Below are 56,333 nucleotides of genomic sequence, written 5' to 3' on the forward strand. Positions count from 1 at the left end.
CGTGGCGGGCGTGAAGCACTTCTACGTCGAAAACGACCAGTGCCCGGCGCCCTACCTGCCTGACATCACCACCAGCTTCAACACGTTGCGCAAGCTGACGTTCTGATCGCGCCGACGGAGAGGATTTTACTTATGGCAGCGACCGATACTTTCGACGCGATCGTCATCGGCTCCGGCGTCAGCGGCGGTTTCGCCGCGAAGGAGCTGACCGAAAAGGGCCTGCGCGTCCTGATGCTCGACCGCGGCATCATGGTCGAACATGGCGAGGGTTATCCGTACGACGGCAAGCCCGCCTATGAGGTGCCCGCGCGCAACTCGATGCCGCCCGCGGTGATGGAGAGCGACTACTTCATCACCAAGCACGGCTATGTCACGCCCAGCAACCGCAAGTTCTACAACGACGACCGGCTGAACCCCTATGCCTATGACGAGGGCAGCAAGTTCTACTGGATCCGCCCGGCCGCGGTCGGCGGCAAGTCGCTGATCTGGGGCCGCTGGACCTTCCGCTGGGCGCCCGAGGACTTCGAGGCCAACAAGCGCGACAATGTCGCGATCGACTGGCCGATCCGCTACGAGGACGTTGAGCCCTGGTACAAATACGTCGAGAACTACATCGGCGTATCGGGCTCGCGCGAGAATCTGCCGCAGCTGCCTGACAGCGACTTCCAGCCGCCGATGCAGATGAACATCGCGGAGAAATGGGTGAAGCCGCGGCTCGAGTCGAAGTTCCCGGGCCGCAAGCTCATCAACACGCGCCTCACCAACATGACCGAGGACAAGCCCGACCAGAACCGGACGAAATGCCAGTATCGCAACCAATGCGGTAACGGCTGCTCGTTCGGTGCGTATTTCTCGACGCAGGCGGTCACCCTGCCGGCGGCACGTGCGACCGGCCGGCTGACGCTGCGTTCCGACGCGGTCGTCACCAACCTCGAATATGATGCGACGAAGAAGCGCGTCACCGGCGTCCGCTACGTCGATGCCAAGACCGGGCAGGCGCAGGTCGTCAAGGCGCGGATGGTGTTCCTGTGCGCCTCGGCACTCGCCTCAGTGCAGATCATGATGAACTCGAAGCGTCCGGACGGACGCAGCTGGTTCGACAGCAGCGGCACGCTTGGCAAGTATGTGATGGACCACATCTTCCGCGTCAGCATCGGCGGCAACATCCCGGGCATGACCGAGTACATCGAGTACGGTCGTCGTCCGGGTGGCGTCTACATCCCGCGCTTCCGCAACGTCGGCGGCGACGAGGGCGTCGGGTTCAAGCGCGGCTATGGCTATCAGGGCTCGGCCTATCGCTCGCCCGCCGGTCCGGTCGGCTTCGGCAAGTCGATGAAGGACGGGATGCGCAAGTATAACGGCTGGCAGTTCGGGATGACCGCGTTCGGCGAGTGTCTGCCGTACGAGGACAATCGCGTCTCGCTGCATCCGACCAAGGTCGATCGCTTCGGCGTCCCGCTGATGGTCTTCAACGTCACCTTCCGCGACAACGAGCTGAAGATGATGGCCGACGCGCGCGAACAGGGCGAGGCGATGCTGCGTGGCGCCGGGCTGACCGACGTGCAGAGCCGCGAGGGCGAGCACGTCCCCGGCGACGCGATCCACGAAATGGGCGGTGCGCGCATGGGCGCCGATCCGCGCACCTCGGTGCTCAACAAGTGGAACCAGGCACACGACGCGCCGAACCTGTTCGTCACCGACGGCGCGCAGATGGCGTCGGTGGCGTGCGTCAACCCGTCGCTGACCTTCATGGCGATGACCGCGCGTGCCTGTGACAATGCGGTCAAGCTGATGAAGGCCGGCACGATCTGAGGCCACGCCTTGCCGTCGCCGTCATCGCGCCCCGCACGGGCGAAGCAAGCCCGCCCTGCGGAGCGCGATGAGGGACGACGTGGGGCTTTCTCGTGAGCGAACGTCGCCGCCAGGGCGTCACGATCCGCGCCGTTGCCGAGCGCGCCGGCGTCTCGGCAATGACCGTCTCCAACGTCATCAACCGCGCCGGGCGCGCCAGCCCGGCGACGGTCGCCGCGGTCCATGCCGCGGTCGCCGAACTCGGCTATGTCCCTAACGTCGTCGCGCGCCGGCTCGCACGGGCACGCGCGACGACGGTCGGGCTGCTCTATAGCGGCGCGCGCGCGCCATTCCTCGACGCCATCCTCGTCGGCGCGCTGCGCGCCACCAATGCCCGCGGGCTGCAATTGCTGCTGCACGAGGAAGCCCCCGGCACCCCCGAAGCTGCCGAAGCCGCCGCACGCTCGCTCGCGCGTGGCGGTGCCGACGCGCTGTTGCTGGTGCCGCCCTTCGCCGAGTTGTTGCACGACTCGCCGGTGCTTCAGGACCTCGCGCTGCCCGTCGCCGCGATCGCGATCGGCCATGTCATGCCCGGTATCGCCACGGTGCGGATCGACAATCGCGCCGCGATGGCGGACCTGACCGCATTGCTGATCGCGCGCAACTATCGTCGGATCGCGCTGATTGCGGGCAACCCCCGCCACTCCGACAGTGCGCCACGCGTGCAGGGCTATTACGACGCGCTGGCCGCGCACGGCATTGCCGCCGACCCGTCGCTGGTGATAGAGGGTCGCTTTGACCGCAGCTCGGGCGAGGAAGCGGCGCAGGCGCTGCTGGCCGGCGCGACGCGACCCGATGCGATCATGTGCAGCAACGACGATATGGCCGCCGGGGTGATCGCCGAGGCGCACCGGCGCGGGCTGGTGCTCCCGCGGGACCTTGCCGTCACCGGCTTCGACGACACCACGCTGGCGGCGCGCATCTGGCCGCCGCTCACCACCGTCCGCCAGCCTGCCGAGGAAATGGCCTTCCGCGCCGCCGAGCGACTGATCGGCACCGGGGACGGCGACGAAGCCGCCAGCGACATGATCGTCCCGCACGCGATCGTCGAACGCGAGTCGACGCCACAGCGATAGGATTAAGGTTTTGATTGCCCCATGCCACCACGCTCCGCGAAGCTGGCGGCGTCCGGGTTCAGCGGTAAAGACCGTCATTGCGAGCGCAGCGAAGCAATCCAGAGCCGGATCAGGACGCCCTGGATTGCTTCGCTACGCTCGCAATGACGAACCTAGTCGCTGACGGCTCCTTCAGGGATGCACCCGCCCCGTCAGCACCGGTTCGTCGAGGTCGATCGCCTCGCGCGTCAGCTGCTTGCGCTTATGCTTCCCGGCATGGGCGACACCCTTCACCACGTCGCCGACCAGCATCAACGGATCGGTCGCCTCGCCCGGTCGCTCGCAACAGCTGCCGGGCGCGATCGCGGTCTGCACCCCGCGCGCGAGCGCGACCACCGGCCCGAAGATATTGAACCCGACGGTGCATCCATCCAGACGCGTCGCGCACGGGCCAGACTCAGACGCCAGTGCGCCAATCCCCCTCATATCGCGATTGACCGGACGGGGCCTCGGCGAAACCGCCTCGTTCGGCAACGGCAGCGCCTGTGACGGCAGTGGATCGGCGCACACCACCACCTCGCCCTGATCGCTGCTGCGAACGCACGGCTCATCGTTCACCGGGGCGAGGATCGAGCGTCGTGTCGGCACCGCCGGGGCTGCGGCTTGTAGCAGGATCGCGACGATCAGCATCGCGCCGGTCCGATCACGGATGCACGCGACCGGTCAGCACCGGCTCGTCGAGGTCGATCGTCTCGCGCGATGCCTTTCCCGGCCCCGGCTTATGCTTGCCGATCCGCCCAACCCCGGCAACGACGTCACGCCCCAACCGATAATGATCGGTCGCTTCTCGCGAGTCTTCGCAACAGCTTCCGGGAGCGACCAGCTTCTGCACTCCGCGCACCAACGCCGTTCCCATACCGAAAAGGTTCAAGGGCGCGAGACAGCCCCGAATCGTTGCCGAACAAGGATCGGCCTCCGATCGCAACGCCGCTATACCTGTCAGGTGGCGGTTGACCGGTTTCGGCATCGACGCGACCGCCTCTTCGGGCAAAGGTAGCGCCTGCGCCGGCAGCGGATCGGCACATACCACAACCTCGTTGACCGCCGACCGGCGCACGCACGGCTGTGTACCGACCGGCACCAGCACCGAATGGCTGCGCGGCACGGCCGGGGCTGCGGCCTGTAGCAAGAGCGCAACGATCAGCATCGCCGCGCATCCTGCGGGGCCGCATGCGCGCGGTCAACCGACCGCGCGCCGTTTCGGGTCAGGGACGCAGCGCGGTATCGTCGCGGTCGTCGAGATCGTCCGTGGCGACATTGCCATCGTCGAACTCGGCCTGCACCTCGTCCTCCGCGACGTCGCTGTCGTCGGCGTCGACATCGCCGTCCTGCCGCGCGACCTCACCGTCGGTCATCAGCAGCTCGTCCTCGTCCTCGGCGTCGTCATCGGTGCCGATGTCGGGTTCGAGATCGACGATGATCGTCCCGTCGCCCGGCCCGTCGCGGGTCGCCTCCAGGATTTCGGCGCGCTGGCTCTCGTCATAGCCGTCCTCGTCATAGCCATCGTCGCCCGAGCCCTGACCATACACCTGATGCCCGCCCATCGCGCAGCTCCTCCAATCGTTACGCCGATCGAACGGCAGACTCACCCCGCCGGTTCCGGTGGCTGGCGTCCCGACCGCGGAGCGCTTACCTAGGATGTTCAGAATCACGGACGAATGACCATGCTCGACACCCCCGCCGGCTCCGACACCGCCGCCGTCCCCACGCTCAGCCTCGCCGATCAGGCGCGCGACCCCGATGCGTTCGCCGCCGCGCTGGGCGGATCGTTCGAGCGGTTCGGGTTCGCGATCGTCGCGGATCATGGCGTGCCGCAGCCGCTGATCGATCGTGCCTGGACGGAAACCGCCGAGCTGTTCGCGCTGCCCGAGGAAGAGAAGCGCCGCTACCACACGCCCGGCGGCGGCGGTGCGCGCGGCTACACCCCGTTCAAGACCGAGATCGCCAAGGACGCGCGCCACGTCGACCTCAAGGAATTCTGGCACGTCGGCCGCGAACTGCCGCAGGGCCATCGCTACGCCGCCGACATGGCCTCCAATATCTGGCCCGAAAGCCCCGCCGGCTTCCGCGACACCTTCATCGAGCTGTTCGCCGCCTTCGATCGTGCCGGCGACCGGCTGCTGTCGGCGATCGCGCGCCACCTCGGCCTCGCGCCCGACTGGTTCGACCCGGCGGTTAAGGACGGCAATTCGGTGCTGCGCCTGCTCCACTATCCGCCGATCCCCGCCGATGCCGAGGGAGTCCGCGCCGGCGCGCACGAGGACATCAACCTCATTACCCTGCTGCTCGGTGCCGAGGAAGCCGGGCTCGAGCTGCTCGATCGCGCCACCGGCCAGTGGCTCGCGATCAAGCCGCCGGAGGGCGCGATGGTCGTCAACGTCGGCGACATGCTGCAACGGCTGACCAACCACGTCCTGCCCTCGACCACGCACCGCGTCGTCAACCCGCCGCCCGAGCGCCGCGGTCATTCGCGTTACTCGATGCCGTTCTTCCTGCACCCCGCGCCCGATTTCCTGATCGAAACGCTGCCGCAGACGATCACCGCGGAAAGCCCGAACCGCTACCCCGAGCCGATCACCGCCAACGGTTACCTGCACCAGCGGCTGGTCGAAATCGGGCTCATCAAGGCATGAGGGATCTGTCCGGGATCATCAGCGGCACGATCCGTCTGGACACCGATGCCGACGTGTCGGGGATCGTCAGCGGTGACATCACGGTGGCGCCCGGTTGTCGCGTTACGATCTCGGGCATGGTGCGCGGCGACGTCACCGCCGAACCGGGGGCCCAGGTGACGATCACCGGCATCGTCAACGGCGCGGTCCATGCCGAAGGCGCAACCGTGCATGTGACGGGGATCGTGACGCTGCCGTGAGGGCGCGTCCAACCGTCATTGCGAGCGCAGCGAAGCAATCCAGAGCGTCCTGATCCGGCCCTGGATTGCTTCGCTACGCTCGCAATGACGTCGAAAGTTTAAGCCGTCCGCTCCGGCACCGCCGCGGCATCCGCGGCGATCGAGGTCGCCGGCGCCAGCGCCTCCCACGGGAACACGAACCAGTCCTTCGTCACGGCGCGGTCGATCGTCCGCGCCGCGAGGTCGACCTTCGCCGCCGAGCCGCGATTGTCGATCAGCGTCGCGAAGCGCATCGCCCCCGCGGTCGCGCCGGCCTGCTCCAGCAACTCGCGCAGCTTCGCGATCGTGCGGCCCGAATCATTGATGTCGTCGACGAACAGCAATTTTTGTCCCTCGCGGGTCAGCATCGCCAGCCGTTCGACCACGGGGGCGGCGCGCGTCGCATCCTGCGTCGAATAATCCACCGACTGCATCGGCAGCCCGGCCGCATGGCTGAGGTACACCGCGGGCACCAACCCGCCGCGCCCTATCCCCACCAGCAAGTCGGGGCGCCAGGCGGTGTCGCGCGCGATCTTCGCGGCGAGCGTCCGGACATCGGCAATCAATTCGGCATGGGTGACGGCGGTAAGGATTGGCATCACGATCCTCTACACGACCGCCCCGGCCATGCCATAGCCCGCGCTGGCTATTTTCCGTCGAACCCGCTGGGTGCGGGCGACACCGTCACCGCCTCGCCGCCGCGGACTTCCTGCACCTCCAGCGCGCGCTCGGCGACATTGTCGCGGCCGAAGCGGAATGCGCCGTCGATACCGGCGAAACCATCGGCGTCGCGCAGCCGGTTTTCGGGGAAGGGCGACCCCGGCCGCCACTCGCGCGCGATCCGCACCACCAGCAGCACCGAATCATACCCAAGGCTCGACAGCCGGTACGGCGCGGCATTGAAGCGCGCACGGTAATTGCGCGCATATTGGCGATACAGCGTGTTCGGCACGCTCGCGAACCATGCTCCGTTCAGCACCGCAGACGACCGCGCCGCGCCGTCCGAATTCCACAGCTCGGTTCCCAAAATCTGGGTAGACGGGCTGTTGCGCCGGAGCAGCGGCACCGCAGTTGTCGCGGTCGCCGCGCTGTCGGCGATCAGCACGGCGCCGAACGGCGCATCCTTGGCCATACGCTGCACCGCGCTGCCCAGCGCCCCGCTGCCGCGATCATAGGTCTGGAGCGACACCACGCGCCCGCCGGCCTGTTCGACCGCGCGCAGGAACGCGGTCGACGCGCGGCTGCCGTACAGCGCGTTGGGGACGATCCCGCCGAAATTGTCGATGCCGCGCCCGCGCGCATAGGCGACGACGCGCTCGATCGCCTGCGCCGGCGCATAGCCGAGCACATAGGCGCCGTTCCCCGCCACGCCGGTATCGTTCGAGAACGACAGCACCGGCACCTTCGCCGCGCGAGCAATCGGCGCGACCGCGCGAACGTCCTCGGCCAGCAGCGGCCCGAGGATCAGCTGCGCGCCCTCGCGAATCGCGCGGCTCGCCGCGGCACCCGCACCGGTCGCGGTGTCGTAGCTGGTGATCCGCACCTGCTGGTTGCGCGTGTCGAGCAGCGCGAGCTGCGTCGCATTGGCCAGGCTGCGCCCGACCCCGCCGTTGCTGCCGGTCAGCGGCACCAGCAGCGCGACGCGGTTACGCGCGGTATCCTGCGGCAGCCCGTTCACCACCTCCGGCGCGGTTTCGCGTGGCGGCGGTGCGGGTTGCGCGGTCGGCGCCTGCTGCACCGGCCCGCGCGGCACCACCGTCGAACAGGCCGCGAGCAACAACGCCCCCGCGACCGTGATGACGCGCGACATTGCGCTCGACCATTGCGAACGCCCGATCGCCTCTGCCATGACTACTCCCGTGAACCCGTTGACCCCTGGCCTGTACATCGTCGCCACCCCGATCGGCAATCTCGGCGATCTCTCCCCCCGCGCGGCCGAGGTGCTCGCGGGCGCGGACGTGATCGCCGTGGAGGATACGCGCGTCACCGCCGGATTGCTCCGCCACATCGGCACCAAGCGCCCAATGACCCCCTATCACGACCATAACGCCGAGCATGTCCGCCCGCAGTTGATCGCGCGGATGGCCGGCGAGGTGGTGGCGCTGGTCTCGGACGCGGGCACCCCGCTGATCTCCGACCCCGGCTACAAGCTGGTGCGCGACGCGCGCGCGGCGGGGCATCAGGTCGTCACCATCCCCGGCCCGTGCGCCGCGATCGCCGCGCTCACGCTCGCCGGGCTACCGACCGATCGCTTCTTCTTCCTCGGCTTCCTGCCGTCGAAGGAACAGGCGCGCGCCACCGCGATCGCCGAGGTCGCCGCGATCCGCGCGACGCTGGTGATCTACGAGTCCGGCCCGCGCCTTTCGGCCCGCCTCTCCGCGCTCGCCGCCGGGCTCGGCGACCGCGAGGCCGCGGTGACGCGCGAAATCACCAAGAAGTTCGAGGAGGCGGTCACCGGCACGCTCTCGACGCTCGCTGCGCGCTATGCCGATGCACCGCCCAAAGGCGAGATCGTCATCGTCGTTGCCCCGCCCGAGCCTCCCGCCCCCGCTGCGATCGAGGATGCCGATGCGGCGCTCGCGGAGGCGCTCACCCGCCTCCCCGCCTCCAAGGCGGCAGGCGAGGTTGCCAAGGCGTTCGGCGTCGATCGCAAGGCCCTCTACGCCCGGGCGCTGGAGATGAAGGGCGAGACAGATGCCTGATTATTCGTCGCCCCGGACTTGATCGGCGCCCCGCTTTTTCTTGACGGTGGAGAGTAAGAAGCGGGATCCCGGATCAAGTCCGGGATGACGATCGACTAGGTGATGAGCGTGGTTGCCCCGCCAGCGGCAACACCCTACGACATCACTTAATACCAATATCGTACCGGAGAACGACATGACTCGCCGCATCGGCCTGCCCCTGCTGGCCGCCACGCTCCTGTCGTCGACCCCACTCACCGCGCAGGTCGCCACGCGTCCGGCGATCTTCCCTGCCCCGACCGAATTGACGCTCGGCGCCGACACGATGACGCTCGGCCGCCACGTCACGCTCATCGCGGCACCGGGCACCGACGCCGCCACCGTGGCGCTCGCCAGCCAGATCCTGCGCGCCGCCGGGGTCGAGACGATCGCCACGGCTCGCCGCCTCGCGACCGATTCCGCGCAACCGCAAATCGTGTTGGGGCTCACCGACGCCGCGCCCGTCCGCGCCGCGCTGGCAGGCACCGCCGCCGATACCGCGCGCGAGGGCTACACGCTCACGATCGTCCCCGCCACGCACACGATCACGCTCGCCGGGCACGATGCCGACGGACTGTTCCACGCTGTCCAGACGCTCCGCCAGCTCGTGCAGCGGCCCGCCCTCCCCGCGCTCGTGATCCGCGACCATCCCGCGATGCCGGTGCGCGGCACGATCGAGGGCTTCTACGGCAAGCCGTGGACGATGGTCGAACGCACCCGCCACCTCGACTTTCTCGCGACCGTCAAGGCCAACACCTACGTCTACAGCCCCAAGGACGATCCCTATGCGCGCGACCGTTGGCGCGAGGCGTATCCCGCCCAGACGCTGACGCAGCTCGGCACGCTCGCGGCGGCTGCGGCGCGCAATCATGTCGATTTCGTCTATGCGATCTCGCCGGGACCGAGCATCTGCTTCTCCGCCCCCGCCGATCTTCAGGCGCTGCGCACCAAGTTCGACGCGTTGCGCACGATCGGCATCCACCGCTTTTACGTCGCGCTCGACGACATCGAATATAAGAAGTGGAATTGCGACGCCGATCAGGCCGCGTTCGGCCCGTCGGGCGCGGCGGCAGCGGGCAAGGCGCAGGCGCAATTGCTCAACGCGGTGCAGGCCGACCTGACGCGCCGCGACCCCAAAGCGCCACCGCTCATCATGGTCCCCACCGAATATTACGACGCCAAGGACACGCCGTATAAAGCGGCATTGCGCGACAATCTCGATCCCAGGGTGGTGGTGCAATGGACCGGCACCGATGTCGTGCCGCCCGCCATCTCGGTGCCGGATGCCAAGGCCGCAACCAAGGCATTCGGCCGCAAAACGCTGTTGTGGGACAATTATCCCGTCAACGATTACGCGCAGACCACCGGGCGGCTGCTGATGGCGCCCTATACGCGCCGGGAGGCCGGGCTGGCAGGCGAGCTGACCGGCATCCTGTCCAACCCGATGAACCAGGAAGCGCCAAGCCGCGTCGCGGTCACCGGCGTGCTGGCGTTTGCGTGGAACGACAAGGACTATGACGCACAGCGGATGTGGCACTGGTCGGCGCGCGAACTGGCCGGCGGCGACCCGCAAGCGACCGCAGCGTTGCTGACCTTCTTCGACACCCAGCATATGGCCCCGACCTTCGGCAGCCAGCCGTGGCAGGAACAGGCCCCACAGCTCCACGCGCTGCTCACCCGCGTCCGCGAAACGCTCGCGGACGGTGATGCGGAGGCGCGCGCGCAGGCGCTCACCGACCTCGCCCGCGCCGCCGACGAGCTGACCGCCGCCCCCGATACGATCCGCGCCGGCGTGGCCGATGCCTCGTTCACCGAACAGGCCCGCCCGTGGCTCGACGCGCTCGCGCTGTGGGGCCGCGCGCTGCAACAGACCGCCGCCGGCCTCGCCGCCGCCGACGCGCGCAGCCCCGCCGCAACGCGCTACTTTGCCGACGCGCAACGGCTTGCGGCCGAGGCGGCGGCGATCAGGACCATCCCCGGCGCCACCCGCTTCGACGGCACGATCCGCATCGCCGACGGCGTGCTCGACCGGTTCGTCGCCGACGCGCCCGTGCTGATCGGGGACGCTACGCCGCGACCCTGATCGTGTTTCGTCCCGCCTTCTTCGCGTCGTAAAGCGCCACGTCGGCGCGCTGGACGATATCGTCCAGCCGTTCACCCGCCTGCGCCGACGCCACCCCGATGCTCAACCCGATCAGCAGGATCGACTGCGCATCGATCGTCATCGGCGCCGCCTGAAGACGCTGGCGGATGTGCCCGGCGGTGTCGGTGGCGGCATCGCGATCCGCGCCGGGCACCAGCACGACGAACTCGTCGCCGCCCATCCGCCCGATCACGCCGGCGTCACCCACAGCCGCGCGAAGCTCTGCCGCCAGATGCTGCAAGGCACGATCGCCGACCAGATGCCCCCAGCGATCGTTGATCGACTTGAAATGGTCGAAATCGATGACGATCAGACCCGCCGCGGACCGTTCGAGCACCGAAGTGGCGGCCTCCTCGAAGCCGCGCCGATTGTGAACACCGGTCAGGTGATCGTAGGTCGCACGCAGCGTCATCTCGCGATCGTGCGCATCCAGCCGCGCCGCCAGCCGCGCCCGCGCCGTCACCTCCGCCGCCACCGGCAGACACGTCAGCAACAGCAGCGCGAGGAACGCTTGCAGCAAATGCGCCTGCTCCGCCGGATCGTCGGTCATCATCGCCACCGGACCGTATCCGTGCATTGTGGCGACCCCGCCGATGATCGCCACGATCATCACCGCCGCCTTGGTTCCCAAATGGCCCACGCGAAAGGTGACCAGCATCAGCGGCGGGAACAGCAAGAACAGGATCGGACGCGGCGCGACGGCGAACACATGATACCCGACCAGTCCCACCAGCAATAGCAAGCCGAGGCCTTCGAACCGTCTCGACCACGTTTTGCGCTGCATGCACAGCAACAGATCGCCCTGGAACACCGACAGCAGAAACGGCGTAAACACCAGCAGACCCAGCCCGTCGCTAGCGATCCAGCTGACATACGATTTCAGCAACGGTTCGCCGAAGAAGTAGTAAGCCGTCACGCTGCCGAACACCCCACTGATCGCCGGCGCGACAAGCCCCGCGATCAGGATGAACTGGATGACCGCGGGCGTCGTTTGCAACACGCCGTCGTCGTCGGCCCATCGCCGCAACAGCGCGACGACCAGCGCGACCTCGATCACGTTGGTCGCGCCGTACAGCATCGGTCCTGCCAGCGTTCCGCGCGTGATCTGGTTGGCGGCCAGATTGGCCAGAAAGCCGGCGGAAAGGACCGGTATCCACCGCGGCCGCTCGTCGGCCAACAACAAGGCGACCAGGATCGCATTCGCCGGCCAGAATGCCGCGATATCGCGTCCATTGCTCGTCAGGTGGATCGTCGAGGCCGCCGCGATGAAATACAGTCCACCCGCCGTCAGGAACAGCCGGGTGGCATCCGTCGCGATCTCTCCCGCCCGCATCGCATCCTCCTGCGTCCAATAGCATCCATGTTAGTAAACAATCGCTTAATCCCGTGGTTCTTCAAGCGAGTGCGCCGGCGACATGGCGTGGCAACAGCGTTCTGCCGCTCGCTTCTCATCGTCGCGTCAGCGTCTCGCCACTTGCCCCCGCGACCCACCGCCGCCATCCTCACCCCCGATGCGCCCACCCCGCCCCCGCTCCACCGCCACCCGCCGCGTTGCGGAGGAAAGCGGCCGGCGTGGCGAGCGGCTGGCGGCGTGGTGGCTGCGGCTCAAGGGCTGGCAGATCCTCGACCGACGCGTCCGCACGCCCGCCGGTGAGGTCGATCTCGTCGCCAGACGTGGCGCATTGGTCGCCTTCGTCGAGGTCAAGGCACGGCGCAGCCCCGCCGAACTCGATCACGCGATCGACCAGCGCCGCCTCGCGCGCGTGGCCGCCGCCGCGGAGGTGCTGATGCCGCGCTACGCGGCCGCGGGCGAGGACATTCGCGTCGACGTGATCCTGCTCGCCCCCGGCACCCGCCCGCGCCATATCGAGAATGCGTGGATCGGCTACTGACAGCCGCCGCCGCGCACCTTACATCCGCGCCCATGACTCAGCCGCTCACCGTCGCCGTCCAGATGGACCCGCTCGATCAGATCAACATCGCGGGCGACAGCACCTTCGCGCTGATGCTCTCGGCGCAGGCGCGCGGGCACCGGCTGTTCCACTATACCGCCGATGCGCTCAACTATCGCGACGGGCGCGTGTGGGCGAAGGCGCATCCGGTGACGGTGCAACGCGTGGCCGGTGATCACTTCACGTTCGGGGACCCCGTGCCGCTCGACCTTGGCGAGCAGGCCGATGTCGTCCTGATGCGGCAGGACCCGCCGTTCGACCTCGGCTATATCACCGCGACGCACCTGCTGGAGCGGATCGCCGACCGCACGCTGATCGTCAACGATCCGGTCAGCGTCCGCAACGCGCCCGAAAAGGTGTTCGTGCTCGACTACGCGCGCTTCATGCCGCCGACACTGGTGACGCGCTCGCTCGACGAGGCGCGCGCCTTCCTCGCCGAACATGGCGAGATCGTCGTCAAGCCGCTGCACGGCAACGGCGGCAAGGCGATCTTCCACGTCCGCGCCGCGGGCGAGAACCTGTCGGCGCTGATCGAGGTGTTCAACCAGACCTGGCGCGAGCCCCACATGGTGCAGGCGTTCCTCCCCGCGGTGGCGAAGGGGGACAAGCGCATCGTGCTGGTCGACGGAGAGGTTGCGGGCGCGATCAACCGCCTGCCCGGCGAAGGCGAGATCCGCTCGAACCTCGCGGTCGGCGGCTCGGCGCAGAAGACCGACCTGACTCCGCGCGAACGCGAGATCTGCGACGCGCTCGGCCCGGAGCTGAAGAAACGCGGGCTGATCTTCGTCGGGATCGACGTGATCGGCGGCGAGTGGCTCACCGAGATCAACGTCACCTCGCCGACCGGGATCGTCGCGATCGAGAAATTCGACGGCACCGACGTCGCCGGGCTGATCTGGGATGCGGTCGACCGCCGCCTGAAGGAACGCGCGCACTGACGCAGCCGTTGGCGCGGACGTGACCGACTTCATCATCCACTGGATCGTCGCGGGTGGCTATCTCGGCATCTTCTTGCTGATGGCGCTGGAGAATATCGTTCCGCCGATCCCGTCCGAGGTCATCATGGGACTGGGCGGGATCGCCGTCGCGCGTGGGCAGATGGACATCGTGCCCTTACTACTGTGGGGCACCACCGGGACCACGGCGGGCAACGTCTTCTGGTATGCGATCGGGCGACGGCTCGGCTATGCGCGCTTTCGCCCGTTCGTCGAACGGCACGGCCGCTGGCTGACGATGGAATGGCAGGATGTCGAGCGCGTCCGCGGCTTCCTCCACGATCATGGCGGCTGGGTGATCTTCGTGTTCCGCTTCATGCCGACCTTCCGCACGATGATCTCGCTGCCCGCCGGCATGGCGGCGATGCCGATGCCGCGCTTTCTGTTGATGACCTTCGCGGGCAGCATCATCTGGAACGGCGTGCTGGCGGGGGCAGGCTTCTATCTCGGCAGCCGCTTCGCCGAGCTGGACCGCTACGTCGGCCCGGTCGGGATCGCGCTGACGGTGCTGGCGCTCGGCTGGTACGCGTGGCGCGTCGCGACCTGGAAGCCGCGCAACTGACTCACCACTTCGTCATTCCCGCAAAGGCGGGAATCCAGAACCTCGGACGTAGCGGCACTTACGATGACCTGCGCGTCTGGATCCCCGCCTCCGCGGGGATGACGGGGGCCTACCCCCGCGGATGCGCCGCGCGGTACACATCGAGCAGATGCGCCGCATCAACGCCGGTATAGACCTGCGTCGAACTCAGGCTCGCATGTCCCAGCAATTCCTGCAGCGCGCGCAGGTCCGCCCCGCGCCCCAGCAGATGCGTCGCGAAGCTATGCCGCAATGCATGCGGCGTGGTCCGCTCCGACAGCCCCAGCCGCGCCCGCGCCGCGCGCACCCGCGTCCGCACGATCCCGCCATCCAGCGCGCCGCCGCGCACTCCGCGGAACAGCGGCGCGTCGCGCGACATCGGCCACGGCACCTTCGCCGCATATCCCTCGATCGCCGCGCGCACCGGCGGCAACAGCGGGACGATCCGCGTCCGGTCGCGCTTGCCGGTGACGCGCAAAGTCTCCCCCAGCGGCAGCACCGCGCCGGTCAGCGCCAGCGCCTCGCCGATCCGCAGCCCCGCGCCGTACAGCAACATCAGCACCGCCCAGTCGCGCGCCGCCACCCACGGCTCGTCGCTTTCCTCCATCACATCAGTGGCCAGCGCCACCGCCTCGTCGGGGGAGATCGGGCGCGGCACGCCCTTCTTCACGCGCGGTCCCTTCATGCGCGGGGCTGCGCCGACCCCGCCCGCCCAGTCGAGGAACCCGCGCACCGCCGACAGCTCGCGCGCCGCCGACGCATTCGACAATCCGTTGCCCCGGCGGTGCGCCAGATAGGCGCGCAGGTCGCCGGCCGTGACACGCGACAGCGCGGCGCGGTCCAATTCTTCGCCCCAATGCGTCCCCAGGAACGTCAGCAACCGCTCCGCCGTGGCACGATAGGCGCGCACGGTATGCTCCGAACGGCGCCGGTCGCGCGCCAGATGCACCGACCATTGGACCGGCAGGGGTAGCGGGGCCGACAAATCGCTCACTCCGTCGCATCTCTCGCGCATGAAAGGAAATGGCAAATCAAAATTAACGTTATCGCCGCTACATGACCGATATGACGCCTGACCTTCCCCGCTATGATCGCCACGCCGAGACGGCGCGCGCGGCGGCGTTGCAGGCGCTTGCGCTGCTGGGTACCGCGCCGGAGCGCGAGTTCGACGCGCTGGTCGCACTCGCGGCCGAACTGCTCGGCTGCCCTACGGCCCTCCTGAACCTGGTCGACAACGATCGCTTGTTCGTGAAGGCGCGGACGAGGCCAGGCACGATGGCCTTCGCGCGCGATACCGCCTTTTGCGATCGCACCGTCGTGGACGATCGCATGACCGTGATCGACGACACGCTGGACGACGAGCGGTTCCGTCACAGCCCGCTCGTCACCGATGCCGGCGTGCGCTTCTACGCGGGTGCGCCCCTGCGTGTCGCCGATCCCGACGGCGTGCGCCGCGCCGTCGGCACCCTGTGCGTCGTCGACAGCGTCCCGCGCTCCGCGGATCCGCGCGAGCTTGCCGCACTGGCGCATCTCGCCACGCTTGCCGAGGCGCTGCTGGAGGCGCGTCGCACCGCGCTGAAGGCGATCCATATCGCGACGACGGGCGAGGAACTGGTCACCCGTCTGGGCCGGCAGGACCGCATTTTCCGGCAGGCCGAGCAGATCGCGGCGATCGGATCGTGGCGGCTGTCGATCGACGAACGTCGGCTCGAATGGTCGGACAATGTGTACCGCATCCACGGCCTGCCGGTCGGGCATAAGCCGCTGCTCGACGATGCAATGCGCTTCTACCCCGAACACAGCCGCGAGATCGTGCAGACCGCCCTCGCCGAGGCAGTGGCGAACGGCACGCCGTTCTCGATCGAAACCGACTTCATCACAGCCGAAGGTCGCGCCCGGCGCGTTCGCGCGATGGGCGATCCCGAAATCGTCGATGGCAAGGTCGTCGCGATGGTCGGCGTGTTCCAGGACGTGACCGAACGCCACGCGCTCGAACAGCAGTTACGCCGCTCCGCCGACACCGACGCACTCACCGGCATCGCAAACCGTGCCGCTTTCGATCGCGAACTGGAGACCGCGATGACGCGCGCGCGCCACAGTCGCATGCCGCTCCACCTCGCGTTGATCGACCTCGATGGCTTTAAGGCGATCAACGACACGCTGGGGCATGGCGCGGGGGACGATGTGTTGCGGCTGACCGGCAAGGCTCTGAGCGAACCCTGGTTGATGGGCAGCGTCGCGGCGCGGATCGGCGGTGACGAATTCGCGGTGATCGTCGAGCACCCCGCGTTGGTGGCCGATATCGCCAGCCTGCACGAACGGCTCGAGACGGCGCTTCACATCTCGGTCGAGGTGGGCGGGGTGACAATGAAAAGCGCCGGCTCGGTCGGGATCGCGCCGTTCGACGACGATTGTCATTCACTCCGCGACTTCGCGCGCCGCGCCGATGCGATCCTCTACGCCGCCAAGCGCGCGCGCGTCGGCACGCCCTACGTCCGCCGCGCCGCCTGAGCGGCGCGGCGCAAACGCGGGCACACGCGCCGCTTCCCTCCGACTCGCATGCGCCCCATATGGGCGGCAATGTCCTCCCGCGCGCGCGTCATCGTCCTGAACTCCGCCCTCGGCCCGCTCGACTATCGCGTGCCGCACGGCATGTCGGTCGAGCCGGGATCGGTGGTGGTGGCGCCGCTCGGTCCCCGCCACTTGCTCGGCGTCGCCTGGGAGGCGGAGCGGATGCCGTCGGATGGGGAGGTCGGCGACAATCGCCTGCGCAACCTGCTCGCGGTCGCCGACGTCCCGCCGCTGCGCGCGCCGCTCCGGCGGCTGATCGAATGGACCGCCGATTACTACCTCGCCCCGCCCGCCGCGGTGGTGCGGATGGCGCTGTCCTCGACCGCCGCGCTGGAGGGCGGACGCAGCGTCGTCGAATATCGCGCCACCGGCCATGTCCCCGAGCGAATGACTGCGCAGCGCGAGCAGGCGCTCGAGCGGATCGGCGACCGGCAGGGGCTGATCCGCGAACTGGCGACGATCGCCGATGTCAGCGACGCGGTGATCCGCGGGCTGGTCAAAGCCGGCGCGCTCGAAGGCGTGCCGGTCGACATCGACAGCCCCTATCCGGTCCCCGACCCCGATCACGCGCCGCCGACGCTTTCCGACGACCAGCGCGCCGCTGCCGCGACCTTGGTCGATGGCATCACCGCCGCCGCCTTCCGCCCGACCCTGCTCGACGGCGTCACCGGATCGGGCAAGACCGAGGTCTATTTCGAGGCGGTCGCCGCCGCTCTCCGTGCGGGCCGGCAAGTGCTGGTGCTTCTCCCCGAGATCGCGCTGACCGAGCCGTTCCTCAAGCGCTTCCACGACCGCTTCGGCTGCGAGCCGGTGGCGTGGCACAGCGGATTGCGCGCCACCCAGCGCCGTCGCGCGTGGCGCGCGATCGCCAGCGGCGAGGCGCGGGTGACGGTCGGCGCGCGCTCGGCGCTGTTCCTGCCTTACGCCAACCTCGGGCTGATCGTCGTCGACGAAGCGCACGAAACCAGCTTCAAGCAGGAGGACGGGGTCCATTATCACGCGCGCGACGTCGCGGTGATGCGCGGGCTGTTCGAGGCATGTCCGGTGATCCTCGCCAGCGCCACCCCGGCGATCGAGACGCGCCATCAGGTTGCGCTGGGCAAATATGCCGAGGTCAAGCTGCCGGGTCGCTTCGGGGTCGCGCAAATGCCGACGATCGAGGCGATCGACCTGATCGCCGAGCCGCCCGAGCGCGGGCGCTGGATCAGCCCGCGGCTGGTGAAGGCGATGGAGGAAGCGATGGAGCGGCGCGAGCAATCATTGCTGTTCCTCAACCGCCGCGGCTACGCTCCGCTAACGCTGTGCCGCACCTGCGGGCATCGCTTCCAATGCCCCAATTGCACCGCCTGGATGGTCGAGCATCGCCTGACCCGGCGGCTCGCCTGCCATCATTGCGGGCATATCGAGCCGGTGCCGCGGCTGTGCCCGGAGTGCCAGAACGAGGATACTTTGGTTGCGTGCGGCCCCGGCGTCGAGCGGATCGCCGACGAGGTCGCGGCGCTGTTCCCGGCGGCGCGCACCGCGGTCGTCACCTCCGACACGATCTGGAGCCCCGCCAAGGCGGCCGAGTTCGTCGCGCGGATGGAGGCGGGCGACATCGACATCGTGGTCGGCACGCAATTGGTGACCAAGGGCTATCACTTTCCCAATCTCACCCTGGTCGGGGTGATCGACGCCGATCTCGGGCTCGACGGCGGCGACCTGCGCGCGGCGGAGCGGACCTTCCAGCAGATCCGGCAGGTATCGGGGCGCGCCGGGCGCGGCGCGAAGCCCGGCCATGTCTATATCCAGACGCACAGCCCCAAGGCGCAGGTGATGCAGGCGCTGATCACCGGCGACGCCGACGCCTTCTACGCCGCCGAAACCGAGGCGCGCGAGGAGGCCGGCGCGCCGCCCTTTGGCCGCTATGCCGCGATCATCGTGTCGAGCGAGGATCAGGGCGCGGCGCACGACATTGCGCGCACGATCGGCCGCGCCGCGCCGCGCGTCGACGGGATGGAGGTCTATGGCCCCGCCCCCGCCCCGCTGGCGATGCTGCGCGGGCGACACCGCTTCCGGCTGCTCGTCCATGCCCGCCGCGCGCTCGACGTGCAGGACGTGATCCGCGACTGGCTGGGCGCGCTCGAGTGGCCCGCCAAGGTGCGCGTCGCGGTCGACGTCGATCCGTACAGTTTCCTTTAGCCCCGTCGCCCCGGACTTGATCCGGGCTGACGAGCCAAGGTGAGCGAGGGAGAACGATCTCACCCGAACACCGCCGTCATTGCGAGCGTAGCGAAGCAATCCAGGGCGTCCTGGTCCGACTCTGGATTGCTTCGCTACGCTCGCGATGACGTGGGGAGTTATCCCCCCACCCGCACCCACAAGGCGGTGGCATCGTCGCTCGCCTTGAAGCGCGGATAGCGCGTGCAGGCGGCATCGCTCCGTTCGATCGCGCGCAACTCGCCGCCCAGCGCCGCCAGCCCGCGCGACCGCATCGCCGTGACCAGCCCGGCCGCATCGTAAGCGGCATAGGCATCGATCAGCGCCGCCATGCCGTCGCTCATCAGCAGCAGGTCGTCGCCCGGTGCGACCGCAACGCACGTCAGCTCCATCGCCCGCGCACTCTCGTCGGCGTTGATGCCCAGCACCCGTTGCCCCAGCCGCGCCCGTGCGGCGCGTCGATCTGCCAGCACCGCCGGGGTACGCAGCTTCGTCGCCCCGACGCCCGGCCCCAGCGCCGCCGCCTGCGCGCTCTCCCGCGCACGATCCGGTGCCGGCGTACACCAGGCGACCGCATCGCCCGACGCGTGAAGCACCGCGCAATCCGCCGCCCACGCGACCTCCAGCAGATCGCCGACCAGCTGCACCGCCGCGAAGGAAGCGCGCGGCAATTCCCACGAACCCTCGGGTTCGCGCTGGCGCTGCGCGGTATAGCGCGCCTCGACCGCGGCGAAGACCTGCGCGCAGGTGGCGCGCAGATCGTCCGCCGCCGCCGCCGCGAACGCCGCATCCGCGGTCGCCGCCAGCCACGCCGCCCCACCCTGCGCGCCGAGCAGCCCCGGCGGCGACAGGTCGGTCGCGCCATCGATCACCCAGGCGTGCCGCGCACCGCTCCCGGCGCGATCGTCATTGGGCGTGGCAAGGTCGCCGCACAGGCTGAGCGACTGGATCAGGTCGAGATGCATGGCCGGACGTCTACACCCGGATCATGTCATTTCGCCATCAGTCGGCGAACAGCAGCACCGGCGTTTCGAGATACTTCTTCAACGCCTGCACATAGCTGGCCGCATCCCAGCCATCGACGACGCGATGGTCGCAGCTGATCGAGAGGTTCATCAGCTTGGCGCGGACGATGTCATCGCCGCGAAATACCGGACGCTCGACGATCTTGTTCGGGCCGATGATCGCCACCTCGGGGCGGTTGATGACCGGCGTGGTGGCGATGCCGCCGAGCGGGCCGAGCGACGTGACCGTGATCGTCCCGCCGCCCAGTTCCTGCGGCGTCAGCTTGTTGGCGCGCGCCGCCCCCGCCAACCGGGAGATTTCGGTCGCGAGCTGCCAGACGTTGCGGTCCTGCGCGTCGCGGATCACCGGCACGGTCAGCCCGGCATCGGTCTGCGTCGCCATGCCGACATGCACCCGCCCCGCGCGCGTTACCACGCCCGCCTCGTCGTCGTAGCGCGCGTTGAGCATCGGGAAGTCCGGCAAGGTCCGGCACATCGCGACGATCAAGAGCGGCAGCAGCGTCAGCTTCGGCCGCGCGCCGCGATGCGCGTTGAGGTCGGCGCGCATGTCCTCCAGCGCGGTGACGTCGATCTCGTCGACATAGGTGAAATGCGGGATGTGGCGCTTCGCCGCCGCCATGTTCTCGGCGATGCGACGCCGCATCCCGATGACGCGCACCTGCTCGTCGTCGCGCGCGCGTGCGGCATGCGGGGCGTGATAGCCTTGCCCGGCATTGTAGCGGAGATAGGCGTCGAGGTCGGCGTGGCGGATGCGCTCGCCTTCGGCGACGCGGATCGCGGACAGGTCGACGTTCAGATCCTTGGCGCGGGCGCGGACCGCGGGGGACGCGAGGACAGGCGTGGAGCCGGTGTGAGATGGGCTGGGCATAACAGGCTCCCTCTCCCCGCCGGGGAGAGGGCTGGGGTGAGGGGCCGGGGTCTCACCGAGACCGGCATCTCCATGAGACACCGACCCCTCACCCAAACCCTCTCCCCGGAGGGGAGAGGGCTTAGCAGCAACTTCCTCGACACCGGGGTTCTCAGCCTCCAGCGTGTCCGGCTCCGCAGCCGGAGAAGCAACCTCCCCCTCGGTCTCGATCACCACCAGCGGCGCGCCGATCGACACCTGATCGCCGACCGCTCCCGCGATCTCGACCACGACGCCCGCGACCGGCGATTCCATCTCGACGGTCGCCTTGTCGGTCATCATGTCGGCGAGGCTCTGGTCCTCCTCGACGCGGTCGCCGACCGCAACGTGCCACGCGACGATCTCCGCCTCGGAAATGCCTTCGCCGATATCCGGCAGCTTGAAGGTGAAACGCGCCATCTGCCTTAGTCCTTCAGGATTTTCTTGAGCGCCTGCCCGATCCGCACCGGTCCGGGAAAATAGGCCCATTCGAGGCTGTGCGGATACGGCGTGTCGAAGCCGGTGACGCGCTCGACCGGCGCCTCGAGGTGGTAGAAGCACCGTTCCTGCACCAGCGCCGCCAGTTCCGCGCCGAACCCGCTGGTGCGCGTCGCCTCGTGGACGATCATGCAGCGCCCCGTCTTCTTCACGCTCGCCTCGATCGTCTCGATGTCGAGCGGGACGAGCGTGCGCAGGTCGACGATCTCGGCATCGACGCCGGTGTCGGCCACCACCTGCGCGCAGACGTGCACCATCGTGCCATAGGCGAGCATCGTCACCGCCTCGCCGTCGCGCACCACGTTCGCCTTGCCGAGCGGGATCTTGTAGTAACCGGTCGGCACCTCCCCGCCGGGATGCTTCGACCAATTTTCCGCAGGGCGATCCCAATGGCCGTTGAACGGGCCGTTGTAGATGCGCTTCGGCTCGAAGAAGATCACCGGATCATTGTCCTCGATCGCCGCGATCAACAGCCCCTTGGCGTCGTACGGCGTCGACGGAATGACCGTCTTCACCCCCGAGACGTGCGTGAAAATGCCCTCGGGCGACTGCGAATGCGTCTGCCCGCCGAAGATCCCGCCGCCGAACGGCGAGCGCACCGTCAGCGGCGCAGTGAACTCGCCGCCCGAGCGATAACGCAACCGCGCCGCCTCGCTAACCAGCTGGTCGAGCGCCGGATAGATGTAATCGGCGAACTGAATCTCCGGCACCGGACGCAGGCCATAGGCGCCCATCCCGACCGCGACGCCGATGATCCCGCATTCGGTGATCGGCGTGTCGAAGACGCGGGTCTTGCCGTATTTCTTCTGGAGCCCCGCGGTCGCGCGGAAGACGCCGCCGAAATAGCCGACATCCTCGCCCATGACGACGATCGCCGGATCGCGCGCCATCGTCACATCCATCGCGGAATTGATCGCCTGGATCATGTTCATGCGGGTGGTGGTGTCGTCCACCGGTTGTTCGATTGTGTCGGTCATCTTTTTACCCCGTCACCCCGGGCTTGACCCGGGGTCCCGCTTCTTGCTGCGGGCGGAAGGAAGCGGGACCCCGGGTCAAGCCCGGGGTGACGAAGGAGGCGGGAGCCATCCTCACTTCCGGTCCCATGGCCGCCCGCTCGCGGTTTCCTCGTCGATCATCATCTGGCGCTGCTCGCGCAAATGCCACGGCATCTCCTCGAACACCCCGTCGAACAGCGAATCGAGCGGCTGTCGCAGGCCATGCCCGAGCACGCCGTTCTTCTCGGCCTCCTTCTGCGCCGCCTTCACTTCCTCGGCGACCTCGCGGTCCATGTCGGCCTGCCGGGCCTCGTCCCATTCGCCGATCGCGACCAGATGATCCTTCAGCCGCCGGATCGGATCGCCGAGCGGCCATGCCGTCGGCTCGCCCGCCGAGCGATATTGGGTCGGGTCATCGGAGGTCGAATGGCCCTCGGTGCGATAGGTGAAATGCTCGATCAGCGTCGGCCCGGCATTGGTGCGCGCGCGCTCCGCGGCCCAGGCGGTCGCGGCATAGACCGCCAGCGCGTCATTGCCGTCGACGCGCAGGCCGGCGATCCCGTAGCCGACCGCGCGCGCCGCGAAGGTCGTCGCTTCCGCACCGGCGAAGCCCGAGAAGCTGCTGATCGCCCACTGATTGTTGACGACGTTGAAGATCACCGGTGCGCGATAGACGGTCGCGAAGGTCAGCGCGGAATGGAAGTCGCCCTCCGCGGTCGAGCCCTCCCCGCACCAGGTCGCCGCGATCCGCGTATCGCCCTTCGACGCCGACGCCATCGCCCAGCCGACCGCCTGCGGATATTGCGTGGTCAGGTTGCCCGAGATCGAGAAGAAGCCAAAGCGCTTCTCCGAATACATGATCGGCAGCTGCTTTCCCTGCAGCTTGTCGCCGGTGTTCGAATAGATCTGGTTCATCATGTCGACCATCGGGCAGCCGCGCGCGATCAACAGTCCCTGCTGGCGATAGGAGGGGAAACACATGTCCTCGGCGTCCAGCGCGTGTGCGGCGGCGACCGCCACCGCCTCCTCGCCGAGCGACTTCATATAGAAGCTGGTCTTGCCCTGCCGCTGCGCGCGGAACATCCGCTCGTCGAACGCGCGAACCGTCGCCATGTGGCGCAGCATCCGCCGCAGCGTGTCGGGCGACAGCCGCGGGTTCCACGCGCCGACTGCCTGATGATTGTCGTCGAGGACGCGCACCATCGAATAGGCGAGGTCGGTGAAGTCGCGCGCGGCGTCGGCGGTATCGGGGCGGCGCGCGGTGCCCGCAGGCGGGATTGGAACATCGGCGAAGTCGACCGCATCGCCGGGCCGGAATTTGGGTTCGGGGACGTGCAGCGACAGCGGCGGCAGATTGCCGCGCGGGGGCACGATACCGGGTTCTTCGCCCACGTTTCACTCTCCGTCATGCGCTGCTTGGCACGCAGCACGATTTCAGCCGCTTGTAATATTGTTTCAACGTCAGTCAAAGCCCTTTTGGGTGGGCTGTGACGCAATCCTGTTAGATACGGATAGTGACAGGCCATTGACTCATCCCCTCGTTCTGGAACAAATTACGAACGAAAACCCGCTATGGAGTCCTGCGTGTTGTGCCCGAGTCGAGCGTCCTTACCTCCCTGCGCGAGACGCTGCGCGCCGTACCGGGCGACGGGCACAGCCGGCGACGGATCATGCCGTTCGGGGTGCCAGACATAGACACGCGCCTGACGGACGGCGGGTTGCGGCTCGACGCGCTGCACGAGATCGCGGCGGCAACACCATCGCTGCGCGACGATGCGGCGGCGACGCTGTTCGTCGCGGGCATCGCGGCGCGGGCGTGGGGACCAATCCTGTGGGTGGTGCGACGCCGCGACCTGTTCGCGCCCGCGCTGGCGCAATCCGGGTTGCTGTCGAAACGCGTGATCCATGCCGAGGCGGATGACGATGCCGGGGTGCTCGCGCTGATGGAGGAAGGGCTGCGCCATCCCGCCTTGGGCGCGGTGATCGGCGAAGTGCGCCGCGCCTCGCCGGCCGCGACGAAACGCGTGCAATTGTCTGCGGCGCGCGGGCGGACGGTCGCGCTGCTGCTCAAACGTCCGGCCCGGGGGAGCGGTGATCCGTTCGCGGTGTCCTCGCCGGCGGCGACGCGCTGGCGGATCGGCACCGTGCCGATGGTCGGCACTACGCGCCCCCGCTGGGAGGTGACACTCGCCCGGCAAGCCGATGGCGCGCCGTTCACCGCAACCGCGATCGCCTGCGACGACACCGGCCGTCTTGCGCCGATGGTCACCCGCCGCGAGCAACGGCGCGCGGTAAGCGAGATCTTGCGGGTAACGCCCTTGACGGAAGAACAGGCCGAGGCGGCTTAGTTACCTCTACCAAGGGGTCGTCGCCCCGGACTTGATCCGGGGCCCCGCTTCTTCTTGGCGACGAGGGAAGAAGCGGGATCCCGGATCAAGTCCGGGATGACGGACTAAGCAATCGGCAACGCCGGGGCCTCACATTCCTAGTCCCCGCAAAGCCTTGACGGCGGAACGCGCATGGGAACAAATAGCGAACATATTGATTGCGAGTCGCCTGTGTCCGGTCCCGTTCCCACCCTTGCCGCGCTCCGCGAGAGCTTGCAGGCCATCACCGGCGAGGCGCGCGACCGGCCCGTGCTGCCGTTCGGCGTCGCCGCGCTCGACACGCGCCTCGCCGATGGCGGTCTGCGAACCGACGCGCTCCACGAAGTGTCGTCACGCGGCACCGGCTGGGGCGACGATGCCGCGGCGGTGCTGTTCGCAGCCGGAATCGCCGCCCGTACCTGCGGCGAGATATTGTGGGTCGTCCGCTCGCGCGACCTTTTCGCGCCGGGGCTGTTCCAGGCCGGGCTCGCGCCGTCGCGCGTCGTCTATGCCGAGGCGCGCGACGATGCCGAATTGCTCGCGCTGGTTGAGGAAGGTCTGCGTCACGGCGGACTCGGCGCGGTGGTCGGCGAGGCGAAGCGCGTCCAGATGGCGCAGGCCCGCCGGCTGCAACTCGCCGCCGAGGGCGGCGGCACCCCCGCCTTGCTGCTGCGCCGCCCGACCCGCGACGGCACCGATCCGATCACCGCGCCGTCCGCGGCGGTGACGCGCTGGCGCGTCGCGCACGCGCCCTCGTCCGCGGTGCCGTGGGGCGGGCTGGGCCGCGCCTGCTGGCACGTCGAATGCGTGCGGCAGCGCGGCGGCGATCCGTTCGAACTCTTGGTGGAGGGCTCCGATGAAACGGGTCGCCTCGCTCTACCTGCCCAGCTGGTCGATCGACCGGCTGCGGCGGATCGAGCGCCGCGCCGCGCGGTCGGCTGAGGCCGACGGCCGCGCCGCCTTCGACGCTTTGGGCACCGACGCCGCCGCCGAGCGCGCGCAGCACTGTTCGGTGCCGCGCGGCGGCGGCTGGCGTCCCGGCGCACGCTGGGCGCGCACCGACCCCGGCAGCGGGCTCGCCGACACGCGCGACCAGGTCGAGAGCGCAGTTGCCGGCCTGCCCGCGCACCGCCGCCCCGCGCAGCGCGAACTCGGCCGCACCAGCGAGGCCGCCGCCACCCCGTTCCGCGAACTGTCGCGCCGCACCGAGGCTGCTGAACCGCTGTTCCGCCCCGGCACGCGCGGCTGGAGCAACGAGGACCTGCAAGCTTCGGTCGAGGCGCTCCCCGCGCATCGCCGCCCGTCGCTGCAGGAATTGTCGCGCAAGACCGAGCTGGTCGACCATCCGTTCCGCCCGCTGCCCCCCGACGAAGCGGGTGCGCTGCGCCGGATGGGCCGGATGCCGCCGGTGCTCGGCCCCGGCGAGGATGTCGTCGTCCGCCGCGCAATGAAGGCCCCGCGCCGCAGCGCGCGCGACGGGCATGGCGGCGAGGCCGGGCATGTCGCCCCGCCCAATCTCGCACAAAGCCTCAAGCAACTCGCTGCGATGCCCGCGGTGCAATTCCCCGGCGAGGGGCCGCACCCCGACAATCACGGCAAGAGCGCGCCGACCGCACCCGGCTACGGCCACGGCCGCTTCTTCCAGACCGGGCGCACGCTGGCGACGATGGTCGCGCGCGTCTGCGACGATGCCGACGAGGATGCACGCGCCGCCGCGCCCGTCGACGAGCAACCGCTGGTGACGGTGCAGCGCAGCGGCGCGCGCGTCGAGGTCGCCGCCGCCAATGACGCGGCGCGCGCGCTCGGCATCGACCCCGGCACTGCGCTCACCATGGCGCGCGCGCAGGTGCCGGGGCTCGACGTGCGCGAGGCCGAGCCCGATCGCGACGCCGCCGATCTCGCGGCGCTCGCCACGTTGCTCGCGCGCCGCTGGGCACCGACCGTCACGGTGTCGGACGCCGACGGGCTGTTCGTCGACCTGACCGGAGTCGCGCATCTCCACGGCGGCGAGGCGCGCTTCTGCCGGCGGCTGCTGCGGCTGCTCGCGCGCTACGGCATCGCCGCGCGCGTCGCGGTCGCCGACACACCGGGCGCGGCCTGGGCGCTGGCGCGGTTCGGCGCACGCGATGCCGTGCAGATCGTCGCACCGGGTGGACAGGGCAAAGCGCTGGCGCAACTCCCGGTCGCGGCGCTGCGGCTCGACGCACCCGCGCTGGAACTGCTCGCGCGGCTCGGTATCGAGGCGATCGGGCAGCTTACCGCCCTCCCCCGCGCGCCGCTCGTCCGCCGCTTCGGCCGCGCGATCGCCGACCGGATCGATCAGGCGCTCGGCCAGCTGCCCGAACCGTTCGAGCCGATCGTCCCCCCAACCCGCGTCGCGGTCGAGCAGCGCTTCGTCGAGCCGATCGCCACCCCCGAGGCGATCGAACATTGGCTGCGTGAACTGATGCAGCGGCTCGCGGTCGCGCTGGCCAAGGCCGGTCAGGGCGCGCGCGCGGTCGAGATGATCGCCGCGCGCGTCGACGGCGTGCCACAGATCCTGCGGCTCGGCTTCGCGCGCCCGACCCGCGACGCAGCGCACATGCTGCGGCTGACGCTGCGCCGCATCGAGGAGATCGAACCCGGCTATGGGATCGACGGCATCGCGCTGATCGTGCGCCGCGCCGACCCGCTCGGCGCCGAAACGCTGGCTCCCGCGCTCGCCGACGATGCCGCGCCCGATCTCGCCCCACTGATCGACGCGCTCATCAACCGCATCGGCGCGGGCCGGCTGTGGCGCGTCGCCCCGGTCGAGAGCGACGTCCCCGAACGCTCGTGGACGCGCACCGCGCCGCTCGATCCGCCGCAACGTGAGACACAGAAGCTGCGCCCCGACGATGTCCGCCAGCTTGACGCACGCAGCCCCGACCATCCGTGGCACCCGCGCTGGCCGCGCCCGGTGTTGCTGCTGCGTCGCCCAGAGCGGATCGACCACGTCCTCGCCGAACTCCCCGACCAGCCGCCGAAGCGCTTCACGTGGCGCGGCACCATGCACCTGATCGTTCGTGCCGAAGGGCCGGAGCGCGTCGCGGGCGAATGGTGGCGGCGCGCGCCCGAGCGGATGGCGGTCCGCGACTATTACCGTGTCGAGGACGAGACCGGGCAACGTTTCTGGCTGTTTCGCCGTGGCGACGGGATGCGCAGCGAAACCGGCGATCTCAGCTGGTTCCTCCACGGGCTCGGCAATTGAACGGGGTTGCCCACAGCCTCGTCATTGCGAGCGCAGCGAAGCAATCCAGTGACGGACCAGGACGCCCTGAATTGCTTCGCTCCGCTCGCAATGACGGACGGAAGCGGCCATGACCTATTCCGAACTGCAGGTCGCGACCCACTTCTGCTTCCTGCGCGGCGTCTCGTCGTGCGAGGAATTGTTCACCACCGCCTCGGAAATGCGCCTCCCCGCGCTCGGCATCACCGATCGCAATTCGGTCGCCGGGATCGTCCGCGCGCTGGTCGCCGCCGAACAGACCTCGGCGCAGGGCAACCCGGTGCGGATGGTCGCCGGCTGCCGGCTCGATCTCGTCACCGGCGCGTCGCTGCTGGTCTGGCCGCAGGACCTCGCCGCGTGGAGCCGGCTCACCCGGCTGCTGACGATCGGCAAGGCGCGCGCGCGCCCGCAGCATGGCGAGAAGGGCCGCTGCTTCCTGCACTGGGAGGATGTCGCCGCGCACGCCGCCGGGCTGGTCGCCGCGCTCGTCCCCGGCGCGGACGGCGCGGACGAAGGCGAATTGCGCTGGATGGCCGATCTGTTCGGCCCCGGCTCGGGCGACGCGCGCGGCCATGTCTGCCTGACGCAGCAGCGCCGCCCCGACGACGCGCGCCGGCTGTACGAGGCCGCCGCCGCCGCGCGCCGCTACGGGCTGGCACCGCTTGCGACCGGCGACGTGCTCTACCACCATCCCGACAAGCGCATGATCCAGGACGTCGTCACCGCGATCCGTGAGAAGACCACGATCGACGCGCTCGGGCTGCGCCGCGAGCGTTCCGCCGACCGCTGCCTCCACCCGCCGTTTGAGATGGAACGCCGCTTCGCGCGCTTCCCCGACGCACTCGCCGCGGTCGAGGCGGTGGTCGAACGCTGCACCTTCTCGCCGCGCGACCTGCGCGACCAATATCTCTACCCCGAAGAAAAAGTGATGAGCGGGCAGACCCCGCAACAGGCGCTGGAAAAGCTCGCCACCCGCGCGCTCGACCGACGCTTCGACGGCGCGGTGCCGCAGGACTATCGCGACCTGCTCGCCAAGGAACTCGGGCTGGTCGCGAAACTCAATTACGCCGCCTATTTCCTCACCGTCCATTCGATCGTCGAATATGCGCGCAGCCAGGACATTCTGTGCCAGGGGCGCGGGTCGGCGGCCAATTCGGTGATCTGCTTCGTGCTCGGCATCACCTCGATCGACCCGATCGTCCACCAATTGCTGTTCGAGCGTTTCCTGTCCGAGAACCGCGCCGAGCCGCCCGATATCGACATCGATTTCGAGCACGAACGGCGCGAGGAAGTGATCCAGTGGATCTACGACACCTATGGCCATGACCATGCCGCGCTGACCGCGGTGGTCAGCCGCTTCCGCGCGCGCGGCGCGGTGCGCGAGGTCGGCAAGGTGCTGGGTCTGCCCGAGGACATGACCGCCGCGCTCGCCGGGCAGGTATGGGGCTGGTCGGAGGAAGGCGTCGCCGACCGGCATGTCGATGCGCTCAACCTCGATCGCGGCGACCCGCGGCTCGCGCTGACGCTCGAACTGGCGCGCGAGCTGATCGGCACGCCGCGGCATCTGTCGCAACATCCCGGCGGCTTCGTCCTCACCCGCGACCGGCTCGACGCGCTCGTCCCGATCGAGCCCGCCGCGATGGCCGATCGCCGCGTGATCGAATGGGAAAAGGAGGATGTCGAGGAAGCTGGAATGATGAAGGTCGATATTCTCGGGCTCGGGATGCTCGGCTGCATGCGCCGCGCCTTCGACCTGCTCGCGCGCCATAAGAACGTCCAGCTTACGCTTGACCATCCCGATCTTCAGACCGACGACCCTGCGACCTTCAAGATGATCCAGAAGGCCGATACGCTCGGCGTCTTCCAGATCGAAAGCCGCGCACAGATGGCGATGCTGCCGCGGATGCTGCCGGTCGAATTCTACGACATCGCAATTCAGGTCGCGATCGTCCGCCCCGGTCCGATCCAGGGCGACATGGTCCACCCCTATCTGAAACGTCGCGAACAGAAGCGCCGCAACCCCGCGATCGAGTTCGACTATCCCAGCCCCGAACTGAAGGCGGTGCTCGGCAAGACCTATGGCGTGCCGCTGTTTCAGGAACAGGCGATGAAGGTCGCGATCGAGGGTGCGGGCTTCACCCCGGCGCGCGCCGACGAATTGCGCAAGGCGATGGCGACGTTCAAATACACGCAGGGCGTCGGCCAGTTCAAAACCGAGCTGATCGAGGGCATGGCGAAGAAGGGCATCGGCCCCGATTTCGCCGAGCGGCTGGTCAAGCAGATCGAGGGGTTTGGCTCCTACGGCTTCCCCGAAAGCCACGCCGCGTCCTTCGCCAAGATCGCCTACGCCTCGAGCTGGATGAAATGCCACCACCCGGACGTGTTCTGCTGCGCGTTGCTCAACGCGCAGCCGATGGGTTTCTACGCCCCCGCGCAGATCGTCCGCGACGCGCGCGAGCATGGCGTCGTGATCCGCCCGGTCTGCGTCGTCGACAGCGACTGGGATACGCGGCTGGTGGACGAGGGCGACACCGCGCGCCTGCCGCTACGACTGGGGATGAAGATCGTCCACGGCGTGTCGATGATCGACGTCGCGCGGATCATCGCCGCACGCGCCGAGGCACCGTTCCGCTCGGTCGAGGATTTGTGGCGCCGCTCAGGCGTGCCGCTCGCAACGCTGGAAAAGCTCGCCAAGGCTGATGGCTTCCACGCGCTCGGGCTCGACCGGCGGCAGGCGTTATGGGCGATCCGCGGGCTCGGCGAGACGCCGCTGCCGCTGCTGGAGGCCGCCGAGCGCCGCGAACCGCCGGTCAGCCTCGTGCCGCTGACCGCCGGGCGCGAGGTGGTCGAGGATTATCGCGCGACGCAGCTCACCTTGCGCGAACATCCATTGTTCTTCCTGCGCGACCGGCTCGCCGACCAGCGCGTGATCCCCTGCGCGCAGCTCCGGCAAACGCGCGACGGCCGACGCGTCGAGATCGCGGGGATCATCCTCGTCCGCCAGAAGCCGGGCTCGGCGAAGGGCGTGCTGTTCATCACCATCGAGGACGAAACCGGGGTCGCCAACATCATCCTGTGGCCCGACCGATTCGAGGCGCAGCGCACCGTCGTGATGTCCTCGGCGATGATCAGCGTCACCGGCGTCGTGCAGCGCGAGGGCGAGGTGATCCACGTCATCGCCGATCGCATCCACGATCGCACCGCGATGCTGCGCGCGGTCGGCGATATCGACCTGCCGCGCCTCACCAGCCGCGGCGACGGCGCGACCCACCCCGGCTCCCCCGATCGTGGCGACCCCGGCTGGAAGACGCGCGTCCGCAGCGACTATCACCCGCCGTTCCGCAACGGTTGCGATCCGGAGGATGTCATTCCGATCCGCAGCCATGACTTTCACTAGGTCGGTCCGGGCGCGGGTGGCGACGTCGTCCCCGGTCCCACGAGCCGGATTTGTAATGAATCGCACTAACATTTGTGCGGGACTTCATCCATCCCGGGCACATGCCGAAGTCCGTCTACCAACTGGTGTACATCAGCCGCGCCACCCGGCCACTCGACGACGCCGAGCTTGGCCGGCTGGCGACCGACGCGAAACGCTTCAACGATGTGCATGCCATCACCGGCCTGCTCCTCCACGATGGCGGCCGCTTCATCCAGGCGCTCGAAGGGCGCCGCGTGTCCGTCGAGACGGTCATGGAACGGATCATGCGCGACCGTCGACACGATTCCATCGCCTATGTCGAACGGCGTCCAGTGCCCACGCGGCAATTCGGCGGCTGGAGCATGGACGTGCGCCGCATCCACGATCGGCAAGGCGCGCAGACGTTCCTGACCGACCTGAAACAGACGCTGGCACCGGTCGACGACCATCGACTGGTCGCCGCCTTCATCGGCTTCGCGATGCTCGGCCGCCCCGGGCTGCGCGCTCGTCGCGCACATCCCGAAGCCTGAACGGCTCAGCCGACCGTCTGTTCGATCGTCCCGAAGATCGGATGGTGGCGATCGTCCTCCATCCAGATCCGCACCGTGTCGCCGGTGCCCAGATACGGCGTCTGCGCCGCACCGCTCTGGATCGTCTCCACGGTGCGTAATTCGGCAAGGCACGAATAGCCCACGCCGCCATCGGCGATCGGCCGCCCCGGCCCACCCTCGGCATCGCGGTTAGAGACGGTGCCCGACCCCACAATCGTCCCTGCGCCCAGCGCGCGCGTCTTCGCGGCGTGCGCGATCAACGTGCCGAAGTCGAAGGTCATGTCCTCGCCCGCGTCGGCGCGGCCGAACGGCGCGCCATTCACCTCCACCAGCAAACGGCGGTGCAGCTTTCCGTCGCGCCACCACTCGCCCAAAGCCTCTGGCGTCACGAACACCGGGGAGAAGGCCGACGCCGGCTTCGACTGCACGAACCCGAACCCCTTGGCGAGTTCGTCCGGGATCAGGTTGCGCAGCGACACGTCATTGGTCAGCCCGACCAGCCGGATCGCGTCCAGCGCCTGTTCGCGCGTCGCGCCCAGCGGGACGTCGCCGGTGACGACCACCACCTCGCCCTCCAGATCGCAGCCCCATGCCTCGTCGGCGAGCGGGATCACATCGCGCGCGCCCAGGAACGCGTCCGATCCGCCCTGATACATCAACGGATCGTGCCAGAAGCTGTCGGGCAATTCCGCCCCGCGCGCCTGTCGCACCAGCGCGACGTGGTTCACGTACGCAGACCCGTCGAGCCACTGATAGGCGCGCGGCAGCGGCGCGGCGGCGTCATGTTCGTGGAACCGCTCGCGCGGGATCGCCTCGTTGCGCAGGTCGACCGCCAGCAGCTCCAGCGCGGGCGCGACCTGCGCCCAGTCATCGAGCGCGGCTTGCAGCGTCGCGCAGATATGCCCGGCATCGGCATACCAGGCCAGATCGTCCGAGACGACGACCAGGCGACCGTCGCGCCCCTGCTTCAAACTGGCGAGTTTCATGCGCTACCTCTCCTTGTTCGGCCCGAGTGTAACGAGCCCGCGCGCACCCCGCTACAGCCGCCGCAGCAACAATGTCGCGCGCCCGATCACCGCGATCTCGTCGGGGGCGACGCGCTCGACCGGCCATAACGGATTGTCGCTGCGGATCTCGATGACGCCGCCGGCCGGCACCAGCCGCTTGACCAACACCGCCTCGCCGCGCCGCACCACATAGATGCCGCCCCGCGCCGCCACCCGCCGCGCGCGCGCATCGACCAGCAAGCGGTCGCCATCCTTCAACGTCGGCGCCATCGAATCGCCCGTCACCGCGATCACCGACGCCGCCTCCGGCGCCACCCCGGCACCGCGCAACGCCGCACGCGGCAGCCGCTCGCTCCGCAGCACCTGCTCATCGGGCATCTGCCCCGTCCCCGCCGCGGCCCGCACCGCCAGCCACGGCACCGCGACCTCCTCGCTCGCCGGCGGCGGCGCGCCCAGCAGCGCCTCGTCGATCGCAAGGAAATCGGCGAGCATCCGCCGCTCGCGTTCGGGCAGCACGCGCGGCGAGCCGCGGTTCACGAACTGCCCCAGATACGCCTGATTGCGCCCAAGCATCCGCGACAACGCCGACAGCGCCACCCCGCGCGCACGCGCCGCCGCTGCAAGTGCCTGTTGTGGCGTCTCGTTCATCCAAGAACCGTAGCCTGAGGATTTTTCCTCGACAAGAAGAACAAAACGGAACATATGAAGAACGCAGAGTCGGAGTGAGAGTCCATGTGCCTGTTGAATGAAATCGACGTCTATTTACGCAGGACCGGGGTGGCGGAAACCACGTTCGGGCGGCGCGCCGTCAACGATCCGCGGCTGGTCCGCGACCTGCGCCGCGGGCGCGTGCCGGGGCCATCGCTGTGCGCGCGAGTCGAGGCGATCCTGTCGGCACGCCCGTCATGAGCGCGGCGCGGTTCGAACGAGCGGTGGCGCGGGCGGCGGCGCGCGGCGGCGTGTTGCTGGCCGTGGAACATCATCGTGAGATCGCGTGGCACAGCGCCACCTTCTCGGGCGCGCGCCATCAACTCATCGCGAGTGCGGCGAACGACGCCTCGCTCGACGCATGGCTGGCGACGCTCGATCGCACGGACCTCGGGCTACCCGGTCAGATGCTCGCCGATCTGCACGTCGCGGTCCGTGAGCCCTATGGCGAGCGCGTCATGCTGCGACTGGAGGGCGTGACGGTGACGTGCGACCTCACCGCGCCGGAATGCGGTACAGCGTCCGTTCGAGGAGGAGCGGGTCGACGAATGCCGCCGCCGACACCGGCTTGACCGCGGTGCACCGGCGCAGCGCACCGGGATCGAACGCGCTGAGCGGCAGGTTCAGGTCGCGCGGCAACGGGCGTTCGGGCGGCGGCGCCATCCACGCGCATGGTGCCGCGCTCACGCGCTCGACGCGCCGTCGGCCCAGCCGCGACACCGCGGCACGCATGGTGTCGAGCACGCCGGAACTGCGCGCGGACGGCGAGAGGAGCAGGGTGTCGTCGAACATGCCCGCGGTATAGCGGAGCAATAGTAAGTCTATGGTAAACGTCGCAGTAGGTATATTGTGGCATGAACCAGGGGCACGCCGGCGCAATATACCGGCGTGCCCCCTCGCTATCAGTCGGCGTCGGCCAGTTCTTCGGTCAACGCATCGATGATCGCTTTGTTGAACGCGGGAATATCGTCGGGCTTGCGGCTGGTGATCAAATTGTCGTCGATCACCACTTCCTCATCCTCCACCTCGGCGCCGGCGTTGGCCAGATCGGTGCGGATCGAAACGAAGCCGGTCACGCGCCGTCCGTCGATCACGTCCGCCTCGGCGAGCAGCCACGGCGCGTGGCAGATCGCGGCGACGATCTTGTCCTCGTCCATGAATTGCTGGACGATCTCGACCGCCAGATCCTCGACACGCAGCTTATCGGGATTGGCCACCCCGCCCGGCAGCACCAGCGCATCGTAATCCTCGACCTCGACCTCGTCGAGCGTCAGGTCGGGCGTGGCGGTTTCCGCCTTGTTGATGTCGCCCTTCATCCCCTGGATCGGATCACGCTTGATCGAGGCGAGCGTGACGGTTGCGCCCGCCGCTTCCAGCGCCTTGCGCGGTTCGAACAATTCCACGGTTTCGAACCCGTCGGCAGCGATCATCAGCACGCGGGCTTGCGATAAATCGGCCATGTCATTCTCCTGCTGGCAAGGGAGTATCCCGGCGCCCCAACCCGCCGCGCGGCGCGGGCGTTCCGGGAACGATGCGCCAGCCTTGCGCATTTCGGCAAAGGATCACGACACTGCGGAAGGGCAGAGGTGGCAGGCACGATCGTTTTCTTCGAGGATGACACCCCGGGAATCACGCGCAAGCGCACGCGCCACGACGCCTGGGCCTATTATGACGCGAACGGGAAGCGGATCACCGATCGTGACGAAATCGACCGGTTGAATGCGATCGGCCTGCCCCCCGCCTATACCGACGCATGGTTCTGCCCCGATCCCGACGGCCATATCCAGGCGGTCGGCTGGGACGAAAAGGGCCGCAAGCAATATCGTTACCATCTTGGCTTCCGCGCACAGCAGGAGGCGGCGAAATACGACCTCTGCGCCCCGTTCGGCCGCGCGCTGACCAAACTGCGCGCGCGGGTTGAGACCGATCTCGAACGTCGCCGCCACACCAAGGAACGCACCGTTGCGGCGGTGGTCAAGCTGCTCGACGTCGCCGCACTGCGCATCGGTAACGAGACCTATGCGAAGACGAACAAGAGCTTTGGGCTGACCACGCTGCGCGACCGCCACGCGCAGATCAGCGGCAGCACGCTGAAATTGGAATACAAGGCTAAGTCGGGCAAGATCCGCAAGCTCAAGATCACCGACGGCAGCCTCGCGCGCTTCGTCAAGAAATGTCAGGACCTGCCCGGCCAGAAGCTGTTCCAGTACGTCGGCGACGATGGCGAGCCGCACGCGGTCACCTCCTCCGACGTCAACGCCTATCTCCGCGAAGCGATGGGCGCGGGCTTCACCGCCAAGCATTTCCGCACTTGGGGCGCGAGCGTCGTCGCCTTCGAGGCGCTGGTCGAGGCCGACGCGCCGATCGGCCTCAAGACGATGCTGGAGCCGGTCGTCGCACACCTTGGCAACACTCCCGCGATCGCGCGCAAATCCTATGTCCATCCGGCGTTGATCGAACTCGGCAAGGACAAGGCCGCGCAGGCCGCGTTCCGCCAGTCGCTGCGGCTGCCGCGCGCGACCCAATATCTGACGCGTACCGAGCGCGGGCTGATCGCCTTCCTCGAAACCTGCGGTGCGTGCGAGCTGAAAGCCGCCTGACATGAGCAACAACAGTGCCGCCGTCGCCCGAAAGGCGACGTTCGATACCGATCGCGTCGGGGAGCAGGCGGGCGCGCTGCTCCACTCCAGCTTCATCTGGTTGCAACAGCATTGGCTGCAGATCCTGATCGCGGTCGGGATCGGCGTCGCGATCGCGCTGTTGCTGTTCTGGGTCCGCGCGTTCGGGCCGCGGCTGGCGCGGCGCAGCGCGTCCGGCAAGGGCTGGGCCGCGGTGCTCGGCCGCGCGATCGAGCGAACCAACGCCTTCTTCATCATCATGCTCTCGGCCAAGCTGGTCGACGGCTATGCCGCTACGCCTGCCGACCTCGACAAGACGATCACCTTCCTGTTCACCGTAGCGGCGGTGTTCCAAGCGGCGATCTGGGCGCGCGAGCTGATCCTCGGCGCGATCGAGCACCGCACCCGCGACGAACATTATTCGGGCGAGGCGCTGATGAGCGCGATGGGGCTGATTCGCCTGCTCGTCAGCTTCGCGGTTTTCGCGATCGCTTTGGTCGTCGTGCTCAGCAACCTCGGCGTCAACGTCACCGGGCTCGTCGCCGGTCTCGGCGTCGGCGGCATCGCGATCGGTCTGGCGGCACAGGGCATCTTCGCCGACCTGTTCGCGGCCCTGGCGATCATCTTCGACCGCCCGTTCCGGCGCGGCGACAAGGTCAGCTACGGCACCACCAGCGGCGTGATCGAGGCGATCGGGTTGAAATCGACCCGCATCCGCGCCTTCACCGGCGAGCTGCGGATCATCTCCAACCGCAATCTGCTCGACAAGGAAATCCAGAACACCTCGCAGCGCGACCACGTCCGCGTTTCGTACACGATCGGCGTCGCTTACGAGACGCCGCCCGACACGCTGGAACGTATCCCCGCGATCCTGACCGAACTGGTCGAAGCGGAAGGCGCCAAGGTTGCGCGCGCCGGCTTTGAATCGTTCGGCGCGTCGAGCCTCGACTTCGTGCTCCAGGTCGACACGCCCGGCGACGACTGGGCGACCGCGCACGGCGTCCGCAACCGCCTGCTCGTCGCGATCATGCGCCGCTTTGCGCAGGAGGGGATCAGCATCCCGTATCCGACCCAGACGACCTACACCGCCGCGCCCGACGGGACGCTGGTAATGCCCTATGCCGAGCCGGAGCACCTCCCGAAAACGTAACCGTCGCCCCTGCGCAGGCATTCAGGACAACGAAGCCAGGGCAAACGACGCTCTTCCCTCAATCCCCGTCGCCCCTGCGAAGGCAGGGGCCCATGTCTGTCGAGTGGATAAGGATGATCTGACACACCGCACGCCGCGCATGTGTCAGATGGTCAGAGCGACGACACAGCCATAGGCCCCTGCCTCCGCAGGGGCGACTGCGTGTTCGGGAAGCCCCCCTGACACCCAGACCCGTCATTCCCGCCAAGGCGGGAATCCAGACGCGCAGGTCACGGCAATGGCCGAACAATCAAAGGCTCTGCCCCCACCCGCCAGATCACCGCCCTACCCCGAAAGCCCCACTCCCCACCCGCAAACGCAAAGTTGCTGGCGCAAACCCGCGCCCGCTCTCACCTCGGCACCATGCAGAAACCTTCCTTCACGGTGCAGGTGTTCGCCGGCATGGCGATCGGCGTCGCGCTCGGCTTCGTGGCGCGCAGCGCCCCCGACGGTGCGCTGGCCGAGACGCTGCGCCTGACCGGCGACAGCTTCGTCAAATTGCTCAAGGCGCTGGTCGTCCCGCTCGTCTTCACCGCTTTGGTCGCCTCGGTCGCGGCGTTGCGCGATCTCGGCAATGCCGCGCGACTGGTCGGCCAGACGTTGCTGTGGTTTGCGGTCACTGCACTGATCGCGGTCGCAATCGGCCTGACCCTCGGAACAATCCTTCAGCCCGGCGTCCGCGCCGGAGTCGATGCGGCGAGTGCGATTGCACCCGGCACCACCGGTTCGTGGCTCGATTTCCTGCGCGGGCTGATCCCGGGCAATTTCCTCGGACTGGAGGCATCGACCAAGCTCAAGGACGGCGCGGCCACCACCGGCATCTCGTTCAACGTCCTGCAACTGATCGTCGTCGCGATTGCGATCGGCGCGGCGGCGGTAAAGGTCGGCGCGGCGGGCGAGGCGTTCCTGTCGGTCAACGCCTCGCTCCTCACGATCTTCCGCCAGCTGCTGCGCTGGGTGGTGCGGCTCACGCCGATCGGCACCGCCGGACTGATCGGCACCGCGATCGTCCGCTACGGCTGGTCCTCGCTCGCCGCGCTCGGCAGCTTCGCGGGCGCGGTCTATCTCGGGCTCGCATTGGTGCTGTTCGGGGTCTACCCCGCGCTGCTCGCCGCCAACCGTTTGTCGCCGCGCCGCTTCTTCGCGACTGCCTGGCCCGCGATCCAGCTCGGCTTCGTCTCGCGCTCGTCGATCGCGACGCTGCCGGTCACCGAGGATGTGGCTGAGAAGGCCGGCGTCCCGCGCGATTACGCCGCCTTTGCGGTCCCCTTCGCCGCAACGACCAAGATGGACGGCTGCGCCGCGATCTACCCGGCGGTGTCGGCGCTGTTCGTCGCGCAATATTACGGCATTGCGCTCCATGCGCCCGACTATGTGCTGATCGCGCTGGTCTCGGTGATCGGCTCGGCCGCGACCGCCGGACTGACCGGCGCGCTGGTCATGCTGACGCTGACGCTCACCACGCTCGGCCTCCCGCTCGAGGGTGCGGGACTATTGCTCGCGATTGATCCCATCCTCGACATGGGGCGCACCGCGGTCAACGTCGCGGGGCAAATCGTGGTCCCGTTGATCGTTGCACGGCGCGAAAATCTGCTCGTTCCCGATCCCGGACGCGCCGTAACGCAACCGGCATGAACCCTTCCGTACCTGCGACGTTCGTGCAGGCACTGGTAGGAGTATGATCGAAATGAAGAAAGCTCTGCTGACGGCGCTGGCGATCGCCACCGTCTCCGCCCCGATGGTCGCCGCCCCCGCCGCCGACGCGCAACGCCGGGATCGCGACCGCGATTACCAATGGCAGGGCGACCGAAACGACTGGGATGCATCGAAGAATTATCGTCGTGGCAACTACCGTGAGCGTCGCCTGAGCCGCGAGGATCAGGTCTATCGCGGACGTGACGGGCGCTCCTATTGCCGTCGCAACGACGGCACCACCGGTCTGGTGGTCGGCGGTGCCGGTGGCGCGCTGCTCGGCAACCTCGTTGGCGGCGGCTTGCTCGGCACGCTGGCGGGTGGCGGCGCGGGTGCGCTGCTGGGGCGTGAGATCGATCGCGGCAAGGTGCGCTGTCGCTAAAGGATGCGGTCCGCGCCGGGGCGTATCGCCGGCGCGGACCGACGTTTTAGAAGGTCGGGTCCGTTGCTGCGTACCCGACAAAAAGCTTATTTCATATTTCCGGTCCGCATCCGCTTGCGGGGCAAGCCCCGAACCGCCTAGACAGCCGCAGAGGGTTGGGAGAGGCGCGACGTGACGCTGGACGAAGTGAGGGCTGCGGTCGGACGCACCAGCGTGTCGGAATGGATCACCGTCACGCAGAAGATGATCGATGCCTTTGCAGAGGCGACCGGCGATCGACAATTCATCCACATCGACCCGGTCCGCGCGGCCACCACGCCCTTCGGCACCACGATCGCGCACGGCTTCCTCACCTTGTCGCTGCTCCCTCGGTTGATGGCCGAAACGCCCGACCTGCCCACCGTCAGCAACGCGACGATGCACGTCAATTATGGCGGCAACCGCGTCCGCTTCCTCGCCCCCGTCCCGTCCGGCGCGCGCATCCGCGCGCACTCGCGGCTGCTGTCGTTCGAGCAGAAGCGCCCCGGCCAATATCAATCGACCGCCGAGGTCACGATCGAGATCGAAGGGCAGGAAAAGCCCGCGATGCTCGCCGAGTGGATCACTCAAATCTTCGTCTAGGCTGCACCGAAAGGCTTCGTCTCATGCGCTCCGCCGTCATCGTCTCCACCGCCCGCACGCCGATCGGCCGCGCCTATCGTGGCGCGTTCAACAACCTCCCCTCCCCGACGCTCGCCAGCCACGCGATCCGGGCCGCAGTCGAGCGTGCCGGCATCGACGGCGCGGAGGTTGACGACGTCGTGCTCGGTGCCGCGCTGCAGCAGGGGCATCAGTCGCCGAACATCGCACGCACCAGCCTGCTGCGCGCCGGGCTGCCGACCAGCGTGTCCGGCATGTCGCTCGACCGGCAATGCGCCTCCGGGCTGATGGCGATCGCCACCGCCGCCAAGCAGATCGTGCATGACGGGATGCAGATCGCGATCGGCGGCGGGGTCGAGAGCATCAGCATGGTGCAGACCCCCGAGATGCGCGTTGCGCCCGATCCCGAGCTGCTGGCGATGCACAAGGACATCTACATGCCGATGCTCCAGACCGCCGAGATCGTCGCCAAGCGCTACGGCATCTCGCGCGAGGCGCAGGACGAATATGGCTATCGCTCGCAGATGCGCACCGCTCAGGCGCAGGCCGCCGGACGTTTCGATGCCGAGATCGTTCCCGTCACCGCCGCCAAGGCGAACGTGAACAAGGAGACGAAGGAGGTCTCGCACGAGCAGGTCACGCTCACGAAGGACGAGGGCAATCGCGCCGACACCACGCTGGAGGGATTGCGCGGGCTTAAGCCGGTGCTGGGGCCGGACCTCAACATCACCGCCGGTAATGCGTCACAGCTGTCGGACGGGGCCTCGGCCAGCGTGTTGATGGAGGAAAAGCTTGCCGAGCAGCGTGGGCTGACGCCACTCGGGCGGTATGTAGGCATGGCGGTGGCCGGCACCGCGCCCGACGAGATGGGGATCGGTCCGGTCTTCGCAATTCCCAAGCTGCTGGAACGCAACGGCCTGACGATGAATGATATCGGCCTGTGGGAGCTGAACGAGGCGTTCGCGGTGCAGGTGCTCTATTGCCGCGACAAACTCGGCATCCCCGACGAATTGCTCAACGTCGACGGCGGCGCGATCTCTATCGGCCATCCGTACGGCATGTCGGGCGCGCGGATGGTCGGCCATGCGCTGATCGAGGGAAAGCGTCGGGGCGCCAAGCATGTCGTCGTCACGATGTGCGTCGGCGGCGGCATGGGCGCGGCCGGACTGTTCGAGGTGCTGTGACGTTGAACGCGCGGCCGCGTTCCGCTATATAGAATGTCGGTGACGTCATAGCACCGCCTCGTGTGAGCCCCGGTCGTGCCATCGGCCGGGGCTCAAATGCGTTTGGGGCCTGGCTGCCAGGCCGGACCCCGCCCGTGCGCTACTTCCGCGCCGCCTCGATCATCCGCCCGACCAACGTCGCGAAGGCGATCAACACGCCGAGGAACATGCACAAGTCAGCAAACGTCATAGTTCACTTCCTCATGGTGGCGGCGGGATTGCCGCCGCTCGCTATCATGACGGTGGCGCAACGACCGCGCAACCAACGCCCCCGCCTCACGTTCTCCCGTCGAACCCGAACAGGAGATGCGACATGGCCGATGCCAACACCGATCCGAAGAAGCTGAAGCAGGATCTCTGGGAGAAGATGGCCGACAGTCCTTTCGTCATGGTCGGTCCGGCCGATGGTCACGCCCATCATGAGCCGCTGACCGCGCAGCTCGACGAGGATCAGGTCGACACGCTGTTCTTCTTTATCGGCAAGACCAACCGCCTCGCCGCCGGCGGGCGGGTGATGGCGCAATATGTGTCGAAGGGGCATGACTTCTTTGCCTGCCTCGATGGCACCGCGCGGATCGACAACGATCAGGCGCAGATCGACAAGCTCTGGAATAAGCAGGCCGAGGCGTGGTTCCCGGAGGGCCGCAACGACCCCAATCTCGCGCTGCTGCGCGTCGACATCGACTCCGCAGAGCTGTGGGAGACGGACATGTCACTGTCGGGCCGTGTGAAGATGCTGTTCGGCGGCACCATCAAGGCCGGCGAGGAAGGTAGCCACGCCAAGGTCGAGACGACCGCCGAAAACAGCCCGGTGTAACGACGTCGCCCCAGCGCAGGCAGGGGCCTATGTCTGTCTGATGTCGCGGAACGTCTGACACATGAGACAAAGCTTGTGTGTCAGACCAACCCAACAAACGACACAGCCATAGACCCTACCTTCGCAGGGGTGACGGTGGCGAAGACGGGCCGGTCGCCACAAGCGACCGGCCCGTTTCACATCAACCGTTAGCCGCCATCCATTCCTCGACCACCGGCGCGATGCGATTGCGCCATTTCGAGCCGTTGAAGATCCCGTAATGGCCGACACCCTCGGCCATATAGTACCGCTTCTTCTCGTCCGGCAGCGCGGTGGCGATCGTAAGCGCCGCCTTGGTCTGCCCCAGTCCGCTGATATCGTCGCGCTCGCCCTCGATCGCCAGCAGCCCGACATCGGTGATCGCGCAGGTATCCACGCGCCGCCCGCGGTGCAGCATCTCGCCCCTGGGCAGGCTGTGCGACTGGAAGACGGTGTCGATCGTCTGGAGATAGAATTCAGCGGTCATGTCGCAGACCGACCGATATTCGTCGTAGAAGCGCTTGGTCGCCTCGGCGCTATCGTCGTCGCCGGTGACGAGATGTTTGAACAGCTCGTAATGGCTCATCATGTGGTTGCCGAGGTTCATGGTCATGAACCCGGATAATTGCAGGAAGCCCGGATAGACCTTCCGCCCCGCGCCCGGGTACAGCATCGGCACCGTCGCGATGACATTCTGCTCGAACCACGCAAACGGCCGCTCGGTCGCCAGTGTGTTGACCGCGGTCGGCGCCTCGCGCGTGTCGATCGGGCCGCCCATCATCGTCAGCGTGCGCGGACGACACGGGTTGCGGTCGGCGCTCATCAGCGCGGTCGCGGCGAGGCACGGCACCGACGGCTGACACACCGCGAGCATATGCGCGCCATGCGCATCGTCCGCCGCGCCGTCCTGATCCGGCCCGATCGCTTCGAGGAACGCGATCAGATAATCGATGTAATCGTCGAGATCGAACCGCCCATCGCGCGTAGGGACCAGCTTCGCGTCGCGCCAATCGGTGATATAGACGTCGGCCACCGGCAGCATCCGCTCGACCGTCCCGCGCAACAGGGTCGCAAAATGGCCCGACATCGGTGCGGCGATCAACAGCCGCGGGCCGCCCTCGATGCCTTCGCGGCGAAAGCGCTTGAGCTGACCGAACGGCCGTTGCAGCACGATCTCCTCGACCACCGGCACCTCGCGACCGTCAACGATCGTCTTTTCGAATCCGAACGCCGGCTTGCCGCGCGATGCCGATGCATGCGCGAACACCTCCAGCGCGGACGCCATCACCGGCCCGCCACCCAGATAGGCGAACGGATTGGACGGGTTGTTCAGCCAGTTGGCGCCCACCGTCGCCATTGCGCTGGCCGAGGCGAGCCAGGAACGCTGGAATTCATAGGCGTCGTACAACATTCGCGTCTTCCTTCCGCGGCCCCGCCGGTGCGGCGCCTATAGCAACTTCGCCGGTCGCAACGCGACTGCAACGATTGCAGCCCCGTTTCGGGCCCGCCCGCCGCCCGGCGTCAGCGATACGTTGAGCGACGGCACATGCGCTGCTAGGCCGCGCGCATGGCCAGCGCTTCCGACGTCGCTCCTTCCCGCCGCCTCGGCAATCTGGCGATGGTCTTTCGACACGCCCGCAAATACCCGCTGCAGATTACTGCGGCGTTTAGCGCGCTGGCGGTCACCTCGGGTGCGACGATCGCGATCCCGTACAGCTTCAAGCGCGTGATCGATCGCGGCTTCGCAGGCAATGGCGCGTCCGCCGAGTCCGTGGCATCGTCATTCCATTACATGCTGATGATCGTCGTGGCGCTGGCGATCGGCACCGCGGTGCGCTTCTATTTCGTCGCCTGGCTGGGCGAGCGCGTCGTCGCCGACATCCGCACCGAGGTGCAACGGCACCTAATGACGCTCAGCCCGTCCTTCTACGAGACCAATCGCCCATCCGAAATCGCCTCGCGGCTCACCGCCGACACCGGCCAGATCGAGACGGTGGTCGGCAGCACGGTGTCGATCGCGCTGCGCAACTCGTTCACCGCGATCGGTGGGCTGATCTATCTGTTCGCGATCTCGCCCAAGCTGGCGGCGATGCTGCTCGCCGGCATCCCGCTCATCATCGCCCCCATCGCCTTGCTCGGGCGGCGCGTCCGCAACCTGTCGCGTACCTCGCAGGACCGGATCGCCGATGTCGGCTCGATCGTCGTCGAGACGCTGGGCGCGATGAAGATCGTCCAGGCGTTCGGGCAGGAGGCACGCGAAAGCGCGCGCTTCACCGACGCGGTCGAGGCGACGATGGCCGCCGCGCGCAAGCGGGTGGCGCTCCGCGCGATCATGACCGCGATCGTCATCGGGCTGATCTTCGGCGCGATCACGTTGGTGCTATGGGAAGGCGCGGAGGATGTCGCCGCCGGACGCCTGTCGGGCGGCGCGATCGCCGCCTTCGTGCTGACCGGCGGGATCGTCGCCGGCGCCTTCGGCGCGCTGACCGAAGTCTATGGCGACCTGTTGCGCGGCGCGGGCGCGGCGGGGCGGCTGAGCGAATTGCTCGCCGAACGCCCCGAGATCGCCCCGCCCGCGCAGCCGATCGCGCTGCCACAGCCGCCACAGGGGCGCGTCGCCTTCCGCAACGTCGAGTTCCGCTATCCCAGTCGCCCCGATGTTGCGGCGCTCCACGACTTCACGCTGGAGGTCGCCCCCGGCGAGACGCTGGCGGTGGTCGGCCCGTCCGGGGCCGGCAAGTCGACCTTGTTCCAGTTGCTCCAACATTTCTACCAGCCGGCGCGCGGCGCGGTGCTGGTCGACGGCGTTGACCTGACCCGCGCCGACCCGGCCGAGGTCCGCGCGCGGATCGCAATGGTGCCGCAGGAAACCGTGATCTTCGGCACCAGCGCGCGCGACAACCTCCGCTACGGTCGTTGGGATGCGGACGATGCGCAGGTGTGGGCCGCGGCGGAGGCGGCCAACGCCGCCGACTTCCTGCGAGCGCTTCCCGACGGACTCGACACCTTCCTCGGCGAAGGCGGCGCACGGCTGTCGGGCGGGCAGCGGCAACGCGTCGCGATCGCGCGCGCGCTGCTCCGCGACGCACCGATCCTGCTGCTGGACGAGGCGACCAGCGCGCTCGACGCCGAGAGCGAGCGGCTGGTGCAGGACGCGCTCGAACGGCTGATGGCGACGCGCACCACGATCGTCATCGCGCACCGCCTCGCCACCGTTCGCGCGGCATCGCGGATCGTCGTCATGGATGGCGGCCGGATCGTCGAGGAGGGCAGCCACGCCGCGCTGATCGGCGCGGGCGGACTCTATGCGCGGCTCGCGAACCTGCAATTCCACGACGCCTGACGCCAGCCGCTTGACCGTCGGCGCCCTTCTCCTAGTCTGAGCATGGGGACGAGAAACGGGGGCAGGTAGATGCGTAATTGGTGGGCAGCGGCGGCGCTGGCCTTGGGCATCGCCACGCCGGCGGCGGCGACCTGGCAACAGACATCGTCCCGACATTTCGTCGTCTATTCGGAGGACGAACCCGACAAGGTTACCGAATTCGCCACGCGGCTGGAACGGTTCGACAAGGCGATGCGCGTGATGCGCGGCATGGAGGACCCGGCGTTCAGCCCGACGCAGCGCGTGCGCGTGTTCGTCGTCAAGGACATCGCCACCCTGCAAAAGCTGCTCAGCGATCGTGATGCCGCAGGGGTTTATATGCCGCGGCTATCGGGGCCGGTCGCGTTCGTGCCGCGCAAGACGAATGATACCGGCAAGCTTGCGCTGACGCCGCAGGCGGTGCTGCTCCACGAATATGCGCATCACTTCATGTTCTCGTCATGGGGCGATCAGCCGTTCCCCGCGTGGTTCGTCGAGGGATTCGCCGAATTCAACGCCACGATGGTGTTCGAGCCCGAGCGGCTGCTGATCGGCGCGCCGCCGCTCTATCGTGCTTATGGGCTCGTCGACGACGATCTGCTGCCCATGCGCGACCTGCTGACGATGTCGCCCAACGACAAGCGGCTCGATTCGATGAAGACACAGGTGTTCTACGGGCGCTCGTGGCTGCTGACGCACTACATGCTGCTCAACAATGAGCGTCGCCCGCAACTCGCCGCCTATCTCAAGGCGCTGGAGAAAGGGGGCGATATGAAGGCCGCCTCGGCGTTGCTGGGCGATCCCCGCAAGCTCGACCGTGCGCTCAACAATTACGCCCGCTTGACACTACCGATGCTGGGTTTGAAGGTGGAGACATTGCCGATCGGTCCGGTGACGACCCGCGCACTGACGCCGGGCGAAGAAGCGATCATGCCGATCGTGCTCCGATCGACCCGCGGCGTGAATGCCAAGACGGCGCCTGGCGTCGCCGTCGCCGCGCGCAAGATCGCGGCCGATTGGCCAAGCGACCCGGCCGTGCAGGTCGCCCTCGCCGAGGCCGAATATGACGCCGGCAGCTTTGCGTCCGCCGATGCCGCGGCGGCGCGCGCGCTCGCCGCCAGGCCGAACCTGCGCGAAGCCCTGATCTATCGCGGCATGGCGCAGGCTGCGCTTGCCGAAAAGGAGCATGCGACCGACTCCGCGCGCTGGAAGGCAGTGCGGCAGTGGTTCATCACCGCCAACCACCTCGACGGTGAAGATCCGTGGCCGCTGGTCGCCCATTATCAGGCGCTGCGCAGCGCTGGTGCGCCAATGAGCCCCAATGCCGAAAAGGGGCTTGATTACGCCTTCGCGCTGGCGCCCTTCGATAGCGGATTGGCGATGCAGGTCGCGATGATGCACCTTCGCAAGAAGGACTATGCCGCGGCGGTGCCCGCGCTGCGTCGTGTCGCCTACGACCCGCACGGCGGCGGGCTGGGCACGCTCGCCGGCGCCGTGCTCACGGCCATCGACGCCAAGGACAATGCGACGATTGAGAAGATCTCGGCCTCGCTGGACGGGAAGAAAGCCGATGAGGGCGAGGAGGCCAATTAAGCCGCTGACGATGTGGCTTGAGTCGCCCCACCACCTCGACGTCGTCCGGGCCTCGACCCGAACCCACGCTTCTTCCGGCCTCAGATCGCGGACCTATCGCTCCTGCCCGCGCGAGAATAGCGAAGCTATTCACGGCCGGATCAGGATGCCCGGCATTGCCCCGGTACGCTCGCGATAATGATAGTACATGACCCTCTTTACAAACCGGACTTCGGATCAAGTCCGGCTCGATCAAAGGAAGCTGAACGCTCAGCCTGCGTGTTCGGCGAGCACCGTCAGCCCGCGCGCATTGACCTCGGCGAAGCCGCCGCGGATCGCAATCGTCTCGGGCTGACCGCCGGGCGTCTTCTGCACCAGCACCTCGCCGTCACGGATCGTCGACATGAACGGCGCATGGCCCTCCAGTACCGCGAAGTCGCCATCGGTGCCGGGCACGGTCACCATGTGAACGTCCTCGGAGATGAGCAAGCGGGCCGGCGTGACGAGTTCGAAGTGCAGCATGATCTTGACCTTAACTCCCTCTCCCCTCCGGGGAGAGGGCGGGGGTGAGGGGCAGTGAGGGAGGGTGACCATGCAACACGCGACAGTGCGCGGGGCCCCCCTCACCCAACCCTCTCCCAAAGGGGAGAGGGCCAAAAGCGAAGGCTTACGCCTCCTTGGCCATCTTCTCGGCCTTGGCGATCGCTTCGTCGATCCCGCCAACCATGTAGAAGGCCGCTTCCGGCAGGTGATCGTACTCGCCGTTCACCACCGCCTTGAAGCTGCGGATCGTGTCTTCGAGCTGGACGAACTTGCCGGGGATGTTGGTGAACACCTCGGCGACGTGGAACGGCTGGGACAGGAAGCGCTGGATCTTGCGCGCGCGGCTGACGGTCAGCTTGTCCTCTTCGGACAGCTCGTCCATCCCGAGGATCGCGATGATGTCCTGCAGCGACTTGTACTTCTGCAAGGTCGCCTGCACCGCACGCGCGGTTTCGTAGTGATCCTGCCCCACGGTGCGCGGCTCCAGCACGCGGCTGGTCGAATCGAGCGGATCGACCGCCGGATAGATGCCCAGTTCGGAGATCGCGCGATTGAGCACGGTCGTCGCGTCAAGGTGCGCGAATGAGGTCGCCGGCGCCGGATCGGTCAGATCGTCCGCGGGGACGTAGACGGCCTGCACCGAGGTGATCGAGCCCTTGTTCGTCGAGGTGATCCGCTCCTGCAACGCACCCATGTCGGTCGACAGCGTCGGCTGATAGCCCACCGCCGACGGGATACGGCCCAGCAGCGCCGACACTTCCGCGCCCGCCTGCGTGAAGCGGAAAATGTTGTCGACGAAGAACAGCACGTCCTGCCCTTCCTGGTCGCGGAAATATTCCGCGATCGCGAGGCCCGACAGCGCGACGCGCGCGCGCGCGCCCGGCGGCTCGTTCATCTGGCCATAGACCAGCGCGACCTTCGAGCCCTCGCTGATCGCATTGCCCTCGGCATCCTTGGCGATGACGCCCGCGTCGAGGAATTCGTGATAAAGGTCGTTACCCTCGCGGGTCCGCTCGCCGACGCCCGCGAACACCGAGGTGCCGCCGTGGCCCTTCGCGATGTTGTTGATCAGCTCCTGGATCAGCACGGTCTTGCCGACGCCCGCGCCGCCGAACAGGCCGATCTTGCCGCCCTTCGCGTACGGGGCGAGCAGGTCGATGACCTTGATGCCGGTCACCAGAATGGCGTTCTCGGTCGACTGGTCGACGAAGTCCGGCGCCTTGGCATGGATCGGCGCGCGCAGATCGGTCGCAATCGGGCCGCGCTCGTCGATCGGTTCGCCGATGACGTTCATGATCCGGCCCAGCGTCGCCGGCCCGACCGGCATCAGGATCTGCGCGCCGGTGTCGGTGACGGTCTGGCCGCGGGTCAGCCCCTCGGTGGAGTCCATAGCGATCGTGCGGACGGTGTTCTCGCCGAGGTGCTGCGCGACCTCGAGCACCAGCCGGACCCCGTTGTTCTCGGTTTCCAGCGCCGACAGGATCGCCGGCAGCTGCTGGTCGAACTGCACGTCGACCACCGCGCCGATCACCTGGCTGATGCGGCCGGTGTTGTTGGTCTGGCCCGTAAGGTGAGTCGGGCGATCCTCTAGGACGGTGGCCATTGTCTTACCTCTTCGTCGCCCCGGAAACGGCGGGGGTTTCTGTCTGCTTTACCATACGGCATCCCTCATGATGAGGAACGATGACGTAACTTATAGTGCCTCGGCGCCCGAGATGATCTCAACCAGCTCGGTCGTGATCGCCGCCTGACGCGCGCGGTTGTACTGGATGCTCAGCCGCTTGATCATGTCGCCGGCGTTGCGGGTCGCATTGTCCATCGCGGTCATGCGGCTGCCCTGCTCCGAGGCGGCATTTTCCAGCAGCGCGCGGAAGATCTGGATTGCGACGTTGCGCGGCAGCAGATCGTCGAGGATCGCTTCCTCGCTCGGCTCATATTCCACCGTCGCGTCGGACGCCTTCGCGCCTTTCACTTCGGGAATGGCGACCGGAATGATCTGCGCCCCCATCGGCTCCTGCACCAGCGCCGACTGGAAACGCGCGTAGAACAAATGCGCGACGTCGAACTCGCCCGCCTTGAAGCGCGCGATCAGATCGTCGGCGATCTCCTTGGCGGCGTCGAAGCTCGCGGTCTTCATGTCCGACAGGTCATGATCGGCGACGATCCCGGTCGGATAGAAGCGCTTCATCACGCGCCCCTTCTTGCCGGCGATGTAGAAGCGCACGGTCTTGCCCGCGGCTTCCAGCTCCTCGGCCTTGCGGCGCGCGGCGCGGACGATGTTGGTGTTGAACGCCCCCGCCAGACCGCGCTCCGAGGTCGCGACGACCAGCAGATGCACCTGATCCTTGCCGGTGCCCGCCAGCAGCGGCGACGCACCGACGCCGACCGTCCGTGCGAGGCTGGCGACGACGCCCTCCAGCCGCTCGGCATAGGGACGCCCCGCGACCGCCGCTTCCTGCGCGCGGCGCAGCTTGGCAGCGGCGACCATCTTCATCGCCTTGGTGATCTTCTGCGTCGACTTCACCGAGCCGATGCGGATCTTGAGGGCCTTGAGAGAAGCCATTCTATTCCAATCCGTCCGCCAGCTGGGTCATCTCGACCGGGCCGGCCAGCCATTCCTCATAGCTCTTGAACACCGCACGCGTGTACGCCTGCGCGTGGCGCTCGTCATAGCCCGCTTGATCCACCCATCGCTCGTAGATGTAGAGCGTCGGGCTGCCATCGGCAGCGGGATGCGGGTCGAACCGCTCACATCCCGCCTCTTCACGTGTCCTCGCGACGATTTCGGCAACGGCGTCACACGCCGACCCGAAATGCTCCGGCTTCAACCGGATCGTTGCAAGGTACGTCAACGCCATGACTTACGCGAACGTCTTCGCGAACTGCCCGAGCGCTTCCTTGAGCTTGGCCTCGGTGTCCTTACCCAGCTCGCGGCTGTCGCGGATCGCGGTCAGCACGTCGGCGTGGTCGGCGCGCATGTAGCTGAGCATCGCCGCTTCGTAGCGGTTGACGTCAGCCACCGGCACGGCGTCGATGAAGCCGTTGGTGCCCGCGTAGATCGAGACGGTCTGTTCCTCGAACGGCATCGGGCTGAACTGCGGCTGCTTGAGCAGCTCGGTCAACCGCGCGCCGCGGTTGAGCAGCTTCTGCGTCGAGGCATCGAGGTCCGAGCCGAACTGCGCGAACGCCGCCATCTCGCGATACTGCGCCAGCTCGAGCTTGATCGAGCCCGACACCTTCTTCATCGCCTTGGTCTGCGCGGCGCCGCCGACGCGGCTGACCGACAGGCCGACGTTGATCGCCGGGCGGATGCCCGCGAAGAACAGGTCAGTTTCGAGGAAGATCTGGCCGTCGGTGATCGAGATCACGTTGGTCGGGATGTACGCCGACACGTCGCCGGCCTGCGTCTCGATGATCGGCAGCGCGGTCAGCGACCCCGAGCCGTTCGCCTCGTTCATCTTCGCCGCACGCTCCAGCAGGCGCGAGTGGAGATAGAAAACGTCGCCCGGATAGGCTTCGCGGCCCGGCGGACGGCGCAGCAGCAGCGACATCTGGCGATACGCGACCGCCTGCTTCGACAGATCGTCGAACACGATGACCGCGTGCATCCCGTTGTCACGGAAATATTCGCCCATCGCGGTGCCGGTATAGGGCGCGAGGAACTGCAGCGGCGCGGGGTCCGAGGCGGTCGCGGCGACGACGATGGAATATTCCATCGCGCCATTCTCTTCGAGCGTGCGGACCAGCTGCGCGACGGTCGAGCGCTTCTGGCCGACCGCGACATAGACGCAGTACAGCTTCTTGGATTCGTCGCTGCCGGCGTTCGCCTGCTTCTGGTTGATGAACGTGTCGATCGCGATCGCCGACTTGCCGGTCTGGCGGTCGCCGATGATCAGCTCGCGCTGACCACGGCCGACCGGCACCAGCGCGTCGATCGCCTTCAGCCCGGTCTGCACCGGCTCATGCACCGACTTGCGCGGGATGATGCCCGGCGCCTTGACCTCGACGCGGCTGCGCTGCTCCGACGCGATCGGACCCTTGCCGTCGATCGGATTGCCGAGCCCGTCGACCACGCGACCGAGCAGACCCTTGCCGACCGGCACGTCCACGATTGTGCCGGTGCGCTTGACGGTGTCGCCCTCGCGGATCTCGGCGTCCGAGCCGAAGATCACGACGCCGACGTTATCGGCCTCGAGGTTGAGCGCCATGCCCTGCACGCCATTGGCGAACTCGACCATCTCGCCCGCCTGGACGTTGTCGAGCCCGTAGATGCGCGCGATGCCGTCACCGACGCTGAGCACCTGCCCGGTTTCCGAAACCTGCGCCTCGGTGCCGAAATTGGCGATCTGGTCCTTGATGACGCGGGAGATTTCTGCGGCGCGAATGTCCATCAACTCAGCCTTTCATCGCGCTGGCAAGCGCATTCAAACGGGTGCGGATCGACGAATCGATCATCTGGGAACCGATGCGGACGACCAGTCCGCCCAGGATCTGCGGATCGACTGCCAGGTCGACCGTCACCTCGCGACCGACGCGGCGACGCAGCTGCTGCTTCAACTCGTCGACCTGCTCGGAGGTCAGCGGGTGCGCACTGGTGACCTCGGCGGTGGTTTCACCGCGATGCTGCGCGGCCATGGCGCGGAACGCACGAATGATCTTCGGCAGGGCCGACAGCCGGCGGTTCTCCGCCAGCACGCCAAGGAAGCTGCGCGTCGTGGGATCGAGCCCCAGCTCGTCCGCGGTCGCCAGCACCGCCTTCACCGCCTGTCCGCGCGCGATCACCGGCGACGCCGCCAGCTCCGCGAATTCGGGCGACGCAGCCAGCGCATCGCGCACCGCCGTCAGACTTTGTTCGACGCGATCGACCGCACGGGCCTCCACCGCCAGATCGAACAGCGCATTGGCATACCGACCGCCGAGGCCGGCCTGGATGCTGCTGCCCTGATTACCGCTGGAACTCTCCACGCGATCCACTTTCCTCGTCATGACCCAAGGGTGCCCACCCATGCGAACGGATGGCGCAACGAAGCGCCTCGCATTGGGTACGGCGCGCGTAGCAAAGGGGGAACCGCGATGCAACCGGAGTGAAACCCCGGTGATGTCCCGTGCCCGTTTGAGCGCAAGCTGCGGGATGCGATGCGCATGCGGCTGGCGTAGACCGGCGGGCATGAGCGCGACGATCGACTCCGACACTGCCTGGGATGCCTTCGCCCGCCGCGATCGCGCCTTCGACGGCCGCTTCGTGGTCGCGGTGCGCAGCACGCATATCTATTGCAAGCCGAGCTGCGCCGCGCGCCGCCCGCGCCGCGAGAATGTCGCCTTCCTCGCCGACGCCGCCGCGGCGCGCGCAGCCGGCTATCGCGCATGCCGGCGCTGTCTGCCCGATTCGGTTGCGCGCGATCGCCAGGCGGTGATCGCCGCCGCGGCGCTGCTCGGCGGTGACGCACCGCCCCCGCTGGGCGCTCTGGCGGCGGCGGTCGGTTATGCCCCGCACCATTTCCACCGGCTCTTCCATCGGCTGACCGGCGTCACCCCCGCCGCCTTCGCACGGACATGCCGCGCCGATCGGGTGCTGACGGCGCTGCGCGACACCGAAAGCGTCACCGCCGCCATCTATGCGGCCGGATATGCCGCACCCAGTCGCTTCTATGCCGATGCCGCGCGGCTCGGGATGACGCCGCAGGCGGCCACGGCCGGTGGCGCGGGGGAGACGCTCCGCTGGGTGCGCCTCGCCACCCCGCCCGGCCGCTTGCTGCTCGCCGCGACCACGCGCGGCTGGTGTCGCTTCGCCTTCGACGAAGACCGCGCCGCGTTGCACGCCGCGTTCCCGGCCGCGACGCTGCGGCCCGGCGATCCGGCGTGGCGCACGCAGGCGGAGGCGCTGGTGGCCCGAGCGACTGCGGTGCCGGTGGACGCCTCGCTGCCCCGGGCGCTGCGCCGCACGGCCTTCCGTGCGCTCCTCCATCAGCACGCAACATCGATTGGTTAGCCAATTCGAAAGGCTTGCACGGTAGCGATCATCTTCGAGCCAATTCGAGGACGATCAGGGTCGATGAACGCGTTCGGACGCCGCAACGGCGGCATGGGTGGCGGCGGTAACGGCGTCGGAGTGCGCGGCGGCTTCGGAGTCGCACGCCCGATGCACGTCCCGCCCGGCAACGCCCGTGACGACCAGCCGGTCGAAACCGCCGCGCCGCACGACGCGATTGCCGCGCTCGACCCGCTGACCCCGCTCGGACAGACCGACGCGATGCAGCGGCTGTCGGATCGTCAGAATGCGACCGCCGACTCGGGCGCCAGCCGCATGGAAGGTTTCGAGGCGTCGATCCACAAGATCAAGGAGCAGGTGCTTCCGCGCCTGCTGGAGCGCGTCGACCCCGAGGCGGCCGCGACGCTCGGCAAGGAAGATCTGGCCGAGGAATTCCGCCCGATCATCGGCGAGGTGCTCGCCGAACTGAAGCTGACGCTCAACCGCCGCGAACAGTTCGCGCTCGAGAAGGTGCTGGTCGACGAACTGCTCGGGCTCGGCCCGCTCGAGGAGTTGCTCGCCGACCCCGAGATCAGCGACATCATGGTCAACGGCCCCGACCAGACCTTCGTCGAGCGCAAGGGCAAGCTGGAGATGGCGCAGATCCAGTTCCGCGACGAGGAACATCTGTTCCAGATCGCGCAGCGCATCTGCAACTCGGTCGGCCGCCGCGTCGACCAGACGACGCCACTCGCCGACGCACGCCTCAAGGACGGCAGCCGCGTCAACGTCATCGTCCCACCGCTGTCGTTGCGCGGCACCGCGATCTCGATCCGTAAATTCTCCGCCAAGCCGATCACGCTCGACATGATGGCAGGCTTCGGCAGCATGAGCCCGAAGATGGCGACCGCGCTGAAAGTCGCAGGCGCGTCGCGGTTCAACATCGTCATCTCGGGCGGCACCGGCTCGGGCAAGACGACGATGTTGAACGCCTTGTCGAAGATGATCGACCCCGGCGAACGCGTGCTGACGATCGAGGACGCCGCCGAGCTGCGCCTGCAACAGCCGCATTGGCTGCCGCTCGAAACCCGCCCCGCCAATCTCGAGGGTCAGGGCGAGATCAGCATCCGCGATCTCGTCAAGAACGCGCTGCGTATGCGCCCCGATCGCATTATCCTCGGCGAAATCCGTGGCAGCGAGTGTTTCGACATGCTCGCGGCGATGAACACCGGCCACGATGGCTCGATGTGCACGCTCCACTCCAACTCCCCGCGCGAGGCGCTGGCGCGAATGGAGAATATGGTGATGATGTCGGACATCAAGGTGCCCAAGGAAGCGATCAGCCGCCAGATCGCGGACAGCGTCGACATGATCATCCAGGTCAAGCGCCTGCGCGACGGCAGCCGCCGCGTCACCAACGTCACCGAGGTGATCGGAATGGAAGGCCCGGTGATCGTCACGCAGGAATTGTTCAAGTTCGAATATCTCGACGAGAGCGCCGACGGAAAGATCATCGGCGAATATCGCTCGATGGGCCTGCGCCCCTACACGATCGACAAGGCCAAGCAGTTCGGCTTCGATCAGGCCTATCTGGAGGCGTGCCTGTAACGTGTCCCTCGTCCGTCGCCCCGAACCACACCCCCCTTGTCGCCCCGGACTTGATCCGGGGCCCCGCTTCTTCTTGCCGACAGAAGTAAGAAGTGGGATCCCGGATCAAGTCCGGGATGACGCCTGACTTGCTTCCGCCCCCGTCATTCCCTCGCAGGCGGGAATCCAGCATCTCAAGCGTCGCTTCTATCGACAGACCCGCGCGTCTGGATCCCCGCCTCCGCGGGGATGACGGGGGTGAGCAGCACCCCGACCCGTGACACGCCCGCACGATTCGCTACACCACCCGCGTGCCGATCCTGTCGCTCCTGCCGCTCGCGCTCGCCGCCGCGCCGCTGCCCGAACCGCGTGCCGCGTGGGTCGGTCGATCGACGCTCGCCGCCGATGCCGAGGGGCGCTGGATTCCGTTCGACCTGACCCCCGGCAACCAGATCCGCTTCACGATGGCGGTCGACGGCCGGCCCGTCACCGCGATCCTCGATACCGGGGTCAGCTATTCGGTCCTCGCCCGCCGCTTCGCCGAGGCGTACCGCCTCCCCGTCCGCGCCGAGGGCCGCGCGACCGTGATCGGCGGCAGCGTCGCGATCGGCCGCGTCGAGACGCGCACGGTCGCGATCGGCGCGGTGACGCGGCGCGGCGGCAGCCTCGCCGTCGCCGACCTTCCTGCCGCCGCGACCGGCAGCGCGCTGGCGGTCGACATGCTCGTCGGGCGCGACCTCACCGCACCCTATGCGCTCGACATCGACTATCAGGCACGCCGCTTTCGGCTCCTGCGAAGCGGCAGCCGTCCGTTTGCGGGAACGAGCGCGCCGCTGTCGATCGCGCCCGACCGGATGGTCTACGTCAGCGCGATCGGCGCGGCGGGCGCGACGCTGACGCCGATGGTGGTCGACACCGGCGACGGCTCGGCGATCACGCTCGGCCCGGCGGCGTGGGCGACCGCGCGCGTCGCGGCCGGTCCGGTGACGACCACCGTCTCGTTCGGC

At 68.1% G+C, this 56,333-nt stretch carries 53 protein-coding genes (2 of these 53 only partly in view); 31 read left to right on the forward strand and 22 right to left on the reverse strand.

The features are described 5' to 3' along the window. From SPHPH_RS0112755 to SPHPH_RS0112765, 3 genes are all read left to right on the forward strand, one after another. Positions 1-106, forward strand: partial view of a sugar phosphate isomerase/epimerase family protein gene (locus SPHPH_RS0112755; protein WP_028967030.1) — the end only. 731 nt of this gene lie to the left of the window's left edge; only the last 106 of its 837 coding nucleotides appear in the window; the start codon falls outside the window, past its left edge; the stop codon is at positions 104-106. A 26-nt stretch (positions 107-132) separates the two neighbouring features. Next, a complete protein-coding gene (locus tag SPHPH_RS0112760) occupies positions 133-1,812 on the forward strand; it encodes a GMC family oxidoreductase (protein WP_028967031.1) in 1,680 nt (559 codons plus the stop codon). Positions 1,813-1,904: 92 nt separating this feature from the next. Then, a complete protein-coding gene (locus SPHPH_RS0112765; protein ID WP_028967032.1) occupies positions 1,905-2,927 on the forward strand; it encodes a LacI family DNA-binding transcriptional regulator in 1,023 nt (340 codons plus the stop codon). A 171-nt stretch (positions 2,928-3,098) separates the two neighbouring features. Here SPHPH_RS0112765 and SPHPH_RS0112770 read toward each other — a convergent pair whose 3' ends face one another. From SPHPH_RS0112770 to SPHPH_RS0112780, 3 genes are read right to left on the reverse strand one after another with little or no spacing between them, the layout of a single operon-like run. Further along, positions 3,099-3,596 carry a hypothetical protein gene (locus tag SPHPH_RS0112770; RefSeq protein WP_028967033.1) on the reverse strand — a complete coding sequence of 166 codons (498 nt, stop codon included), beginning with the start codon at positions 3,594-3,596 and terminating at the stop codon, positions 3,099-3,101. 13 nt (positions 3,597-3,609) lie between these two features. After that, positions 3,610-4,113 (reverse strand): hypothetical protein, encoded by a 504-nt coding sequence (locus SPHPH_RS0112775; protein ID WP_028967034.1) that lies wholly within the window; start codon positions 4,111-4,113, stop codon positions 3,610-3,612. A 58-nt stretch (positions 4,114-4,171) separates the two neighbouring features. Beyond that, the gene (locus SPHPH_RS0112780) at positions 4,172-4,510 is read right to left on the reverse strand and encodes a hypothetical protein (RefSeq protein WP_028967035.1); all 339 of its coding nucleotides are present in this window, start codon (positions 4,508-4,510) and stop codon (positions 4,172-4,174) included. A gap of 120 nt (positions 4,511-4,630) precedes the next feature. Between SPHPH_RS0112780 and SPHPH_RS0112785 the strand changes: the two genes are divergently transcribed. Together SPHPH_RS0112785 and SPHPH_RS0112790 are read left to right on the forward strand one after the other, a co-directional pair. After that, on the forward strand, positions 4,631-5,599 hold the full coding sequence (locus tag SPHPH_RS0112785) for an isopenicillin N synthase family dioxygenase (protein WP_028967036.1): 969 nt from the start codon (positions 4,631-4,633) through the stop codon (positions 5,597-5,599). Further along, positions 5,596-5,838, forward strand: a complete 243-nt coding sequence (locus tag SPHPH_RS0112790; protein WP_028967037.1) for a polymer-forming cytoskeletal protein — start codon at positions 5,596-5,598, stop codon at positions 5,836-5,838. The genes SPHPH_RS0112785 and SPHPH_RS0112790 overlap by 4 nt, the downstream gene beginning before the upstream one ends. Positions 5,839-5,936: 98 nt before the next feature. Here SPHPH_RS0112790 and SPHPH_RS0112795 read toward each other — a convergent pair whose 3' ends face one another. Both SPHPH_RS0112795 and SPHPH_RS0112800 read right to left on the reverse strand, forming a co-directional pair. Next, a complete protein-coding gene (locus SPHPH_RS0112795) occupies positions 5,937-6,455 on the reverse strand; it encodes a phosphoribosyltransferase (RefSeq protein ID WP_028967038.1) in 519 nt (172 codons plus the stop codon). Positions 6,456-6,502: 47 nt separating this feature from the next. After that, complete coding sequence (locus SPHPH_RS0112800) at positions 6,503-7,705, reverse strand: penicillin-binding protein activator (RefSeq protein WP_028967039.1); 1,203 nt, start codon at positions 7,703-7,705, stop codon at positions 6,503-6,505. Between SPHPH_RS0112800 and rsmI the strand changes: the two genes are divergently transcribed. After that, entirely contained in the window at positions 7,704-8,558 is an 855-nt protein-coding gene (rsmI, locus tag SPHPH_RS0112805) for a 16S rRNA (cytidine(1402)-2'-O)-methyltransferase (protein WP_028967040.1), read from the forward strand. The genes SPHPH_RS0112800 and rsmI overlap by 2 nt on opposite strands. Positions 8,559-8,733: 175 nt before the next feature. Beyond that, positions 8,734-10,659: a glycoside hydrolase family 84 protein gene (locus SPHPH_RS0112810; protein WP_028967041.1), complete on the forward strand. Its 1,926-nt coding sequence runs from the start codon at positions 8,734-8,736 to the stop codon at positions 10,657-10,659. On the opposite strand, the gene SPHPH_RS0112815 is transcribed toward SPHPH_RS0112810, so the two are convergent. Beyond that, positions 10,643-12,052, reverse strand: coding sequence for a GGDEF domain-containing protein (locus SPHPH_RS0112815; protein WP_028967042.1), 1,410 nt, complete (start codon positions 12,050-12,052; stop codon positions 10,643-10,645). The genes SPHPH_RS0112810 and SPHPH_RS0112815 overlap by 17 nt on opposite strands. A 178-nt stretch (positions 12,053-12,230) precedes the next feature. Between SPHPH_RS0112815 and SPHPH_RS0112820 the strand changes: the two genes are divergently transcribed. From SPHPH_RS0112820 to SPHPH_RS0112830, 3 genes are read left to right on the forward strand one after another with little or no spacing between them, the layout of a single operon-like run. After that, positions 12,231-12,611 carry a YraN family protein gene (locus SPHPH_RS0112820; RefSeq protein ID WP_028967043.1) on the forward strand — a complete coding sequence of 127 codons (381 nt, stop codon included), beginning with the start codon at positions 12,231-12,233 and terminating at the stop codon, positions 12,609-12,611. Between the two features lie 32 nt (positions 12,612-12,643). Then, a complete protein-coding gene (gene gshB, locus SPHPH_RS0112825) occupies positions 12,644-13,609 on the forward strand; it encodes a glutathione synthase (RefSeq protein WP_028967044.1) in 966 nt (321 codons plus the stop codon). Positions 13,610-13,628: 19 nt separating this feature from the next. Beyond that, positions 13,629-14,228 (forward strand): DedA family protein, encoded by a 600-nt coding sequence (locus SPHPH_RS0112830; protein ID WP_028967045.1) that lies wholly within the window; start codon positions 13,629-13,631, stop codon positions 14,226-14,228. A 109-nt stretch (positions 14,229-14,337) separates the two neighbouring features. On the opposite strand, the gene SPHPH_RS0112835 is transcribed toward SPHPH_RS0112830, so the two are convergent. Beyond that, positions 14,338-15,240, reverse strand: a complete 903-nt coding sequence (locus SPHPH_RS0112835) for a tyrosine recombinase XerC (protein WP_238303078.1) — start codon at positions 15,238-15,240, stop codon at positions 14,338-14,340. A 62-nt stretch (positions 15,241-15,302) separates the two neighbouring features. Between SPHPH_RS0112835 and SPHPH_RS0112840 the strand changes: the two genes are divergently transcribed. Together SPHPH_RS0112840 and SPHPH_RS0112845 are read left to right on the forward strand one after the other, a co-directional pair. Continuing rightward, on the forward strand, positions 15,303-16,757 hold the full coding sequence (locus tag SPHPH_RS0112840) for a diguanylate cyclase domain-containing protein (RefSeq protein WP_028967047.1): 1,455 nt from the start codon (positions 15,303-15,305) through the stop codon (positions 16,755-16,757). Positions 16,758-16,826: 69 nt separating this feature from the next. Beyond that, positions 16,827-18,998: a primosomal protein N' gene (locus SPHPH_RS0112845; RefSeq protein WP_028967048.1), complete on the forward strand. Its 2,172-nt coding sequence runs from the start codon at positions 16,827-16,829 to the stop codon at positions 18,996-18,998. A 158-nt stretch (positions 18,999-19,156) separates the two neighbouring features. Here SPHPH_RS0112845 and SPHPH_RS0112850 read toward each other — a convergent pair whose 3' ends face one another. The 4 genes from SPHPH_RS0112850 to SPHPH_RS0112865 form a co-directional block, all read right to left on the reverse strand. Continuing rightward, positions 19,157-19,981, reverse strand: a complete 825-nt coding sequence (locus SPHPH_RS0112850; protein ID WP_028967049.1) for a protein phosphatase 2C domain-containing protein — start codon at positions 19,979-19,981, stop codon at positions 19,157-19,159. 37 nt (positions 19,982-20,018) lie between these two features. Next, complete coding sequence (locus SPHPH_RS0112855; RefSeq protein WP_028967050.1) at positions 20,019-21,347, reverse strand: dihydrolipoamide acetyltransferase family protein; 1,329 nt, start codon at positions 21,345-21,347, stop codon at positions 20,019-20,021. A 5-nt stretch (positions 21,348-21,352) separates the two neighbouring features. Beyond that, positions 21,353-22,357, reverse strand: coding sequence for an alpha-ketoacid dehydrogenase subunit beta (locus tag SPHPH_RS0112860; protein ID WP_028967051.1), 1,005 nt, complete (start codon positions 22,355-22,357; stop codon positions 21,353-21,355). Between the two features lie 156 nt (positions 22,358-22,513). Further along, entirely contained in the window at positions 22,514-23,812 is a 1,299-nt protein-coding gene (locus SPHPH_RS0112865) for a 3-methyl-2-oxobutanoate dehydrogenase (2-methylpropanoyl-transferring) subunit alpha (protein WP_202900664.1), read from the reverse strand. Positions 23,813-24,009: 197 nt separating this feature from the next. Here SPHPH_RS0112865 and SPHPH_RS19755 point away from each other — a divergent pair, with 197 nt between their 5' ends. The 5 genes from SPHPH_RS19755 (at position 24,010) to SPHPH_RS19765 (ending at position 31,981) form a co-directional block, all read left to right on the forward strand. After that, entirely contained in the window at positions 24,010-24,768 is a 759-nt protein-coding gene (locus SPHPH_RS19755; RefSeq protein ID WP_202900665.1) for an ImuA family protein, read from the forward strand. Positions 24,769-24,978: 210 nt separating this feature from the next. Continuing rightward, entirely contained in the window at positions 24,979-25,728 is a 750-nt protein-coding gene (locus tag SPHPH_RS0112875; RefSeq protein WP_028967053.1) for an ImuA family protein, read from the forward strand. Continuing rightward, a complete protein-coding gene (locus SPHPH_RS19760; RefSeq protein ID WP_028967054.1) occupies positions 25,643-28,015 on the forward strand; it encodes a Y-family DNA polymerase in 2,373 nt (790 codons plus the stop codon). Before SPHPH_RS0112875 ends, SPHPH_RS19760 begins: the two co-directional genes overlap by 86 nt. A gap of 109 nt (positions 28,016-28,124) precedes the next feature. Continuing rightward, a complete protein-coding gene (locus tag SPHPH_RS0112885) occupies positions 28,125-31,430 on the forward strand; it encodes an error-prone DNA polymerase (protein WP_028967055.1) in 3,306 nt (1,101 codons plus the stop codon). A 74-nt stretch (positions 31,431-31,504) separates the two neighbouring features. Then, positions 31,505-31,981: a BLUF domain-containing protein gene (locus SPHPH_RS19765; RefSeq protein WP_156026013.1), complete on the forward strand. Its 477-nt coding sequence runs from the start codon at positions 31,505-31,507 to the stop codon at positions 31,979-31,981. A gap of 5 nt (positions 31,982-31,986) precedes the next feature. Here the strand turns inward: SPHPH_RS19765 and SPHPH_RS0112895 are convergent, their stop codons facing one another. Further along, positions 31,987-32,988 (reverse strand): fumarylacetoacetate hydrolase family protein, encoded by a 1,002-nt coding sequence (locus SPHPH_RS0112895; protein ID WP_028967056.1) that lies wholly within the window; start codon positions 32,986-32,988, stop codon positions 31,987-31,989. Positions 32,989-33,039: 51 nt separating this feature from the next. Further along, positions 33,040-33,657 (reverse strand): S24 family peptidase, encoded by a 618-nt coding sequence (locus SPHPH_RS0112900; protein WP_028967057.1) that lies wholly within the window; start codon positions 33,655-33,657, stop codon positions 33,040-33,042. An 84-nt stretch (positions 33,658-33,741) separates the two neighbouring features. Between SPHPH_RS0112900 and SPHPH_RS21435 the strand changes: the two genes are divergently transcribed. Together SPHPH_RS21435 and SPHPH_RS21210 are read left to right on the forward strand one after the other, a co-directional pair. Further along, positions 33,742-33,918 (forward strand): hypothetical protein, encoded by a 177-nt coding sequence (locus SPHPH_RS21435; RefSeq protein WP_202900666.1) that lies wholly within the window; start codon positions 33,742-33,744, stop codon positions 33,916-33,918. Beyond that, entirely contained in the window at positions 33,915-34,289 is a 375-nt protein-coding gene (locus SPHPH_RS21210; RefSeq protein WP_156026015.1) for a hypothetical protein, read from the forward strand. Before SPHPH_RS21435 ends, SPHPH_RS21210 begins: the two co-directional genes overlap by 4 nt. Here SPHPH_RS21210 and SPHPH_RS0112910 read toward each other — a convergent pair. Both SPHPH_RS0112910 and SPHPH_RS0112915 read right to left on the reverse strand, forming a co-directional pair. Beyond that, on the reverse strand, positions 34,213-34,530 hold the full coding sequence (locus SPHPH_RS0112910) for a hypothetical protein (protein ID WP_028967058.1): 318 nt from the start codon (positions 34,528-34,530) through the stop codon (positions 34,213-34,215). The genes SPHPH_RS21210 and SPHPH_RS0112910 overlap by 77 nt on opposite strands. A gap of 89 nt (positions 34,531-34,619) precedes the next feature. Further along, on the reverse strand, positions 34,620-35,177 hold the full coding sequence (locus SPHPH_RS0112915) for a type 1 glutamine amidotransferase domain-containing protein (RefSeq protein ID WP_028967059.1): 558 nt from the start codon (positions 35,175-35,177) through the stop codon (positions 34,620-34,622). A 126-nt stretch (positions 35,178-35,303) separates the two neighbouring features. On the opposite strand from SPHPH_RS0112915, the gene SPHPH_RS0112920 reads away from it, so the two are divergent. The 7 genes from SPHPH_RS0112920 (at position 35,304) to SPHPH_RS0112955 (ending at position 42,277) form a co-directional block, all read left to right on the forward strand. Continuing rightward, on the forward strand, positions 35,304-36,317 hold the full coding sequence (locus tag SPHPH_RS0112920; RefSeq protein ID WP_028967060.1) for a DNA topoisomerase IB: 1,014 nt from the start codon (positions 35,304-35,306) through the stop codon (positions 36,315-36,317). Position 36,318: 1 nt separating this feature from the next. Next, positions 36,319-37,485: a mechanosensitive ion channel family protein gene (locus SPHPH_RS0112925; RefSeq protein ID WP_028967061.1), complete on the forward strand. Its 1,167-nt coding sequence runs from the start codon at positions 36,319-36,321 to the stop codon at positions 37,483-37,485. Between the two features lie 402 nt (positions 37,486-37,887). After that, positions 37,888-39,159 (forward strand): dicarboxylate/amino acid:cation symporter, encoded by a 1,272-nt coding sequence (locus tag SPHPH_RS0112930; protein WP_028967062.1) that lies wholly within the window; start codon positions 37,888-37,890, stop codon positions 39,157-39,159. Between the two features lie 52 nt (positions 39,160-39,211). After that, positions 39,212-39,598: a glycine zipper 2TM domain-containing protein gene (locus tag SPHPH_RS0112935; RefSeq protein WP_028967063.1), complete on the forward strand. Its 387-nt coding sequence runs from the start codon at positions 39,212-39,214 to the stop codon at positions 39,596-39,598. A 171-nt stretch (positions 39,599-39,769) separates the two neighbouring features. Further along, entirely contained in the window at positions 39,770-40,219 is a 450-nt protein-coding gene (locus SPHPH_RS0112940) for a MaoC family dehydratase (RefSeq protein WP_028967064.1), read from the forward strand. A gap of 23 nt (positions 40,220-40,242) precedes the next feature. Then, positions 40,243-41,421 carry an acetyl-CoA C-acyltransferase gene (locus tag SPHPH_RS0112945; RefSeq protein WP_028967065.1) on the forward strand — a complete coding sequence of 393 codons (1,179 nt, stop codon included), beginning with the start codon at positions 40,243-40,245 and terminating at the stop codon, positions 41,419-41,421. A gap of 352 nt (positions 41,422-41,773) precedes the next feature. Further along, positions 41,774-42,277 (forward strand): pyridoxamine 5'-phosphate oxidase family protein, encoded by a 504-nt coding sequence (locus tag SPHPH_RS0112955; RefSeq protein ID WP_028967066.1) that lies wholly within the window; start codon positions 41,774-41,776, stop codon positions 42,275-42,277. 181 nt (positions 42,278-42,458) lie between these two features. Here the strand turns inward: SPHPH_RS0112955 and SPHPH_RS0112960 are convergent, their stop codons facing one another. Then, complete coding sequence (locus tag SPHPH_RS0112960) at positions 42,459-43,706, reverse strand: polyhydroxyalkanoate depolymerase (protein WP_028967067.1); 1,248 nt, start codon at positions 43,704-43,706, stop codon at positions 42,459-42,461. Positions 43,707-43,862: 156 nt separating this feature from the next. Between SPHPH_RS0112960 and SPHPH_RS0112965 the strand changes: the two genes are divergently transcribed. Both SPHPH_RS0112965 and SPHPH_RS19770 read left to right on the forward strand, forming a co-directional pair. Further along, entirely contained in the window at positions 43,863-45,638 is a 1,776-nt protein-coding gene (locus SPHPH_RS0112965) for an ABC transporter transmembrane domain-containing protein (RefSeq protein ID WP_028967068.1), read from the forward strand. 69 nt (positions 45,639-45,707) lie between these two features. Next, positions 45,708-47,249, forward strand: a complete 1,542-nt coding sequence (locus tag SPHPH_RS19770) for a hypothetical protein (RefSeq protein WP_156026017.1) — start codon at positions 45,708-45,710, stop codon at positions 47,247-47,249. A 249-nt stretch (positions 47,250-47,498) separates the two neighbouring features. Here the strand turns inward: SPHPH_RS19770 and SPHPH_RS0112975 are convergent, their stop codons facing one another. The 6 genes from SPHPH_RS0112975 to SPHPH_RS0113000 all read right to left on the reverse strand — a co-directional run bounded on the left by SPHPH_RS0112975 (position 47,499) and on the right by SPHPH_RS0113000 (position 52,736). Next, positions 47,499-47,753, reverse strand: a complete 255-nt coding sequence (locus SPHPH_RS0112975; protein WP_028967069.1) for an ATP synthase F1 subunit epsilon — start codon at positions 47,751-47,753, stop codon at positions 47,499-47,501. Between the two features lie 142 nt (positions 47,754-47,895). Continuing rightward, a complete protein-coding gene (gene atpD, locus SPHPH_RS0112980; protein WP_028967070.1) occupies positions 47,896-49,374 on the reverse strand; it encodes a F0F1 ATP synthase subunit beta in 1,479 nt (492 codons plus the stop codon). A 90-nt stretch (positions 49,375-49,464) separates the two neighbouring features. Continuing rightward, positions 49,465-50,334 carry a F0F1 ATP synthase subunit gamma gene (locus SPHPH_RS0112985; protein ID WP_028967071.1) on the reverse strand — a complete coding sequence of 290 codons (870 nt, stop codon included), beginning with the start codon at positions 50,332-50,334 and terminating at the stop codon, positions 49,465-49,467. Position 50,335: 1 nt separating this feature from the next. After that, positions 50,336-50,629: a putative quinol monooxygenase gene (locus tag SPHPH_RS0112990; protein ID WP_028967072.1), complete on the reverse strand. Its 294-nt coding sequence runs from the start codon at positions 50,627-50,629 to the stop codon at positions 50,336-50,338. A 3-nt stretch (positions 50,630-50,632) separates the two neighbouring features. Further along, complete coding sequence (atpA, locus tag SPHPH_RS0112995; RefSeq protein WP_028967073.1) at positions 50,633-52,162, reverse strand: F0F1 ATP synthase subunit alpha; 1,530 nt, start codon at positions 52,160-52,162, stop codon at positions 50,633-50,635. Positions 52,163-52,166: 4 nt separating this feature from the next. After that, positions 52,167-52,736 carry a F0F1 ATP synthase subunit delta gene (locus SPHPH_RS0113000; RefSeq protein WP_028967074.1) on the reverse strand — a complete coding sequence of 190 codons (570 nt, stop codon included), beginning with the start codon at positions 52,734-52,736 and terminating at the stop codon, positions 52,167-52,169. Between the two features lie 202 nt (positions 52,737-52,938). Between SPHPH_RS0113000 and SPHPH_RS19775 the strand changes: the two genes are divergently transcribed. From SPHPH_RS19775 to SPHPH_RS0113015, 3 genes are all read left to right on the forward strand, one after another. Beyond that, complete coding sequence (locus SPHPH_RS19775) at positions 52,939-53,760, forward strand: Ada metal-binding domain-containing protein (RefSeq protein WP_051273007.1); 822 nt, start codon at positions 52,939-52,941, stop codon at positions 53,758-53,760. A gap of 63 nt (positions 53,761-53,823) precedes the next feature. Next, positions 53,824-55,347, forward strand: a complete 1,524-nt coding sequence (locus tag SPHPH_RS0113010; RefSeq protein ID WP_028967075.1) for a TadA family conjugal transfer-associated ATPase — start codon at positions 53,824-53,826, stop codon at positions 55,345-55,347. A 290-nt stretch (positions 55,348-55,637) separates the two neighbouring features. Beyond that, positions 55,638-56,333 carry the 5' portion of a retropepsin-like aspartic protease gene (locus SPHPH_RS0113015; protein ID WP_238303085.1) on the forward strand. Its footprint extends 486 nt past the window's final position, so only the first 696 of its 1,182 coding nucleotides appear in the window; it begins with the start codon at positions 55,638-55,640; the stop codon falls past the right edge of the window.

Origin of the sequence: Sphingomonas phyllosphaerae FA2 (assembly GCF_000427645.1) — a bacterium.
In the GTDB taxonomy this organism is placed as follows: domain Bacteria; phylum Pseudomonadota; class Alphaproteobacteria; order Sphingomonadales; family Sphingomonadaceae; genus Sphingomonas; species Sphingomonas phyllosphaerae.

Bases quoted from the DNA above. Each gene is read 5' to 3' on its own strand.
- SPHPH_RS0112760 (WP_028967031.1), top strand. From the start codon at position 133: ATGGCAGCGACCGATACTTTCGACGCGATCGTCATCGGCTCCGGCGTC.
- SPHPH_RS0112770 (WP_028967033.1), bottom strand. From the start codon at position 3,596: ATGCTGATCGTCGCGATCCTGCTACAAGCCGCAGCCCCGGCGGTGCCG.
- SPHPH_RS0112775 (WP_028967034.1), bottom strand. From the start codon at position 4,113: ATGCTGATCGTTGCGCTCTTGCTACAGGCCGCAGCCCCGGCCGTGCCG.
- SPHPH_RS0112780 (WP_028967035.1), bottom strand. From the start codon at position 4,510: ATGGGCGGGCATCAGGTGTATGGTCAGGGCTCGGGCGACGATGGCTAT.
- SPHPH_RS0112785 (WP_028967036.1), top strand. From the start codon at position 4,631: ATGCTCGACACCCCCGCCGGCTCCGACACCGCCGCCGTCCCCACGCTC.
- SPHPH_RS0112790 (WP_028967037.1), top strand. From the start codon at position 5,596: ATGAGGGATCTGTCCGGGATCATCAGCGGCACGATCCGTCTGGACACC.
- SPHPH_RS0112795 (WP_028967038.1), bottom strand. From the start codon at position 6,455: ATGCCAATCCTTACCGCCGTCACCCATGCCGAATTGATTGCCGATGTC.
- rsmI (WP_028967040.1), top strand. From the start codon at position 7,704: ATGACTACTCCCGTGAACCCGTTGACCCCTGGCCTGTACATCGTCGCC.
- SPHPH_RS0112800 (WP_028967039.1), bottom strand. From the start codon at position 7,705: ATGGCAGAGGCGATCGGGCGTTCGCAATGGTCGAGCGCAATGTCGCGC.
- SPHPH_RS0112810 (WP_028967041.1), top strand. From the start codon at position 8,734: ATGACTCGCCGCATCGGCCTGCCCCTGCTGGCCGCCACGCTCCTGTCG.
- SPHPH_RS0112815 (WP_028967042.1), bottom strand. From the start codon at position 12,052: ATGCGGGCGGGAGAGATCGCGACGGATGCCACCCGGCTGTTCCTGACG.
- SPHPH_RS0112820 (WP_028967043.1), top strand. From the start codon at position 12,231: ATGCGCCCACCCCGCCCCCGCTCCACCGCCACCCGCCGCGTTGCGGAG.
- gshB (WP_028967044.1), top strand. From the start codon at position 12,644: ATGACTCAGCCGCTCACCGTCGCCGTCCAGATGGACCCGCTCGATCAG.
- SPHPH_RS0112840 (WP_028967047.1), top strand. From the start codon at position 15,303: ATGACCGATATGACGCCTGACCTTCCCCGCTATGATCGCCACGCCGAG.
- SPHPH_RS0112845 (WP_028967048.1), top strand. From the start codon at position 16,827: ATGTCCTCCCGCGCGCGCGTCATCGTCCTGAACTCCGCCCTCGGCCCG.
- SPHPH_RS0112850 (WP_028967049.1), bottom strand. From the start codon at position 19,981: ATGCATCTCGACCTGATCCAGTCGCTCAGCCTGTGCGGCGACCTTGCC.
- SPHPH_RS0112855 (WP_028967050.1), bottom strand. From the start codon at position 21,347: ATGGCGCGTTTCACCTTCAAGCTGCCGGATATCGGCGAAGGCATTTCC.
- SPHPH_RS0112860 (WP_028967051.1), bottom strand. From the start codon at position 22,357: ATGAACATGATCCAGGCGATCAATTCCGCGATGGATGTGACGATGGCG.
- SPHPH_RS19760 (WP_028967054.1), top strand. From the start codon at position 25,643: ATGAAACGGGTCGCCTCGCTCTACCTGCCCAGCTGGTCGATCGACCGG.
- SPHPH_RS0112885 (WP_028967055.1), top strand. From the start codon at position 28,125: ATGACCTATTCCGAACTGCAGGTCGCGACCCACTTCTGCTTCCTGCGC.
- SPHPH_RS0112895 (WP_028967056.1), bottom strand. From the start codon at position 32,988: ATGAAACTCGCCAGTTTGAAGCAGGGGCGCGACGGTCGCCTGGTCGTC.
- SPHPH_RS0112900 (WP_028967057.1), bottom strand. From the start codon at position 33,657: ATGAACGAGACGCCACAACAGGCACTTGCAGCGGCGGCGCGTGCGCGC.
- SPHPH_RS21435 (WP_202900666.1), top strand. From the start codon at position 33,742: ATGTGCCTGTTGAATGAAATCGACGTCTATTTACGCAGGACCGGGGTG.
- SPHPH_RS21210 (WP_156026015.1), top strand. From the start codon at position 33,915: ATGAGCGCGGCGCGGTTCGAACGAGCGGTGGCGCGGGCGGCGGCGCGC.
- SPHPH_RS0112915 (WP_028967059.1), bottom strand. From the start codon at position 35,177: ATGGCCGATTTATCGCAAGCCCGCGTGCTGATGATCGCTGCCGACGGG.
- SPHPH_RS0112925 (WP_028967061.1), top strand. From the start codon at position 36,319: ATGAGCAACAACAGTGCCGCCGTCGCCCGAAAGGCGACGTTCGATACC.
- SPHPH_RS0112930 (WP_028967062.1), top strand. From the start codon at position 37,888: ATGCAGAAACCTTCCTTCACGGTGCAGGTGTTCGCCGGCATGGCGATC.
- SPHPH_RS0112935 (WP_028967063.1), top strand. From the start codon at position 39,212: ATGAAGAAAGCTCTGCTGACGGCGCTGGCGATCGCCACCGTCTCCGCC.
- SPHPH_RS0112945 (WP_028967065.1), top strand. From the start codon at position 40,243: ATGCGCTCCGCCGTCATCGTCTCCACCGCCCGCACGCCGATCGGCCGC.
- SPHPH_RS0112955 (WP_028967066.1), top strand. From the start codon at position 41,774: ATGGCCGATGCCAACACCGATCCGAAGAAGCTGAAGCAGGATCTCTGG.
- SPHPH_RS0112960 (WP_028967067.1), bottom strand. From the start codon at position 43,706: ATGTTGTACGACGCCTATGAATTCCAGCGTTCCTGGCTCGCCTCGGCC.
- SPHPH_RS0112965 (WP_028967068.1), top strand. From the start codon at position 43,863: ATGGCCAGCGCTTCCGACGTCGCTCCTTCCCGCCGCCTCGGCAATCTG.
- SPHPH_RS19770 (WP_156026017.1), top strand. From the start codon at position 45,708: ATGCGTAATTGGTGGGCAGCGGCGGCGCTGGCCTTGGGCATCGCCACG.
- atpD (WP_028967070.1), bottom strand. From the start codon at position 49,374: ATGGCCACCGTCCTAGAGGATCGCCCGACTCACCTTACGGGCCAGACC.
- SPHPH_RS0112985 (WP_028967071.1), bottom strand. From the start codon at position 50,334: ATGGCTTCTCTCAAGGCCCTCAAGATCCGCATCGGCTCGGTGAAGTCG.
- SPHPH_RS0112990 (WP_028967072.1), bottom strand. From the start codon at position 50,629: ATGGCGTTGACGTACCTTGCAACGATCCGGTTGAAGCCGGAGCATTTC.
- atpA (WP_028967073.1), bottom strand. From the start codon at position 52,162: ATGGACATTCGCGCCGCAGAAATCTCCCGCGTCATCAAGGACCAGATC.
- SPHPH_RS19775 (WP_051273007.1), top strand. From the start codon at position 52,939: ATGAGCGCGACGATCGACTCCGACACTGCCTGGGATGCCTTCGCCCGC.
- SPHPH_RS0113010 (WP_028967075.1), top strand. From the start codon at position 53,824: ATGAACGCGTTCGGACGCCGCAACGGCGGCATGGGTGGCGGCGGTAAC.